This window comes from Amycolatopsis sp. NPDC051106, assembly GCF_040682775.1.
In the GTDB taxonomy this organism is placed as follows: Bacteria; Actinomycetota; Actinomycetes; order Mycobacteriales; family Pseudonocardiaceae; genus Amycolatopsis.
Genome location: NZ_JBFBBQ010000057.1, coordinates 1 through 55,910, shown reverse-complemented (window position 1 = coordinate 55,910; position 55,910 = coordinate 1). Strand labels below are relative to the sequence as shown.

The window sequence follows — 55,910 nt, the reverse complement described above, 5'->3', positions numbered from 1 at the left end:
CCGCGGCACCCAGCGGACCGGCGGTGGTGGCGCTTTCCTCCGACCACCACCAATCGCCATCGTCGGCCGAGCCGGAAAAGCTCTCGTACGTTCCGGCTCCGCCGATACCGGCGTAGGTCCCGGAGGTTTCGGTGACACCGAACTCATCGGGGCCGTCGGCGATGCCGGCGGAGGAAACCCCGGCCGTCAGCACCGAAAGCGGCACCGTCATCGCGGCGGCGACGGCCAATCGACGGAATTCAGTCATAGCTCTGGTGATCCTTTCCAAGCGGACGATGCCGAACTGGAATCGAGTCACGAGATCGACATCGAAGGCAGAATTTCTGCTCGGGGAAGAACATACCCCGGTTTCGGTACCTTTCTTGTGCCATGGCACCCATTCGGGACACCCGAACCCACGATTTCTTGGGAACTGCTAACCCGTTCGATGGCGGAGAAACGATTTCGCTTTCCGGGCCAGCGACCGGACCACGGGCCGGGTGCCCCGGTGCTTCCCCCGGCGTGGTTCCGCGGACGCACCGGCCGATGTGGACGGTCCTTCCCGCATCTCCCGCGCAGGCCGCGGTTCCGCTGCCGCGACGACGGGTTCCGGTGCCGCGGCAGCAGGTTCTGGTGCCACGGCACCGGGTTCTGCTGCCGCGGCAGCGGGTTCTGCTGCCGCGGCAGCGGGTTCTGGGACCACGGGCACGGGTTCCGTTGCCACGGACAGGGGTTCCGGTGCCGCGACAGCAGGTTGCGGTGCCGCGGCAGCCGGTTCCGGTGCAACGGCAACGGGCTTCGGTGCCGCGGCAGCCGGTTCCGGTGCAGCGGCGGCGGGTTCCGGTACAGCGGGTTCCGGTGCAGCGGCAGCATGTTTCGGTGACGCGACGGCGGGCGCCACCCGCTCGACCCGGTCCGCCGGGATCTCACCGGCGAGGGTTCCGGACGCGGCCGGATCCGGCTCCGCGGGTTTCTCCGGAACCACGCGCGGAGGCGGCGCCGGCCTCGGCGCGGCAGTCGCGAGCATCCGGGGCGTGATCGCGGGCGTCATCAGCGGCGTGTGCGCGGCGTCGGCGTTCGGAACGGCCGGCTCCCGCGCGGCGGGGTACCGGGCGAGCGGATCCCCCGCCGGCGCCCGCGTCCGCCGACCCCGGATCCGGACCAGCCCGAAAAGACCGAGCAGGCCGGCCAACCCCGCCAAACCCCACCACGCCGTCATGGCGCTCCTCGCTTCCTCGTCACCGCAGGGACTTCACCCACCGGGGATAGCCCGCCTCCGGACGGTCAACCGAAGCGCTACCCGGGTGGGTGACAGCGGCGCCCGCGAAGAACCGCAGCGCGCTCACTCCGGGACCTCCCCACCGGGCACGACGGACACTTCGCTCGTTCAGCCGAGCTGCGGGACGTCGCCGGGGAAGCTGATGGGCAGCTCGTACAGCCCCCGCGCCGTGCGGCCACCGCCGAGCCAGCCGTGGAAGAAGATGTGGCCGTCGACGACGTCCGCACCGCCCGGCGCGTCGGCCTTCCCGCCGAGCAGTTCGGTGGAAAGGAACTGGGCGTCCGCCTTGACGAAGGCGCCGTTCGCCGTCGGAGCCGAGGCGTAACTCGTGTGGTAGCCGGAACTCTGGAACGTGTCGGCGGAATAGAAGAGGAGGTAGCGCGTCGACGTCTTGACCATCGACGGCGCCTCGACGACGGCCTTCTCCGCGTTGAGGTCGGCCCGCAGCAGTTCCACGCGGGCGCCCACCGGGGTACGGCCGTCGGGACCCACCTTCTGCGACCAGATCGCCGCCGGGGCACCGGTGGGCGTGCCGTCGCTCTTGTAGAGCAGGTAACGGGTTCCGTCGGCGTCGACGAAGGCCTGCGGGTCGATGTCGCCACTGTCGCCCGGCACGCAGACGACCGGCTGCTCCCCGACCGGCGTGTACGGGCCTTCGGGTTTCGCCGCCGTGGCGGCGCCGACGCACATCTCCCCGCCTGCGGCGACCACCGCGGAGAAGTACAGCACGAACGTGCCGTCGGCCAGCCGGGTGACGTCCGGGGCCCAGAACCCGCCGTCGGGCTTGGCCCACGACGGCACGGCCGCCAGCGCGTCCCCCGTGACGCGCCACGGGCCTTCCGCCGCCGGGGCACCGGCGACCGGGATCTTCACCGATCCGGTGCTCGTGGAAAAGGCGGAGTAGCCCGTGTCCGTCTTCACGATGTCGGGGTCGGGGAAGTCCTGGTTGAGCAGCAACCGTGGCGCGCCGGCGGCCGACGCGACCGGGCAGAGCCCGAAGGCGAGCAGGACGGTGATCACCGGAACGAGCGAGAGACTCCTGGGGCTCATGCTCAATACTTCGACGCCGGCGCCGGGTTCGGCAACGCGGGCGACCCCGAGTCACCGGGAAGCATGACTTCCCCGCTCGCCGGATCGAGTGGATTTCGGTGCACCCCAACGGGTAGCCCCGCCTCATGCACACGACGAGGGGACGAGGGGCGCACCGCGCCGGCCACGCCGTCGGGGAGGCCGAGGCCGCGGCGGCCGAAGACCACGACCGCCCGCTGGGCTCGCCGGGACGGCCGCTCGACCGGCGCTCGCCGTTCTTCGTCGGGATGGCCGCCGCCGCGGGCGTGGCCGTCACGGTCGGGGTGGTCGAAGTCGTGCTGGCGGCGGCGCACCTGCTGCTTTTGATCGGCGTCGCCCTGTTCATCGCCGTGGGACTGGAACCCATCACCGGCCGGCTCGCGCGCCGGATGCCGCGGGCGCTCGCGGCGACGGTGGTCGTCACGGGCGTGCTGGCCGTCCTCGGCGGCACCGTCGCGGCGGTCGCCGTTCCCCTGGCCGACCAGGCCGGGCGGCTGACGGACCAGGCCCCGCGCTACCTCGCGCAGCTGCACGACCGCGGTACTTTCCTGGGCTCGCTCAACGACAAGCTCGACCTCGAGGCCGCGGTGCGCTCGATCGAGCTCGCCGACGTGGCCACCGGGATCGCCGGGTTGCTGGGGGACACCGTGATCGTCGTGGTGCTCACCGCGTACCTCGTGGCCGACTTCCCGCGGGTGCGCACGGCGCTGTACCGGCTGGCGCCGCGATCACGGCGGCCGCGGGTGATCCTGATCGGGGACGCCGTCTTCAAGAAGGTGGGCGCCTACTTGTTCGGCAACGTCGTGGTGTCGCTGGTCGCCGGCGTGACGTCGCTCGTCTGGTTCTGGAGCTTCGGGGTGCCCTATCCGCTGGTGCTCGCCCTGCTCGTCGCCGTGCTCGACCTGGTGCCCGTGGCGGGGTCGATCGCGGCCGGGGTGGGGAGCAGTCTCGTCGCGCTCACCGTGTCCGTGCCGGTCTGCCTGGCCACCGCCGGGTTCTTCGTCGGGTACCGGCTGCTCGAGGACTACCTGCTGCTGCCGAAGATCGTCGGCCGCGCGGTCCGGATCCCGGCGCTCGTCACCGTCGTCGCGGTGCTGGTCGGGTTCGAGCTGCTCGGGGTCGTCGGCGCGCTGGTGGCGGTCCCGGTCGCGGCGGCCGCGCTCCTCGTGGGGCGCGAGGTGGCCGTGCACCGGCTCGACAAGACGTGAAGCCGCCGCGCGGGGGGCAATCCGCGCGGCGGCCCGGACCGGAACCGGTCAGTTGTCCTGGACGGTCCCGCCGTCCTGGATGTCGCCCGCGGCGCAGTTGTACGGCGTCTCGCCTTCGGCGTCGTGCTCACCCGGCGACAGGACCGGGACACCGACCCCCTCGGCGACGTCGCGCACCGGGACCTGGACGCCCAGCACGTTGACGTTGTTGTCGCAGACACCGCCGACCACGTTGAGGTTGTGCACCGCGTCGAGGTTCTGCACGTTGCCGAGACCGACCTGGTCGTTGTGGTCGATCGGGTGTCCCGCGACGGTGAGGCTGGTCGCGGAGGCCGAGCCGCCGATGATCGCCATGCCGGCGGCAAGGGCGGTGGCGACGAAGCCGAGCTGCTTGATCACGAGAAATGACTCCTAGGAAAAGACCCCGCCGGACGTCGGCGGGGCGATCGGGTCCGGCTTCCGATCGCCGGGCCCGAAGATCTCGGTTATGGTGCGGTCACGCCGGGTGGGACCGGTGCACTCTCCAGTCGCGCGACCGGTCCCACCCGTGCCGGCGTCGCTCGGCGTCGCGACGTGCCCGGGACCCGGAACCGGAGTGTGCGGCTCGCTCCGGGTTCCGGGCACGCGGTACGACGTCGGCGCGAATCGCCGGATCCCACGCCTCGGCCGGCTTCCGCACACACAGCGGGCGGCGTCGGCGTGGAAGCTCAGTTGTCCTGGCTCGTCCCGCCGTCGACCACCGCGCCGGAAGCGCAGTTGTAGGGGGACTCGCCGCTGGCCTCGGACGCGCCCGGCGACAGGATCGGCACGCCGATGCCGTTGAGCGAGTCGCGGATCGGCACCTGCACGCCGAGGACGTTCACGTCGTTGCCGCAGATGCCCGGGGTGACGTTGACGTTGTGCAGCAGGTCGGTGTTGTTCAGGTTCAGCAGGCCGACCTGGCCGCTGTGGTCGTAGCCGCCGTGGTGGTGGTTCCAGTGGTGGCCGTCGGGGGTGTCGGCGGCGGCGACGCCACCGGCCACGAACGCGCCGGCGGCCATGGCGGCCGTGACGAAGCCGATCTTCTTCAGCATGGGTTTGACTCCTCGAATGACGGTGCTGACATGGTGACGATCGTTGACGATTGCGTCGAACAGGGCGGCAGTGAAGGTGTGTTCCGCCTCAGTGAGGAAAAAGTACTGGTGTTCCGGCGCACATTTCCACTTCGTGCCCCCATCGTGTGGGTGCCGCGACCCGCTGACCGGGCCGGGTGTGGTCCGATCGAGTTAGTCCAGTTCTCTTCGTGCCACAAGATATTGCGGAACCGCACAACAATGTGGAGCTTTGCGGCCCCAGGGAAACGCGCACGCCGAAGAGCCCTGCGCCCACCAAGACGGCGCAGGGCTGCTCCTTCTACCGGTGTTATCCGGGCCAGGCCTCGGCTTCCGCGGTGAGTGCGGTCGTGACGTCGATTTCCCCGGACCGGACGCGCCACGCCAGCGAGTCCGGCCGAGGCTCCAGGAGCCGCCAGCCGGAGACGTCTTCGTCAGCGTAGCAAGGGTTCTCGTCGTCGCCGATCCCCAGCGCGGTGAAGTACTGGCGGGCCGACCAGGTTTCCGGGACCCAGTACCGGGCCCAGCGCACGACGATCCGCGCGAGGTCGTTGCGGCGATCGGCCGGGTGGATCAGGCGATCGCCGGTCATGCAGACGAGACGTGCCGTAAATGCCGCGCCGACCGGCGCGACCTCGAGATGACGGTTCATTTCTCCCCCGGGCCCACGTCAGTGGGACACTCTTTCCATGAATGGGCGCGCAACGGCACGAAAGGGAAGAACGGCCGGGGGCGGTCGTGCACGCGCGGCATGCCCTTCCACGGCTCTTGCTTGAACCGGGGAACATCTTACAAAAGGCGCGACAGTGCCGGGAACCGGGGCCGGGAAGGAGCGGATTCGCCCGTTCCCGTGACGGCTGGTGTGAACCCCGGGGTCTTCGGGAAAACGCAGGTGGTCGACCATCCACCGCTCGAAGGAAGGACCGTTCCCGATGAACCGCACAGCACGGACACTGATCTGCGGGTGCGCCGCATCCGCCGCCATCGCCCTGGCCGGCGCGACACCCGCCGCTTCCGCTCCCGCCCCGGCACCCGTCACGATCGCGCACCAGGCGGACGACCCGGACGACGGCACGAACCGGGACACCACGCGGGACGACGACGGGGACAACGGCTTGTGGGGCCTGCTCGGGCTCATCGGCCTGCTCGGGCTCGCGGGGCTGGTCCGGCGCGGCCCGAAGACCGGGGCCATGGCGGGATACCCGGCCGCGGGCGCGGGGACGCCGCCCGCGAACGCGTACCCGCCGGCCGAGCCGCGCCGGAACCCGCCGGGCGCCTGAGCACGGCTTCCGCCGGGCGAAACGGCCAGCACGTATTCCCCACTCCTCTTCACGAAGAACGTCCCGGCGCTGTTCAGCGCCGGGACGTTCTTCTTTTGGTGCCATCCGGCGGGCGCCGTCGTGTCAGGTCCCGGCACCGAGGAGGCCATCCACCGGCGGTGAGCCGGTTTCGACCGGCGCCCAGATTAGCGTCACATTCGCCGTGCAAGAAGTGGTTTTCCGACGTAGCCTTCTTAAGAGTGGCTTTCCGGCGACAGATAAATGGGCATGGGTACCCCGTATTTTCAAGATCAAACTTCACGAACGAGTGAACTAGGCCCGGACGACGACACCCCGCCGCTGTCGCACCCCGCGTGAGAAAATCCGCCTGAATTCAGTCGAATTCCCCGTTGCACTCCCCCGAAAGAGGGTCGCGCATACACTCGGTGATCACAGCCGCGTGTCGCCGAGTTCCCGTTTCACGCGAACTCGATGTTTGTCCGGCGGCGCCGCGAGTGCCGCACACCGTCCGGATTCACCGGCGACCGGGCGGTTCCGGCGTCTACTGGCGTCATTCTCGTCAGGCGCTCACCATAATCGCGTCCGCATCGTCATTCCCGAGGAGTACGACATGAAGAAACGATTGATCCGTACGTTCGCGATGATCCTCACCGCGGCGTTCGTGAGCGTGGCCGGTTCGGGCGTCGCACTGGCCGGCGGCCCCGGCGGCAGCGGATCGTCCAGCACCACCAGCGCGGCCGCCGAGGTGCAGGCGCTGCGTGACGGACTGGCCGCCCGCGCGGATCACGGGGACGTCCCCGGCACGCAGGCCACGCTCGCCCGGCTCGACCCCCTGCTCACCGACCTGGCGCAGGGCAAGCGGTACACCATCCAGGCCGATGCCCGCGACACGGCGGCGACCGCCCGGCAGGAGAACACCGAAGCCCGGAAGGGCGTCGACGAGCTGGCCACCCGGGTCGAGGCCCGCCAAGGGCTGCCGTCGGTGACGGACCTGCTCAACGCCCTGGTCCAGCGGCTGCTGCTCAGCCTGTCCTCGCTCGTGAACGACCTCCTCGGCGGACCGCACATCATCCCCGCCGGCTGAGCCCGGCCGGGAACGGCGAAAAGGCCGGTGCGGAGACTCTCCGCACCGGCCTTTTCGCTGGGCCACGACTATTCGTAAACCACGTACGCCGGCGTCGGCGGCAAGGCCAGCACTTCGGCCGGGGTCATCAGGGCGGCGCCACGGCGGGTGTCCTCGTCGAAGAACAGCTTGAACCCGGGCCGCACGTGGCCGGGCTTGGTCGTCATGAGCGTCTTCCAGGTCGCCTTCTTCGCCGCAGCCGAGCCGATGCCGTCGACCACCTTCACCGGCGACACCCCGGTGTGCGGCAGCAGCAGGGCCTCGTCCCGCACCACCGACGACGCGACCTGGTGGTACACCATGACCTTCGCGGGCAGCCGGTGCGCCACGGCGAGGCCGGCGAGGTACCGGGCGACCTCGTCGAGCTCGGATCCGTCGGTGCGGCCGAACTTCTTGCCCGGCACCACCCCCGGTTCCACGGCCCATTCCGGGTCGAGCGCGACGCCGACGTCCGGCTCGGTCAGCCAGCGCTCGTACGCCCGCACTTCGGGGAGGAAGTCGGCGCGACCGGGCTGGATGTTCAGCAGCAGCAGGCCGTTCATCGCCCGGGCGGCGTCGAGGTAGTCCCGCACCGTCTCGTCCTCGCAGCGGCTCCGGTACATGCCGTCCGCGCCCGGCGTGCGGTGCACGGTCGTGGCGATCAGCTCGACGACCGGGGTGACCGGCCGCCCCGGCGGGAAGGTCGCGATGCGGCGTCGCAGCTCGTCGCTCGCGGCCGTGAGATCGCCGGTCATCCGGCCGAGGGCTTTCGCGCCCGGGGCGCCGCAGAACCCGACGAGCAGGCTCTTTTCCAGCGGGTTCGGCGGGGGTGGCGCCGGTGCCACGGCGACGGGGGAAGCCGTCACCGGCACCGCGAGGGCCCGCTCCCTTCGCTGGGCACCACAGGCACTTCCGGCCAGACCCGCCAGTGCGGTGGTGAGCAGGAGACGACGACTGAGATTGCGCATGCGGGACTCCTTCGGGCTGCCCTCCGCGCCGGCTGCCGAGCGCGGATCCGGGGCCAGCAAAGGGAATACCCGCGGTGATCTTTTGGCAAACCCCGGCGGCGACGATCACCGCATCGTGCCGGAGCCTGCCCCGGACCCGAGGCTCCGACCAGGGGAAACGGGGATTTTCGCGCTGTGCCAGCGGAAAGCGCCGTCACCCGACCCGGTGGGCCCGCACGCGCCGCGGCGGGCGCGGTCGCACACTTCCGGCATGCGTTCCCTTTTCCGGCTGGCGGCCGGGTGCGCCGCCGTTCTCGCCGCCTCCGCCTGCGGGACCCCACCGCCTCCGGCCGCACCGGCGGCGGCACCGCGTCCGGTACCAGCGGCGGCGCCCGCCCGCGTCACCGCCGAGACCGCGCGCGGTCTCGGCGCGGACGAGCTCGGCCGCGTGCCGGTGCTGATGTACCACCGCATCACCGACCGGCCGAAATCGGTCTACGAGCGCACCCCGGCGGACTTCACCGCGGAGCTGGAACGGCTGGCCGCCGAGAACTACGTCCCCGTCACGACCGCCGACCTGGTGGCCCGGCGGCTGGACCTGCCGGCCGGCGCGCACCCCGTGGTCCTGACCTTCGACGACGGCGACCCCAGCGTCTTCACCCTCACTCCCCAGGGGCAGCCCGCACCGGGCACCGCCGTGCGGATCCTGCTCGACGTCGCGGCCGCGCACCCCGCCTTCCGGCCCGTCGCCAGCCTGTACGTCAACGAGAGCCCGTTCGGCGGCGACGAACGCGCGTTGCGCTGGCTCGCCGAGCACCACTTCGAGATCGGGAACCACACCCGGCGGCACACGAACCTGCGCAGTGCGACCGAAAGCGCGGCGACGGCCGCGATCGTCGAAGGCGACGGCCTGATCCGGCAAGCGGTGCCCGGCTACCAGCCGGCCACCCTGGCTTTGCCGTACGGGGCACAGCCTCGCCACCGCGAGCTCGCGCTGCGGGGAGCGGGCTACTCCTACGGCGGCGTCCTGCTGGTCGGAGCGGGGCCTGCGCCTTCGCCGTGCTCGCAGGATTTCGACCCCGTGGCGATCCCGCGGATCCGGTCCCAGTCGACCGGGACGGACGCGAACTACGGTTCCACGCACTGGCTCGACGTCCTCGCGTCCCCGACGGGACGCCGGTACACGTCGGACGGCGACCCGGCGACGGTCGCCTACCCCCGGTCCGAGAGCGCCCCCGCGCCGGCTTGTGCGAGCGTGGGCCTTGCGTACTGACCAGCTCCCGGTCCGGAGCGACGGCCACCGGGCCGACTGGCTGCCGCAGCCTCGCCCCCGGCCCGTCCCGCCGCAGGCCGTCCCGCCGCAGGCTGTCCCGTCGCAGGCCGTCCGGTCGCAGATCGTCCCGGCCGAGCCCGTCGTCGCGGCCGAGCCCGTCGTCGCGGCCGAGCCCGTCGCCGCGGCCGACCCGGTCGTCGCGGATCCGCCTCGGGTCGCGTCCGCCGCGTGGTGGCAGCCGGGGCTGCTCGCGTTCGCCATCCTGCTCGCGGTGGCCATGCTGCTGATGCCGTTCGCGGTCACGCCCCGGGTGGTCGCGGGGACCCCGTTCCCGAAACAGGTCAGCCGCCCGCGCCCGGCCGTCGTCCCGGCACCGGCGGAACCCGCCGAGCTGCCCAGCGGCGTCCCGGTCACGCCGTCGGGAGCCGGCACGTGGCACGTCGTGCCCGGCGCGACCGGCACCGTCGCGGGCACCGCCGCGCGGCAGCTGACCTACACCGTGGAGGTCGAGGACGGCGTCGACGTCCCGTCGTTCGCCGCGGACGTCGACGCGATCCTCGCGGATCCGCGCGGCTGGACCGGGCTCGGCGACGTGTCGTTCCGGCGCGTCGACGGGACGGACGCCGAGCCCGACGTCCGGATCGGCCTCACCAGCCCCGGCACGAGCCGGCGCCCGGACCTCTGCGGCTTCGCCATCCCGTACGACTCCTCGTGCTACCTGCGCAAGCGGCACCGGGTCGTGGTGAACCTGGCCCGCTGGCTGCGCGGCGCCCACTCCTTCGACGGCGACCTGGCGGGCTACCACCGCTACGCGATCAACCACGAGGTGGGCCACGCCCTCGGCCACACGCACGTCGGCTGCCCCGCCCCTGGCGCGCCGGCCCCGGTGATGATGCAGCAGACGTTCGGCCTGTCCAACACGTACCTGGCGCAGCTCAACCAGTCCGACCCCGGCGCGGCCGCGCGGGTCCACCCGGACGGCGCGGTGTGCCGCCCGAATTCGTGGGTCACCCCGGCGCCGTGACGGGCCCCGCCGGATCACTCCCGGCCGGCGCGCGGCAGATCGATCTCCGCATGGCGAGTCGCGAGGGTGTGCGCCAGCTCGGCCAGCTTCACGTTGAGCTGCTGGGAAGTCCGGCGCAGGAGGTCGAACGCCTCGTCGGCCCCGATCCCCCGGCGCTGCATCAAAATGCCCTTCGCCTGCCCGATGACGTCACGGCTGTCGATCGCGCGGCGCAGGTTCTCCGCCTCCAGCTCGGCCCGCGTGCGGGCCGAGACTCCCGCCAGGGCCAGGGAAGCGTGCGTGGCCGGCAACAGCGCCGTGTCCCGCGCCCGGTCGTCGAGCACCGCCGTCCCGCGGGCGTAGATGTTCAGCGCGCCGCTTTGGTGTTCGGGCGCGGCGAAGGGGTACAGCGCGGTCGACAGGACCGCCTTGAACCCGTGTTCCGCCGCGCGCGGGCCGAAGCGCGGCCACGCCGGCTCCGCCGCGAGGTCGTCGCTGTGGACGTGGCCCGGGCCGTCCTCGCGGGACGCCTCCAGGCAAGGACCTTCCCCGGTTTCGTACTGCACCCGGTCCAGCTCGGTGGCCACGGGATCCGTCTCGACCGGGGTGAAGTACTTCCCTCGCGGGGACCGGAGGGTCACCGACACCAGGTCGGCCCCGGGCACCGTATGACGGGCGGCCCTCACGACCTGCTCGAGGACTTCGCCGACGGTGGCCGCGTCCAGCAGCCGCGCGGTCAGCTCCGCGAACTGCCCGGCGAGCGGGCCCGGCTCGCCGTCGAGCGCGGCCCGGTTCCGGTCGTCGTCCGGGTCGGTCATCGCGCCACCTCCCTCCGCCGAGCGGCTCAGCGCACCGCCGCCGGTTCGAAGGCGTAGACCGCGTAGGCCTTCCGGATCACCGGCTGCGCGACGTTGCGCACCCGCACCCCGCCCGGCGTGATCCCCTGCTCGCAGCCGAAGTGCGCGTGGCCGTGCAGGGCCAGGTCGGCGCCGACCTCGTCGATCGGCTCGCACAGCAGGTAGGACCCCAGGAAGGGGTGGATCTCCGGCGGCTCTCCGTGGAGCGTGCCGTCGACCGGCGAGTAGTGGGTCAGCGCGACGACGACATCGGTGTCCAGCTCCAGCAGCGCGTGCCGCAGCGACGCGGCCGACGCCATGGTGTGCTCGACGAAGTCCTTCATCTCCCGCTCCCCGAACCGGCTCGCGCACTTGCCCGCGAAACCACCGCCGAAGCCCTTGACCCCGGCCACGCCGAGACTCCGCCCGCCGAGGGTGAACCGCGCCGAAGTCCCTTCCAGGACCGTGATCCCGGCGTCCGTCAGCAGGCCGGCGACCCGGTCCGCGGCGTCGCTGTGGTGGTCGTGGTTGCCCAGCACCGTGACGACCGGGACGTCGAGGCCGCCGAACTCGCCGGCGACGACCGCCGCCTCTTCGGGCGTGCCGTGCCGGGTGAGGTCACCGGCCAGCAGCAGGATGTCGGCGTGCTCGCCGACGTTCTCGAGCACGGGGCGCAGCGACCCCCGCGAGTCTTCTCCGAGGTGCACGTCCCCGACCGCGGCGATCCTCATCGGCCCAGCTCCTCGGCCGCACCCGGTTCCCGCACGTCGGCCACCCGCAGGTCGTTGTGCACCAGCTCCCGGCCCACCAGCTCGCACACGACGGCGTCGACGTCGGCCTTGCGCGCCGGGCAGGTGACCTCGCCGGTGAGGTGGACGTGCTCGCCGCGCACCGTCACGTGGACGCCGAGCTCGGCGGTGCGGGGGTCTTCGGCGAGCGCCCGGGTCAGCCGGGCGATCAGGTACTGGCGGGTTTCGGTCATGATTCCCCCGATCGGGTCGATCACGGACAGCCGGGTGAGCAGCGAAAGGAACGCGGCCGCGTACGGCGAGCCGGCGGTGGTGACCGCGACCTCGGCCCAGTCGACCTGCTCCCGGAGGTCACGCGCGATCCGCAGCAGCGGACCGAAGTCGCACCGGTGCGGGTCGAGCACGAGCAGCTTGTCGACGAGCAGGTCGGTGCCGGAGACGACCGGCGCGGCGGTCGGGCCGATCCGCATCAGTGCGGCGCGGTCGAGCAGCGCGTCGGTCACCGGCCGGTGGTTGGGCCGGAAGATCAGGTCCACGAGGCGGTCACCGTCGTAGACCTTGGTGAGCCAGTCCTCCGGCGGCTCGACGGCTCGCAGGCCGGCGTCGACGAGCAGTTCGGACGCGCGCCGGGCGTCCTCGGCCTTGAGGAACAGGTCGACGTCGTGGTCCGAGGGCGGCCCGCCCCGCGCGTAGACCGCCAGGCCGCCGGCGACCGCGAACCGGATGCCGTGACCGTCGAGCGCGGTCACGACCCGGGTGAGGCTCTGGAGCAGCGCATCGGTCTCCACGGCCCACCTTCCCGTCTGTGCTCGGGCGACGGAGGGCCTCCGCCCGGAGGCCCTCCACGTCAGTTCTTCACTCCACGCCGAACGCGGGCTGTTCTCCGCCGCCCGGCGCCAGAACCAGCGTCCGGCCGTCCACGACGTCGGCCGTCGCCTGGTCGGCGAACACCCGGGCGCCGGTGTCGTCGTCCACGAAGACCGTGTCGGTGTCGGTCGGGGTCGCCGACACCGACGCCGTCACACCGGGCTGCTGCGGGGTCGCACCGGCGAGCGCGTGGATCCGCAACCCGCCTTCCGGGGCGGCGCCCGCCTGCCGGACCATCGTGACGATGGTGCCGGCCGCGTCGGGGTCCATCTTCAGCATCGTGCTCGCCTACCCGAACGAGAGCGCTTCGACGAGTTCGCCGGCCTGCGGGTTCGGCAACGCCCTCGCGACGTCGGCCTGCGCCACCACCCCGACGAGCTCGTGGCCGTCGATCACCGGCAGCCGGCGGACCTGGTGCTCGGTCATCGTCCGCAGGATCTCCTGGGCGTCGTCGTCCGCGCCGATCGTCACGGCTTCGCCCTGGGCCAGCTCGCCGACGTGCACCGCACGGGGGTCCTTGCCCTCGGCGAGCACCTTCACCACGATGTCGCGGTCGGTCAGCATGCCCTTGAGCCGGTTGTCCTCACCGCAGATCGGCAGGGCACCGACACCTTCCCTGGCCAGGATCTGCGCCGCGTCGTGCACCGTGTCGGACTCGCGGGCGCAGGTGGCACCCGACGTCATGATGTCCCGGGCGGTGGTCATGGTTCTTCTCCTTTCCGGAGGGTCTTTTCGTCCGGCTACCCGGTGCGCGCGGGCCTACACCTCCCGGCCGCGGAGGCCCTCGTTTTCACCTGGCCGCGCAGGCACTGCCCGACCAGGCGGGCACACCGACCGGCACGACATCCTGAGCATCCTCCGGAAACGGAGGTCCGATGTGGACACCCACGACGCCGGGGTGATGCGCAAGGTCGTCGACCGCGTCCTCGCCCAGCGCCGCGACGTGTGCCCGGCCCCGCGGGCGGGTAACCGCCGACGATGGAGAACCTCGACGACACCACCGTGGCCGCGCTGGACGAGTTCGTCCTGGCCCGGCTCACCGAAGACGAAAACCGCGTGCGCGAAGGAAAGCTGCCGCTGCTCGACGAAGCGGAACGGCGTGGACGGCTTCGGATCATGCGCGCCCGCGAAGGCGACGGGCTGCTGCTGGCCGCCGGACCGGTCGAAGCGATGGAGGACCGCGTGCCGGTGCCGTTCCCGGAGAAGGCGGAGTTCCTCAGGCGCGAGATCCGGGACGGGCACGACGACGCGTCGGTGCGGCTGATCGCCTCGGCCTACGAGGCCCACCCGGACTGGCACGACGAGTGGCGTGCGTAGGCCCTCTGGCGCCGCACCGGCGAACGTGCCAGGCCAGGTCGGGCAGTAGGACCTGTCCGGACGCGGCGTGAGCGGGCCGGACCCGGCGGACGCGTCCGATCGGTCACCACCTGCACGACCAGCCACCGTCACTCGGACGACGTGTCGAACCGCAGCCGGCGTGCCACGACGGCCCGGGCGACCTCGGTCACCGGGACGCGGTGGCTGAATGCGTGCGCCCGCAGCCGCAGCAGCGCGTCTTCGAGGCTCACCCGCAGCTCGGTGGCCAGCATGCCGGTGGCGACGTGGACGTCGTCGTAGAACCCGGCCGGCTCCGTTCCCGCGGCCGCCGCTCCGGCGCTGTCGACGAGCAGCGCGGTCGTGGCCAGCTCGGCCAGCACCAGCGCGTCGGCGAGTTCCGCTTCCGCGAGCTCACCGGCCCGCCGCCGGTAGAGGGCCAGCGTGCCCAGCCGGAGCGCGGCCGCCTGCAACGGAAAGGCGAAGAGCGCCGCGGCTCCGGCGGGCACCGCGCTGTCGGACAACCCCGGCCACCGGTGCCGCTGCTCCCCCAGATCACCCACCAGAACCGGGTCACCGGCTTCGAAAGCCTCGACGCCGGGCCCCTCGCCGACGGTGTACTGCAGTTCCTCGAGCCCCGCCACCCACGGGCCGCTCGCCGCGGCGAGGTCCTGCGTCCGCGGTCCCGCCCGGTGATCGCCGCACCGTCGACCCCGACCTCGGCCACCACGACGTCGCACACCACCCCGGCCCAGCCGGCCCCCTCATGCGCCCGCTCACTCACCAGCCGCGAGAGCCGCTCACGGCGCGGACCGTCCACCGCTCGCCACCTCTGCGTCCGGCGTCCACCCGGCGGAGCGTCACCTCCGCCGGGCCCCATCGTCGCGCAGGTGCCGGCGAGGTGCCGCGCTGTCGGGCAGCCGCGGACGTTTCGGGGGCGGGCGACGGGGCAACCGGGCCGGGACAACCGAGCCGAGGAGGCGAACCCGTGAAGGCAGTGGTGTGGCACGGCGTCGGGGACATCCGTGCCGAGGAAGTGCCCGACCCGAAGATCCTCGAGCCGAGTGACGCCGTCATCCGGATCACCCGCAGCGCGATCTGCGGGACGGACCTGCATCTCGTCCGCGGGACGATGCCGGGGATGGTGCCCGGGACCGTGCTCGGCCACGAGGCCGTCGGCGTCGTCGAAGAGGTCGGGCCCGCCGTGCGGGGGTTCACCCCGGGCGACCGGGTCGTCGTGTGCTCGACGATCGGCTGCGGCACCTGCTCGTACTGCCGCGCGGGCTACTACGCCCAGTGCGACACGGCCAACCCGAACGGTCCCGCCGCCGGCACCAGTTTCTTCGGCGGGCCCGAGACCACCGGCCCGGTCGACGGCCTGCAGGCCGAGTACGCGCGGATCCCCTTCGCGATGACCACGCTCGTCCGCATCCCGGACACCGTCACGGACGACCAGGCGATCCTCGTGTCGGACATCTTCCCCACGGCCTGGTTCGGCGCCCGGCTGGCCGAGGTCGGCCGGGGCGACAGCGTCCTGGTGCTCGGCGCCGGCGCCGTCGGCCAGCTGGCCATCGCGTCCGCGAAACACCAGGGCGCGGGCCGCGTCTTCGCCGTCGACGGCATCGCCTCCCGCCTCGACCTCGCCCGCGGGCAGAACGCCGAGACCGTCGACTTCAACGCCGAGGACCCGGTGGCCGTGGTCCGGGAGCTGACCGGGGGCATCGGGGTGGACCGCGTGATCGACGCCGTCGGCGTGGACGCGCAGCGCCCGGCACGCGGACCGGCGGCCGGCCAGGGCGAGGACCTCGAACCCGAGCGCGAACTCGCCGCGCCCGACGCGGCGCCGGACGGCGACCAGTGGGTACCGGGCAACGCCCCGAGCCTGGCGGCGCGCTGGGCCGTCGACGTCGTCGCGAAGGCCGGCTCGATCGGCATCATCGGGGTCTACCCACCGGGGTTCGACCGGTTCCCGCTCGGCACGGCGATGAACAAGAACCTCACGATCCACTCGGGCAACTGCAACCACCGCCGGTACGTGCCGCGGCTGCTGCAGCTCGTCGCGTCCGGCGCGGTCGACCCGACGGCCTTCATCACCCAGCACGAAGAGCCGGCGAAGGCGATCGACGCGTACCGGACGTTCGACCGGCGCGAGTCCGGCTGGCTGAAGACGGTGCTCGATGTCGCCTGACCGGAACCGCCGCGAGGACGAACCCGGGACGGCCACGCCCCCGGACCCGGAACCCGCCGCCACCCCCGACCTGGAACCCGGCGGCGGCGTCCCGCCCGGCAGCACGCCGCCGGACTCCGCGCAGACGTCGGGGTTGTCGCACCCGCAGCCGATGCCGTCGAAGGCCATGCCGGTGGCCTGGCTCGTGGTGATCGGCGTGCTGACCTTGATGGTCGCGGCGTTCGTCGTGTCGCTGGCGATCGGGTGGCTGCGGATGTGAGCCGCCCGGCCCTGCCGGACCGGGCGGTGATCGTCAGTCCGGCAGGGCCGCCAGCACCTTGTCCAGGGTGATCGGCAAGTCCCGCACCCGCACCCCCGTCGCGTGGAACACCGCGTTGGCCACCGCCGCCGCCGTGCCGACGATGCCGATCTCGCCGATCCCCTTGCTGCCCATGGGGTTCAGGTGCAGATCATGCAACGCCATGGACAACCCCATGGTCATCCCGCGCCGAGAAGCCGCGACCGCGCGGTGAGCGGATCGACGACCCGCCCCGCCACGAACATCAGTCCGGCAGGGCGGCCAGCACCTTGTCCAGGGTGATCGGCAAGACCCGCACCCGCACCCCCGTCGCGTGGAACACCGCGTTGGCCACCGCCGCCGCCGTGCCGACGATGCCGATCTCGCCGATCCCCTTGCTGCCCATGGGGTTGAGGTGCGGGTCGTGCTCGTCGAGCCAGTCCGCCCGCAGGTCGCCGACGTCCGCGTTGGCCGCGATGTGGTACTCCGCCAGGTCGTGGTTGACGACGTGCCCGAAACGCGGGTCGAGCACGCTGTTCTCGTGCAGTGCCATGGACAGGCCCATGGTCATGCCGCCGAGGAGCTGCGACCGCGCGGTGAGCGGGTTGACGATCCGCCCCGCCGCGAACGTGCCGTGCAGGCGCGGCACCCGGATCTCCCCGGTGTCGGCGTTGACGCGCACCTCGGCGAACTGCGCGCCGAAGGCGTACATCGCGTACCGCTCCTCGTCCGGGTTCTCCGGCGTGCCGGCCTCGGCTTCGGCGCCGTCTTCCGGGTCCGTGCCGTACTTGTCGCGGAACGCCCGCGCGGCCGCGACCACGGCCGAGCCCCAGGACGCCGTCCCGGTCGAGCCGCCGGCGACCGTGGCGGTGGGGTGGGCGGTGTCGCCGATCCGGGCCTCGACCCGCTCGACGGGCACCCCCAGGACGTCGGCCGCGATCTGCGGCAGCACCGTCCACGTGCCCGTGCCGATGTCGGCGGCTCCGATCTCGACGACGTACCGGCCGTCTTCGAACCGCACGACCGCCGTCGAACCCGGCGACCGCCTGGCTGGGTACACCGAAGCCGCGACACCGGTGCCGACCAGCCAATCTCCGTCGCGCCGGACGCCCGGTCGCGGATCCCGTTCCGCCCAGCCGAAGTTCTCCGCGCCGGTCCGCAGGCAGGCGACGAGGTTGCGGCTGGAAAACGGGTTCCCGGTGTCGGGGTCGCGCTCGGGTTCGTTGCGCACGCGCAGGTCGATCGGGTCGATGCCGAGGGCGACGGCGAGCTCGTCCATCGCGACTTCGGGACCGAACATGCCCGGGCACTCCCCCGGCGCCCGCATCCACGACGGCACGGGCACGTCGAGCGCGGCGAGCCGGTGCGTCGTGGCGCGGTTCGGGGCGGCGTACATCATCCGCGCGGGCAGCGCCGTCTGCTCGGCGAACTCCTTGATCCGCGACGTCTGCTCGACGACGTCCAGCCCGAGGGCCCGCAGCCGTCCGTCCCGGCCGGCGCCGAGCCGCATCCGCTGGATCGTGGGCGTCCGGTAGCCGGTCAGGCCGAACATCTGCTGCCGGGTCAGGGCGAGCCGCACCGGACGGCCCGGCACCGCACGGGCGGCCAGCGCCGCGAGGACGACGTTCGCGTGCGCGGTGCCCTTCGAGCCGAACCCGCCGCCGACGTACGGGCCGATCACGCGGACGCGGTCCTCCGGCAGGCCTAACACCTTCGCGACGGTCTGCCGCACCGGGTGCACCCCCTGCGTGGAGTCCCACAGGGTCAGCGTCCCGTTCTCCCACAGCGCCGTCGTCGTGTGCGGTTCGAGCGGGTTGTTGTGGTACATCGCCGTGGTGTAGGTCTGCTCGACCGTGACGTCGGAGCCGCGGAAGGCGGCGTCCACGTCGCCTTCCGCGGTGTCGGTGGGGAACGACGGGTTGACCTTGTCCGGCTTGTACAAGTCGTCGCGCTCGGCGGACAGCGTCAGGTCGGCGGGCTCTTCTTCGTAGTCGACCTCGACTAGCTCCGCGGCGTGCCGTGCGGTTTCGGACGTCTCCGCGACCACGAGCCCGATCACCCGGCCGCGGAACGGGATCTCGCGGTCCTGCAGCACGGCGAGTTCGGCGTCTTCGGTGTCGGCGAGCCGCTCGGCGGTGAACGGCGTCAGCACGCGCACGACGCCGTCGAGGGATTCCGCCGCGACGGTGCCGACCCGGCTGCAGCGGCCCCGCGCGATGGTGGCCTGGACGGGGTGGCAGTGCAGCGGCTCGTCGACCGGCACCTCGAAGGCGTACGGCGCCGTGCCGGTGACCTTCGCGGGTCCGTCGCGGCGGGTGTGCGACCGGCCGATCGCGGCCGGCTCCAGGGGTTCGGTCATCGGCCCGGCTCCTCGGCGGTCGGCTCGTCGGTCAGGTCACGCAGCACCGCGGCGAGCGTGCGCCGGACGAGCGGGATCTTGAAAGCGTTTCCCCCGTCGACGCCGTCGAGCGCGCGGGCGTCGGCGAGTTCCGCGTCGGCCGCCGCCCGGAACACCTCCGCGGACGGCCGCGCACCGCGCAGCACCTCTTCGGCGCGGTGGGCGCGCCACGGCTTGTGCGCGACCCCGCCCAGCGCCACCCGCACCTCGTCGACCACACCATCCACAAGAGACACTCCGGCGGCGACCGAGACGAGGGCGAAGGCGTAGGACGCGCGGTCACGCACCTTGCGGTAGCGCGAGCGGCGCGCCCAGGGCGCGGCGGGCACCGTGATCTGCGTGATCAGGTCGCCGTGGCCGAGCACGGTGTCGCGGTCCGGCCGGTCTCCCGGCAGGCGGTGCAGGTCGGCGAACGGCACGACGCGTTCTCCCTCGGGCCCGAGCACGTGCACGCCGGCGTCCAGCGCCAGCAGGGCCACCGCCATGTCCGACGGGTGGGTGGCGACGCAGTGCTCGGACGCGCCGAGGATCGCGTGGTGGCGGGTGTAGCCGCCCAGAGCCGAGCAGCCGGAGCCCGGCGACCGCTTGTTGCACGGCGTCGTGACGTCCTGGAAGTACACGCAGCGCGTGCGTTGCAACGGGTTCCCGCCCGTGGTCGCCATGTTCCGCAGCTGCGCCGACGCACCCGACAGCAGAGCCTCGGCCAGCACCGGAAACCGCGCCCGGACCCGGGAGTCGGCCGCGAGGTCGCTGTTGCGGACGCCCGCGCCGATCGCCAGCCCGCCGTCGTGGTCGCGGATCTCCGCGGAGGTGAGCGTCTTGACGTCGACGAGCCGGTCCGGCGCCGCGACGCCCAGCTTGAGGTGGTCGACCAGGTTGGTCCCGCCGGCCAGGTACACCGCGGCGGGATCGGCCGCGACGGCCCGGACCGCGTCGGCCGCGGTCTCCGGCCGGTCGAGGGTGAAGGGCTTCACCGCGCCTCTCCCGCCTGCCGGATCGCGGCGACGATGCCGACGTAGGCTCCGCAGCGGCAGAGGTTGCCGCTCATCCGTTCGGCGATCTCCTCGTCGGTCCACTGTGGAGTGTCCGAGACGGACGCGGTGACGTGGCTGGGTGCCCCGGCGTCGAACTCGGCCAGCAGGCCGGCCGCGGAGCAGATCTGGCCGGGGGTGCAGTAGCCGCACTGGAAGCCGTCGTGCTCCAGGAACGCCTGCTGCAGCGGGTGCAAGTGGTCACCGTCGGCGAGCCCGGCCGCGGTGGTGACTTCGGCGCCGTCGCAGGTCAGGGCCAGCACCAGGCAGGCGAGCACGCGGCGGCCGTCGAGCAGGACCGTGCAGGCGCCGCACTGGCCGTGGTCGCAGCCCTTCTTCGGGCTGGTCACGCCGAGCTGTTCCCGCAGCAGGTCGAGCAGGGTGCGCCGCGGATCGACGGCCGGCCGGTACGCCGTGCCGTCGACCCGCAGCTCGATCGTGCGGGAACCGCCCGCGGTCTCGGTGGTCGCCATGGCCGCTCCTCGTCCGGGAGCACCCCGGTTACCCGGCGACCCCGGCGGAAAACACGCCGCACGCCGCTGGGTCCGGCCGGGCGGGCGACCCGCCGAGATCCGTCCCCGCGCGGCAGGATCGAGCTCGGCCAGTGGGCCGCAGCTCAGGACGAAAGTCAGGGGGAGCCTGCAGGTCGTACGCACGAAAAGCACGGGGTGCTCGACCACCGCGACTTCGCCGCTCCTCGTCCGGGAGCACCCCGGTTACCCGGCGGAAAACACCGTCCAGCTCGAGGGGACCGCGCGCTCCGGCGAACTGACGGCTCAGGAGGAAAAGTCCGGGGGCGCCTGCAGGTCGTGCGCACGGAACAGCACCGCGTGCTCGACCCCCATGGCTTCTCCGCTCATCGCGGCGAACCGCGGGATGAAGTCCGCAGGCGCGGGGTGGTCCGGCAGCGCGGCCAGGTACGCGGCGTGCGCCTCGAGGGAGGCGACGCCGCGGCGCAGCGGCTCGCCCGTGACCTCGACGCCGTGCGTCGCGCCGGAGCCGGCCAGTCCCGGGATGATGAACCAGCGCGCGGAATGCGGTTCGAGGTGCTCGTCGTCGACCTGCTCCGGGAAGACCCAGCGGTTGCCCGCGTCGCGGACCGCGTCGAGGGTCGCGAGCCCGGCCGCCCGGTGGTCGGCCTGGTCGAAGCCGTAGGGCGTCTCGATGTCGTACGCGGTGCCGAGGACGACGTCGGGCTTGAACCGGCGGATCTCCCGGCAGATGTCCCGGCGCAGGTCGAGGCCGTAGGCGAGGACGCCGTCGGGGTGTTCGAGGACGGTCAGGTGCTCGACGCCGACGGCGGCGCAGGCGGCCCGCTGCTCGGCGACGCGCAGGCGCGCCGTCTCCTCGGGCCGGTTCGGCATGCCGGCCTCGCCGCGGGTCAGCAGGAGGTACCCGACCTCGATGCCGCGCGCGGTCCAGCGGGCGACGGCCGCGGACGGGCCGTACTCCATGTCGTCGGGGTGCGCGACGACGCAGAGCACCCGCTGGAAGGACTCGTCGGGAAGGGCAGGCAACGTCATGCCGGCCATCCTCCACGGCCGGACGCCGCCGTGCCGCTCAACCGGGGTTCTTGCGGTGGTTGGCGTTGAAGCGGGCTTTCTTCTGGCGGTTGCCGCACGTGTTCATGTCGCACCACTTGCGGGTGCGGCTTTGGCTGGTGTCGAAGAAGGCGGCCCGGCAGGTCGGTGAGGCGCACAAGGCCAGTTTCCCGTCTCGTTCGCCCGCGATGATGCTGATCGCGTCGGCGGCGATCACGCCGAGGGCGTCCTCCACGGGGGAAGCCGAGCCGAGCTGCCACCGCCGCTCGCCCTCGGGCGTCAGGACGGCCGCGGCCCCACCCCGGGCGCTGCGGGCGTTGATGACCCGGACAGCGGACGCGGGGAGAGCCTCCTGGCTCGCGGCCGCCGTCGCGGCGGCGTGGATCGATTCCCGCAGTTCCCGGGCGAGGTCGAGCTGGGCGGGGGTGCAGGCGTCCACGGCGAGGCCGTACACCGCCAGCCAGTCGGCCAGCCGGCCCGGCGTGGGAATGCGTTCCACCGCGTCGCCGTGACGCTCCGACAAAGTCCCCGTGAAGCTGGTCGCCAGCACGGTACCGAGGCGGAATTCGGGGAACTCGACACGCATGGAACCACCTTAGCAGGTTGCTTCCCGTCCGGAAGAAATGTTAGAACCGTCTAAGCCGGTTCTCGGCTCCGCGACAACCGAGGAGGTCCCATGCCCCGTCCGACCAGCGAAGTGCAGGCATTCGAAGCCCACGCGGCCGACGCCGACCTCGACGACCTGCGCGCGCGGCTGGCCGCGGCACGGCTGCCGGAGGCCGAGACGGTCGATCGCGCGGCGTCCGGCCGCCGCCGATGGGGACAGGGCGTTCCGCTCGCCGACCTCGCCGAGCTCGTGCACTACTGGCGAACGGGGTACGACTGGCGGTCGTTCGAAGAGCGTCTCGACCGGATCGGCCAGTTCCGCACGGCCATCGACGGTCTGGGCATCCACTTCCTGCACCGCCGATCCGCGCGCGCGGACGCCACGCCGCTGCTCCTGACCCACGGCTGGCCGGGCAGCATCGCCGAGTTCGTCGACGTGGTGGACGAGCTGGCGGATCCGGAGGACGCGGACACACCGGCGTTCCACGTGGTGGTTCCCTCGCTGCCCGGCTTCGGCTACAGCGACAAGCCGGCGACCACCGGGTGGGGAACCGAAAAGATCGCGGCCGCGTGGGTGGACCTGATGGGAAGGCTCGGTTACCGCGAGTTCGCCGCCCACGGCGGCGACTGGGGAGGCAACATCACGACGGTCCTCGGCGGCCGGTTCCCGGCGCACGTCCTCGGCATCCACACGACGTTCGCGGCGGGACCGCCCGGGCTGACGACGGACGGGCTGACCGCGGCCGAGCGCCGGTGGGCCGAGGAAACCCGCGATTTCTGGCACCACCGCGCGGCGTACGCGAAGCAGCAGGCGACCCGGCCGCAGACCATCGGGTACTCGCTCGTCGACTCGCCGACCGGGCTGCTCGCCTGGATCCTGGACAAGTTCGCCGAGTGGTCCGACACCGAAGACAGCCCGTTCGAGACGATTTCCCGCGACCGCGTCCTCGACGACGTCACCCTGTATTGGCTGACGCGAACCGGCGCGTCGGCGGCCCGCATCTACTACGAGAGCCACAATTCGCTCGATCCGGGACTCCGGGTCGACGTCCCGGCCGCGATCACCATGTACCCCCGCGACATCGAGAAGTGCCCACTCCCCTGGGCGCGGGAACAGTATCGGCGGATCGTCCGCTGGAATTCGCCCGAAGCCGGCGGGCATTTCCCGTCGCTGGAGGTTCCCGGGTACTTCATCCGGGATCTGCGAGAGGGCCTCGCGGCCGTGCTGGCCGCCCACCGGTTGACCGCGGCCGATCTCGGCCGCGGCGGTCTTCAGCGGTCCTTCGGCGCCCGCCGGCGGGACCACTCACCGGCATCGGTCGTGTAGCGCACGAGCAACCGCGCGAACTGCGCACGGTCCTCCGGCGCCCAGCCGGCCGTGATGTCTTCGAACGCGGCGCGCTGCTCGGCGGCGAACCGGGTCCGCTCGGCCTCGCCGCGATCGGTCAGCTCCAGCACCGTCCGGCGGCCGTCCGCCTGGGACGCCGCCCGCCGCAGCAGGCCGTCGGCGATGCAGGCCGCGACCGTCCGGCTGGCCACCGGCTGCGCGACGCCCATCTCGGCGGCGAGCCCGCCGACGGTCATTTCACCCGGGGCGTCGGCGACCACGTTCAGCACCAGGTTGCGGGACAGGTCGCGGCCCGTGGCCGGGGCGCGCCGGCGCAGCCGGGACAGCGCCGGCCCGATCTGGTCCAGCAGAAGGTCGTCACCGCTCACCTGGTGGATCGTAGTACCCGGCGCATTTGCATACCAGCGTTAATATGCATAGCATTAGGTATGTAACTACTAGTGAGAGTGAGGCCGCCATGGCCACCACCGCCATCACCGGCGCCCGGGTGTTCGACGGGGAGAAGCCGCTGGGAGTGCGGACCGTCGTCGTCGACGGCCGCACGATCCGCCAGGTCGGCGGCGAAGTGCCCGCCGGCGCCGAGGTCGTCGACGGCCGGGGCGCGACCCTGCTGCCCGGGCTGATCGACGCGCACGTCCACTCCGGTCCCGGCACGCTGGCGCTGGCCCTGCGGTTCGGCGTCACCACCGAACTGGAAATGCAGGGCATGAACACCCGCGAGAACCGGGCGCACATCACCGAGGACGACACGGTCGCCGACGTCCGGTCCTCCGGCTTCGCCATCACGCCGCCCGGCGGTCACCCCAGCGAGCTCATGCCGGAAGGGTTCCGGCCGGCCGGCGACCTGCCGCCGGTGATGCCGCTGATGCCGTTCTCCACCACGCCGGACCAAGCCGCCGCGTACGTCCCGCAGCTCCTGGCCCGCGGCTCGGACTACATCAAGTTCATGGTCGACGACGGCAGCGTCGAGGGGCACCCCGGGCTGCCGATGCTCGACCAGGCGACGCTGAACGCGGGGGTCGCCGAGGCCAAGAAGTACGGCGCCCTCACGGTCGCGCACGCCCTGACCCTCGACGCCACCCGGATGGCCGTCGAGGCCGGCGTCGACGGCCTCGTCCACGTGTTCATGGACCGCCCGCACACCGAGGAGATCATCGATCTGATCGCCGAGGCGGGGACGTTCGTCGTGCCGTGCGTCTGCCTCGACGCGTCGATGACGGGCATCACCGGCAGCGCCCTCGCCGACGACCCCCGCGTCGCCCGCCGCCTCGACGCCGGCTGGGAAGAAACCCTGCGCTCCAGCTACAACCGGTACCCGCAGGGCAAGCTCGAAGACGTCCTGGAGACCGTCCGCGCGCTGGCCGCTGCGGGCGTGGACGTGCTGGCGGGCACCGACGCCTCCATGGCGGAGACCTTCTTCGGCGGCTTGGCGCACGGCGCCAGCCTCCACCAGGAGCTGCAGTACCTGGTCGCGGCCGGCCTGACGCCCGCGCAGGCGCTGCGCGCCGCGACGGCGACCACGGCCCGCCGCTTCGGCCTCGGCGACCGGGGCCGCATCGCCGAGGGACTCCGCGCCGACCTCCTGCTCGTCGACGGCGACCCGACCGCGAACATCGGCGCCACCCTCGACACCCGCGCGGTCTGGCGGCGAGGCGCCCGGCTCGAGGAATCGTGATGCGGGCTCCTATGCCGGTTTCGCGCGGCGCTTGAACCGGCTCAGGGCCGCGTCCACGGCCAGGAACACCGGCAGGCTCGCGCCGAGCACCGGCAGGCGCCACGCCAGCAGCGCGACGCCGAGCAGGACGGCGATCAGCGGCCGGCCCGCCAGCTGCCGCCACACCGGCCGCGGCAACGACGTCCACCGTCCCCGGTACGGGTTGTGGATCCACCACATGCGGTACCCGAGCGCGAGCAGGACGAGCGTCGCCACCGCCAGCGCCGCGAGGACGAGCTGGTTCGCGAGCCCGAAGAGCGTGCCGGTGTGGAACTCGGTGCCCAGCGTGCTGAGCTTGGCGACGAGCGAGTAGTCGTCCCAGCCGATCCGTTCGGTCACCGCTGCCGTGTACGGATCGATCGCGACGGCACCCTGGTGGATCGGCAGCCCCTCCGCGATTTCCGTGACGGTGAACGGCGTCCCCGGCACCGACGGCGGGGTCACGGCCAGCTCGCCGCTCAGCCCCGCGGCCTCCGCGGCCGCCACCGCGCGGTCGACGCCGATCGGCCGTGCGCCGGGCGGAACCGGCACCGGGGCCGCGGCGAGCACCGGGGCCCGCAGGTGGAGCGGGTCGGCCGTCCGGTCCGCGCGGCCACCGGCGAACTGGCTCATGGCGAGCCCGGTGACGCAGACGAGCAGCAGGCCCGCGGTGAGCCACAGACCGGCGGAGCCGTGCACGGCACGCAGGCGCGTCCACCCGGTCTTGTCCCCGGTGGACGGCAGGAGCACCTCGCGCAGGCGGCGTTTGCGGCGGGTGCGGGCGAGCCACAGCACCAGTCCGCCGGCGACGATGAGGGGCACCCAGCTCGCGGCGAGTTCGGCGTAGAGCCGGCCCGGCGTGCCCAGCTGCAGGTTGCCGTGCAGCTGGCGCAACCACGTGTTGGCGGGCAGCCGGTTCTCGGCCGTGGCCAGCTCGCCGTTGATCAACGCGGTGTACGGGTCGACGAACACTGTGCGGTCCGGGGTGCCGGCCGGGCCGGGGACCGCCAGCACCACGCGGGTGGTGCGGTCGGCGGCGGGCGGCGTCAGTACGGACTTCAGCGTCGCCTCCGGGTGCGCGGTGAGAGCCGCCCGGACCTGGTCGGCGAGCGGGCGCCGCACGTCGCCGACCTGGCTCACGTGCAGGTCGGTCCGGTAAAGGCTGTCGTGGATCTGGGGGCTGAACACGTAGACGAGCCCGGTCAGGCACAGCACCGCGAGGAAGGGCGCGACCACGATGCCGGCCAGGAAGTGCAGCCGCCGGGAAACGAGCTGCAAGACGGTGCCCAGCCGCGGCGAGGGCGACGGCCGGCGAGCACGGTGCGCGGGAACGGTTGGCGTGGCGGACAAGGCGCCTCCTGGGCGGCTGGAAACAACGCTCATCGCACATCGATGGGCTGCTTGACCGTGTGCGTGCTCCCGTCCCCGGCCCGCAAGGTCAACGCGAGCTCCCACCGGCCGGGCTCGGGCACGGTCGCCTGCCCCGTCCAGTAGCCGGATCCGGCGCGGTTCACGGGCAACGGCGTCGTCCGGTCCCCGCGGACGAGCGCGGCGGTCACCGTGGTGTGCTCCCGGTGCGCACCGAGCACCGACACGCGCGCGTCGAGCCGATCCGCGACGGGGATGAGGACCAGGTCCACCGAGCCCTGCCCGTCCGGCTGGCCGGTGTCATAGGCAAGTCGCGTCGGTGCGACCTGCTGCCGGATCGCCGCGGGCACTTCGCCGGGCGCTCCCACAGCGTGCGCGGTCCCGGCGGGATCGAGCGCGAGCAGCGCCGCGGTGGCGACGACGAGCACCGAGACCAGCCCGGCGGCACCCGCGATTCGCCGGCTGAACCGGCGCCGCCGCGCGACCGGGCCGCCCACGCGACGCGCACTGAGCCAAGCGAAACCGCCGAGCACCACCGCCAGCGCGAGCGCTCCGGCCGGGACCCAGCCGAAGTCGTGCCCGGACCAGAGCTGAGCGGTACCGGCCACGGCGAGCAATCCGGCGCACGCCAGCAGCGGCCGGACGAACCGGGACACCGTGTCCCGGACCGCGGGGAGCCGGAAGATCAGCAGGCCACCGGCCGGCAGGGCGAGCGCGGTGAGGAGTGCGACGTCCACGGCGAGCGCGAGAGGTGACGGCGTGCCCGGTGGCCGTGGATCGGCGAAGGTCCACGTGGCGAGCACGGCCGTCGCGCAGCCCAGCACTCCGGCACCGCGCAGCCGGCGCTCACCGGCGGTGGCCGCGGGCGGGCTCTTCATCAGCAGCGCGAGACCGAGCGTGGCGGGGACGAGCACAGCCAGGCGGGCCAGCAGCGCACCGCCCGCGTCGGATTCGAAGGCGGCCGTCAGCAGCCGCGGGTCGAACGCGTCGCGCAGCGGCACCCACGCGGCGTACGGCCCGAACGACGCCAGCGCGCCGAGCGTGCCCGCGACCAGCACCCACCACGTGGTCTTGACCAGCCGGCGGGTGGCCCGGGTCCGCGCGGCGACCGGCCCGATCGCCGCGACGAAGAACGCCACGCCCGCGAGCACGACCATGGCCGCGACCGCCACCGCCCGCGTCGTCAGGTACACCGCCGCGACCACCGGGTCGCGCGCCGTCTCGATCTCGGGCACGCCGTCGGGCCGGATGGGGTACGAGACGTCGAAGGTGAAGGAGCCGCTGACGGGCTGCAGCCGGCTCGACGGCAGCGTCCACGCCACCGCGTAGGTACCTTCATGGCGCTCCGCGGGCATCGGCACGGAGATCGTGTCCGCCCGGCCGCCCGGGTGGACCGGCCGCTCGAAGACGACCTGGCTGCCGTCGGGGTCGAGGACGCGCACGGTGGCCAGGGCGGCGGGCACCGGGCGGTCGAAGGTCAGCACGACGGCGTCGGGCGACTTCACCACTTCGGTGCTGCCCGGCGAAGTCGTCACCAGTACCGGGTCCCCGGTCGCCGCCGGTGTCGTGGCGAGCACGGTGCCCCAGCACGCGGCGACCAGGACCAGGAGCGCGACGAGCCGCCCGGCCGCGCGGGGCGGGGGTACGGTCGCCGCGCGGGGACGCTCCAGCACCTTCGTCATCCGGCACCCACCTGGGTCTCCTCCGCGCGTTCGGCTTCGGGCTCACCGGCGGCCGTGCGGACCTTGCGGCGATGCGCCCGGAACCCGGCCACCGCGATCACGACGAAGGCGAGTCCCACCGCCGCCCACAACACAGCGAACGGAGGCCCGCCGACCACGCTCGCCTCGGGTGCCGCCTGGTCCGCCGGAGCCGCCACACCGGCACCCTGAACCGGTTGCGCCGCGGCGGATCCGGGCACGGGAGCCGGTCCGGACCCGAACGTGATCGCCGGAGCGGGCGAGGTCGTTTCGTTCCAGTGCGCGACCGCGCCGTTGGCGAAGGTCTGCGTCGCCTGGAACGCCAGCCGCCCGTCGGCGGGCAGGGGGCCCATGGTGACGAGGAACTGCTCGAACTGCTTCGGCGCGACCGCGCCGCCCTCGAACACGAGGGATCCGGCGACCTCGCCGATCACCTTGCCCCCGGCCCGCAGCGGCGGGTTCAGCGGCCGCGGCCGGACGGTCGCGGTCCAGCCCGGCGCCGGAGCGACCTCGACGTACGCGACCGGAGGGTTCTGCGGGAAGACCAGTTCGAGCCGGGTCGACTTCGTGTCGGCCCGCTCGTTGGCCAGCCGGAAGGCGAAGGTCTGCGTGCCACCGCCGTCGGCGCGATCGGGCACGATGGACACTTGGGCCGCCGCGGGCGCGGACAGCGCCAGCATGCCGAGCACGGCCGTGAGCAACGCGGACAGGGTGCGGAACAAGGCTTTTCGGCCGTGCGACATGGGATCTCCTGAACGCCGTGGCCCGGGGCCGGGAGTCGGCCCGGCCCCGGACCACGGCAATCGTGCGGGTCAGCAGGTGGACTTGCCGATGGGGTCGAGCTGCCGGCAGGTCAGCTGCGACCGCCAGCTCCCCTGGTTCTGCTGGGCCCATCCGTTGTAGACCAGCGGAACCGCCAGCACGCCCTGGCCGCCGTAACCGGCCTTGCCGGCGATCGAACCGTCCATCTTGGTCGCCGCGGTCGGGTCCAGCGTCAGCTGGCCCGCCACCTTGGCGTCGTCGATGGCGCCGTCACCGTTCGGGTCGACGTCGATGATCTGCATGACGTTGGAGAACTTGTTCGAGACGTAGGCGTAGTAGCCCCCGCCCTTCTTGGCCCCGAAGTTGATGCCGTGGCACCCCGCCGTGCACGGCAGGTCCTTGACGATCTTGTCGGTCCTCGGGTCGATGACGGTGACCGTCTGGGACAGCACGTTCGCCGCGAGCATCGCCTTGCCGTCCGGGCTGACCGGCAGCTGGATCGTCAGGCCGCCGAACGGCGCACCGCTCTTCGGGCCGTCCTGCGGGCTGTAGTTCGCCCACAGGTCGATCGTCTTGCTGTGCACCTTCTGCCCGTTGTCCACGCAGGCGGCCTGCGCGAGCGAAACGCACGTGATCGATTCGCCGAGGAAGTCCGCCGTGTAGAACTTCGAGGAGTCCGGGGTCATGCTCGAGGCGATCGGGAACTGGCCCGTCTTCTCGGTCCGGACGGTGCCGGTCGGCATGTCGATGACCGACGCGTTGTTGGTCAGCACGTTCGGGGTGACGACGGTCTTGCCGTCCGCGCTCGTCCAGTGCGCGTGCGGGTGCCGGACCTCGCCGGTCGGGCTGACCGTGATCTTCCGGAGCACGCTCGTGCCGCCCGGTGCCAGCTCGACGACCTCGTTGCCGGCGTTGATGCCGATGACGAGCTTGTCGCTGCCCGGCTCGGTCATCACGTGCGCCGGGTTCTGCCCGACCTGGGTCTGCCGGACGAACTCGCCCGTCTCCCGGTCGAAGACGTCGACCTTGTTGGAGAACCACTCCGTTTGGTAGAGGTACTTGTAGTCCTTGTCGGTCCACATGTTGTGCGGGTTGTTCATGTTGATCGACGGAGCGCCGATCTTGCGGTCGACCGTCCAGTTGGTCACGTTGACCTTGGTGGCCGAACCGACCGCCTTCTTGCCCGCCCACTCCTCGACCTCGGTGTCGATCCACACTTCGCCGACACCCGGCGTCGCCGGCAGCTGATTGCCCTGCGACAGGGTCTTCGGGTACGAGAACTTCTTGTCGAAGTAGGCGTCCAGGTTCGGGATCAGCACCGGGTTGCCCGCGGCGTCGTACTGCAGGATCGGCACCGGCGGCTGGATCGCGTCGAACTTGTTCTCCGAGTCCGGCTTGAACTGCTGCCAGTTGTTCGGGTTGGTGATGTTGAAGAACGTGTTCACCAGCCGGTTGACGATGTCGGAGTTGGTCGGCACGACCAGGTTGCGCGAGTTCACCATCGACGCCTTGCCGAAGTCGAGGCCGATGGTGAGCGGGTCGTCGACGACCACCGCGCCCAGCATGTACGGCGTCACCATGTCGGTGAACGCGTACAGGCCGGGCTCGGTGAGCTGGATCGACCGCTGGCCGAAGAACGCGCCGCCGGGCATGTCGTACGGGAAGCCCTCCGCGCCTTCGGGTGCGATCAGGCCCATCGGGTCACGGGCACCGGTCGACTCCTTGGGGTCGACCACGAAGTTCACCGTCACGGGCGGGCCCTTGACGGCGAACTGGGCGAGGTCGTTGAGCGCGCCCTGCAGGTCCAGGCCGATCGGCAGTGAGCTCAGGTTGAGTGGCTGGTCGGCCCGCATCGTGGTCAGCTGCTGGGAGAACTGCCCGAGCAGGTTCTCGGCCTTGAGGGCCGCGGGCGCGGCCTGCCGGTTGGTGGTCCCGATCGACTTGACCGCCGAGAGGGTGCTGTCGAGGTTCAGCGCCTTCCCCAGCTCGCCACCGAGCGAACCGAGCAGCGGGACCTGGCCGAGGAGGTTCTGCGCCAGGTTGCCGACCGCGCCGGTGAGGTCGGAGTTCAGGAGGCCGGCCAGCTCTCCCCCGGTGGTGAGGCCGCCCAGCGTGCCGAGGCGGGGCATCTCCGCCACGGCCAGCGACTGGTCACCGAACAGGTTCAGCCCGGAGTCGAACCACTTGCCGTTGTCGTCCTTCATGTGGAACGTGATCGGCACGGGGCCGACCCCGATGGGCTGTTGTGCCGACGCCGGAACCGCGGCCACCGCGGAGGCGCCGAGGGTGACGACGGCGAGGGTGACCACCGCCTTCGCGCGCCGACGCCTCGTGCGGGCTCCTGGCGGAGCTTCTGGGGACATGGGCTTCCTTTCTGGATCTGCTCGGCCCGGCGGGAAACGGGCCGCCCGAACGGAAGAAAGTGAATCACGAACCACGCGGGACAATCCGATTTTTCCTGTTAACGGGAAGTGAAATAGTCCGGCTCGGAAAAGGCTTCTCGCAGTGAAGAATTGGGCGAATAAAATACTGCATGGAGTTTGTCTTGAATACTTCCCGAAAATGGCTGGGGGTCAGCCGAGGAGGCTCAGAACGGTACAGAGCAACGGTCCCAGCAACCCGCTCGAATCGCAGTCCGGCGCGGGCTGCGGCGGGGCGGGTTCGGTCGGCGGAGGTTCAGGCGGCGCCGAAGGGGATTCCGGCGGCGACGGAGTGGACGTCACCGAAGGGGGCAGCGGCGACGTTTCCCCTGGCAGGGAGGGAGGCTCCACCGTCGGGGCAGGGTAATCGGGCGAGGTCGTGACCACGGGAGCGCGGTCGGCGACCGGCTGGGCGGGGAGGGTGGGGTCCGGCCCGGAAACCGCCGGGACCGACGTCGGAGGCGGTGTCACGGGAGGCGGGACGGGTGGTGTGACCGGTGACGGAGACGGGGACGCCGGGCGCGGGGCCGCGGCCTGGGCCGGCCGCGGCGGGCTTTCGCCGAGGTCGCCGGCTACCGTCCACAAGGCCCAGCCACAGGACGCGGCGGCCAGCAGCGTGGCCGCCCAGGTACCGAGTTTCTTCGTCGTCGCGGGCATTCAGAGGTCCAGTTCCAGTTTCCGGCCGCGGCAGCGCGACACGCAGATCATCATCGTCTCGTTCGCCGCCCGCTCCTCGCCGGTGAGCAAGGAGTCGCGGTGGTCGGGAATTCCGCCGAGCACCGGCGTCTCGCACGTGCCGCAGGTGCCTTCGCGACAGGACGACAGCACCGGGACGCCGGCGTCTTCGGCCACCTCGAGGATCGACCGGTCGGCGGGTACCGTCAGCGTCAGCCCGGACCGGGCGAGCTCGACGTCGAACCCGGTCGCGGCGACCGTGTTCTCCTTGGCGGCGAACCGTTCCAGGTGCAGATCGAGGCCCGGCAAGCCGGCGCAGACCTCCTCGGCGAGGGCCAGGAGCGGCTCGGGCCCGCAGCAGTAGACGGCCGTCCCGGGGGCCGCGGCAGCCAGGATCCCCCGCACGTCGGGCAGTCCCGCTTCGTCCTGCGGCCGCAGGACCACCCGGTCACCGTAGCGCTGCCCCAGTTCCGCGGCGAACGCCATCGACGAGCGCGACCGCCCGCCGTAGAGCAGTCGCCACTCGGCGCCGCTCGCGTCGGCCGCCGCCGTCATCGGGACGATCGGGGTGATGCCGATCCCGCCCGCGAGGAACAGGTACCGCTCGGCGCGCACGAACGGGAAGTTGTTGCGCGGCGCCCGGATCCGGACCCGGTCACCCGCGACCAACGCGTCGTGCACGAACGCGGACCCGCCGCGCCCGTCGCGCTCGCGCCGCACGGCGACCTCCAGCACGGAGCGGTCACCGGGGTCGCCGCAGAGGGAGTACTGACGGACGATGCCGGGCCGGAGCAGCAGATCCACGTGCGCACCCGGCGCCCACGACGGCAGCCGGCCGCCCGCGAGGTCGCGGAACACCAGCCGGACGACGCCGTCGGCGATCGTCTCCTTGTGCGCCAGCAGCACTTCGAGGTCGAGGTCGGCCGAAGGAAGGGTGTTGACGGTCATGGCTCTCCCACTTGTCCGCGTCGGTTCGGAAACAAGTCAAACCACCGCCGGAAACGGCGGCGTGGCTGGGAAATGAATTCCGTGTATCACCGTTTTCACGGGACACGGCGAGGAGCGGTGAGCTTTTCCGTGCCCACCCGGATCGCGAACTGTGGTCAAATACTACCCATTCTTGACGTCATCGCAAGTACGCGCGGTTTCGTTTCGGAAATGGTCAGTCGAGCGCGAAGCGGACCGACACCCGGCCGGGACCCGGTGCCGGCCAGTCGCGCAGGATCCCGTCGTGCTCGACGGGCCAGTCGCAGACGACGACGTCGAGGCCCCGGCCGGACCGCTCCGCCAGCCGGGCCAGGAACTCGTTCGCCTGCCGCGAGTCGAAGGCCCCTCGCCGCGCTTGGAAGTACAGCATTCCGCGGTGGGACAGGGCGAGCAGGAGGTTGACGTCGCCGAAGTGGTCGCGAAACCCGGTCAGCAGGTTCTGCCGGCCCGCCACCGGGCCACGTCGCGGATCGACCGGCGTGCGCGGACGCGTCCACGCCAGCCGGAGGGTCTCGGCGTTCGCGAGCCGTTCGCCGCCGGGACGCGGTTCCCTCGGACGGTCCGAAATCGTCCGGCGCCGCCGCATCTCCAGCAGCCGGCGCTCCTCGACCAGTCCCCACCGGTCCAGGTACTGGGAGACCGTCGGCGAACTGATCAGGACGCCGAACTCCCGGCGGACCACCTCGGCGATCGCCTGCCGGGTCCACAGCCGCTGCGCCAGCCCGATCCGGTCGGGCGGACCGTCGACGATCGTCCGCACGACCCACGCCTGCTGCTCGGGCGACAGCGCGAACTGCTCACCGGGCCGCCGCCCCCGGCGCCGCGGCCGGAACGCTTCGGTGCCCTCCCGCCGGTAGGCCGCGACCCAGGCGCCGACGGTCTTGCGGGAGACCCCGAACATCCGGGCGACCTCCGCCCGCGTCACGCCCGCTTCGACGGCCGCGACCGCTCGACGCCGGAGCACCTCGAGAGCGTCGGCGGGGAGGCTGCGCGCGTCACGGCCGGTCACGTTCAAGTCCCGGATGGTCGCAGTTGTGCCGTTCGTGGGAAAGATCCTTTCGTAAACGGGCTGTCACCGCTCGTCCCTCCTGCGAAGCAGCCCGTAACCCGGAGGTAACGGAGCAGTCCGCGGCCGAAGCGGGTCAGCGAGGGGCGCGCAAGACCCAGCGGCGCACCAGCTGGGCGCTCACCGCCGCCAGGACGAGGATCGCCGCCAGGACCGGCCACGACAGGTCGTCACGCCGTTGCTCGGGCAGCGCTTCCGCCGACCCGAGCGACCGCCGGGCCTCGACGACGACCGGCGCTTCGCTGCCCGGCTGCGGGACGCCACCCCCGGCCGCACCCGGGAAACCGGCGCCCGGCAGCTGTCCCGGGATCGGGGTGCCGAACACCGCGCCGCCGCCCGCCACCGGACCGGGTACGGCCGCGACCGTCCACTGCCGCCCCGCCACCGGCGTGCCGCTGCCCGCCGGAGCGCCGGGTCCGGCGGGCGGTCCCGTGGGCGTCTCCGGTGCGGTGCTCTCGGGGGCACCCGGAGCCTGTCCACGCACCAGAATGCCGCAGAGCGAAGCAAGCGAGGTGCGCACGGGGGTCACCAAAGGCGTGAGAACCGGTGACAGCACGGGGAGCTCGCCGAGGCGGGCGAGCACCGCGTCCGCGATCCGGCCACCCGGTATTTCCGCCTGGCCCGCGGGGACGGCACCCACCGGGATCGGCGGAGTGGTCGCCCAGACCGCCCGGAACGCCCCCGTCAGCACCCCCAGCGGATCCAGGCCGGAAAGGGCGCTCGTCACGGGTTCGCTCACCGACGCGGGGGCGAGCGACACCGGCTGCCCCGGCACGCCGGTGACCGTCGACGAGCACCCCGGCGCCGTCACCGGGGCCTCCGCCGCGAACGCGGGTGTCCCGGCCAGCAGAACGAGAGAGAGCGTGCCGACGGTGAGCAGAATCCTGGTTCGCACTTGCCGCCTCCTCGGGAACCGGACTCTTGGCCCGGTCTCAGGTATTCACGGTCCGGATGTGCCAGGCTGGAAACACCGGCGACGGCATCGTGACAGGTTTACCGGTTCTTTGACCAGCACGGCGGAAACCGGGCACAACGCTTCATTGCGCCCATGTTGCCATTACCGTGCACCGAGCGCTGACCAGCACAGATGCCGCCGCCGGTGAAATCGCGACGGAAATGGGCGACCGGTGGCCGAGGGCAAATACCGGACAGGTCCGCCGAGTCCGGACCGAGGTCGTGAACACGATCACCCGAGTGCGTTGTAACCATTCAAGAGTCGTCCTGGGACTTCAATCCGGCGAGATCACCGGTCGCGATCCGGAAGACCGGAAAACTGTTAACGCCCGGGTAACGCCCCGGCACGCACGAAAAAGACCTGCCGATCCGGATTTTCGGATCGGCAGGCCTTTCGCGCCGGCTTCAGGCCGGCAACACGGCGTCCTGTTCCGCTGCCCACGAGCCGCCGGGCCGAGCCCGGTCGTGCGTGACCAGCCGGACGTCCCGGGCGAACTGCATCCGCAACCGGCTCCGGAACTCGGCGGTCCCGGCGAACGGCTGCGCCCCGACGAGGAAGAACAGCATGCCGCGGCCGTTCACCGCGACCAGCGCGTGCAGCGCACCGGTTCCCGTGGGCGAACGCGGACGGGTCCACGTCACCAGCAGCGTTCCCGGCGGACCGCCCCGCGGCCGGGCGGACCCGTCGAGCAGCTCCCACCGGAGCAGGTACTTGTCGATCGTCGTCCCCGCCAGCACGACCCCGAACTCGCGGGCGATCAGCTCGGCGACCGCTTTGCGCGTCCACAACAGCCAAGGCAGCCCGGCGACGTCCGGCGGTCCGGCCGCCAGGGTGTCGACCACCCGGCCCTGCTGGACCGGGGACAACGCCAGCCGCTCACCCGGGCGGCGGCCGCGCGGCCGGGGACGCAGCGTCGGCTCACCCCCGGACCGGTAGGCCCGCACCCAGGTGCCGACCGCCTTCCTGGACACCCCGAACATGCTCGCGACCCGCGTCTGCGAGGCGCCCGACTCCACCGCGGCCACGGCCTTCCGCCGCAGCTGTTCCAGGGCGTCCGGGGGCAGACTGCGGGCACCGCCGGAACCGTGCTGAACCTCCACCATTGCCATCCCCATCCGGTTCGGTCGGGCTCACAGCTGGACGTCTTCCCGTTCGGGCGTCTCGGCGGCGGTCCCGGGGTGGCTGCCTCGGGGTCGCCTGCGGAGCCACGCCACCCCCACGGCCACGAGGGCGACCCCGAGCGCGGCACCGCCCAGCGCGCGGGCGAGACCGTCCACATCGGACTCCTCGGTCGTGACCACGGGTGCCACGGTGACGACCGGCGCGGGGTGCTCCGGCTCGGGCTCCCCCGGCCGCGCCGGGTCGGCCCAGCGGACGACCTGTCCGTCCGAATAGGTCTGCAGCGCCTGGAACGTGAGCGTGCCCCCGGCGGGCAGTTCCCCGATCCGCACGGGGAACTCCTGGAAGGTGCCGGCCGCAACGGTGCCGCCCTCCCACACGATCGACGTCACCGGCTTCCCCGCCATCCCGTCGCCGCCGGCCGCCATCTGCTCGTGCACGTCGACGTGCCAGCCCGGCAGGTTCCCGGGAGTGGCCGAGCTGATGACCGGCTGGGTCGGGAACAGCACTTCCAGCCGCACCGTCGTCGCGTCGTCACGCTCGTTGGGCACCCGGAAGGAAATCGTGGCCGGCTCCCCGGCGGCGACGGTGTCCGGCGTGGCCGACACGTGGGCGGCCGCGACCGGCGGGCAGGCCAGGGTCACGACGACCCCAGCGAGAGCGGCCAGGGCGAGGCGCGGTGCCCGGAACGGCTTTCGCCCTCCGACGCGCGGGGAAGGTGCGGTCATGTTCGTCCCTCCTGGAATTCCACCGGTGCGACCGGACCATTCCGGGTACGGCCGGATGGCGGAATGGCGATCGTGGTCCGGCCAATGGTGCGGGAGCGCGTGACGGATGGATCACGCTGCCGTTGACAGCCCATTACCGGAAGTTCCCCACGCGCGAAGCCGCCGGGTGATCTTCGCGGCGTCACACGCGCGGGCCACCCGCTGCGGCCAAAGGTGTCCCATCGCCGGCCCGCCCTGGCGGCTGTTTTCCTCCGGACCGGGCTTACCGGCGTCGCCATCACTCGAAAGAGTGAGTCACGTATTTGCCCCGCGCTGGTTGCCTTGACTTGACTCGCTTCGGGGGCTCACGCGTCCCGACGCGGCGTCGCCGGCCGGCTCGTTCCGAGGTCCAGGCGATGTTTCCGGCAGATGACCGGTCCGGCGAGCGGCTGCCCGGAAATCACAGGGCGCGATAGAACCGCAAGTGTGCTTCGGCCGCCGCGGTCCAGGTGTAGCGGCGGGCCAGCGTCCGGCCCGGGAGCGGGTCGGTGCCTGCCATCGCCGCGCGCAGTTCCCGCGCGAACCCGGCCGGGCCGGCCGCGAACCGGGCCACCCCGCCGAAGACCTCGCGCAGCACCGGGAGGTCGCGGGTCACCACCGGCACTCCGGCGGCGAGAGCCTCCATCGCGGCCAGCCCGAAGCCCTCCTTCGTGGACGGGAAGGCGAACACCGCGGCGGACGCCACCAGCGACGGCAGCTCGTCGTGCGCGACCGGGCCCAGCACCTCCGGCTCGACCCCCAGCTCGGCGGCCCGCTTCTCCCAGCGCGTCCGGTAGTCGCGGTAGTCGAAGAGCGTCTCGCCGCCGGCGATCAGCAGGCGGACGTCCGGCTCCGCCAGCCGCGCGTACGCCTCGAGCAGGTCCAGTGACCCCTTGCGCGGCTCGATCCCGCCCACCGCCAGCACGTACCGCCCCCGCGAGGTGTCCCGCCGGGCGGAAGCGAAGCGGTCGTAGTCGACGCCGTTGGGGATGACGGCCGCCTCGATGTCCCAGCCGGCGCGGACCTCCGCCGCGACCGAAGCCGACACGCAGACGTGCGCGTACGGCCGGACGATCGCGCGTTCGTGGCAAGCCGCCAGCTCAGGTGTGGTGAAGGTGTCGAGGTGGTGGATCGTGCGCACACAGCGGTCGGCGGCGTTGGCGCTGATGCAGTCCTGCGCGTGCACGACGTCGTATTCGTCCGGGGTGAAGGCCGCGCGCAGCACGGCGATCGAGCGCAGGATCCGTTCGCCGACGCTCTCGCCGGGAACGTCCGGGAACGGCACGATCGACAATCTCACGCCGGCGTCCACCGGTCGGAAGAAGCCCGAGTCGCCGCCGCGGCCGAGCGTCCAGACCGTGACGTCCTCGCCGAGCGCCGCGAGGGCCTCGGCCAGCGCGAGCGTGTGCACGACCCCGCCGCGAGGCTTGGTCGAGTAGCTCAGCAGGGCGATCCGCATCAAGCCTCCCGGTACACCGACGGTTTCCGTTCCCCCAGGTGGTGCAGCACGCGGCGGGCGTTGGCGAGTTCCTGCTCGACGTCCAGCTCGGCGACCGCGATGCCGGCCTTGGACCACGTCCGGGCCAGGATCTCGCCACCCGGGCCGACGACCTTGGCCTGGCCGAGGAACCGCATCCCGCCCATCGCGCCGGTCTGGTTGGACGAGACGAGCACGACCTGGTTCTCCGCCGCCCGCGCCTGGTCGTAGAGGTCGAACAGCCGCGACTGCCGGTCCTGCGCCATCCGTGGTGCGCGGTTGGTGATGCTGGTCGGCCACGCGCTCAGGCAGGCGACGATGTCCGCGCCGTCGACCGCCAGCGAACGAGCCGACTCGGGGAACGTCTTGTCGTAGTCGATCAGCATGCCGAGGCGCCCCACCGGCGTGTCGAACGCCGTGAACTCGTCCCCCGGCTCGTAGGCGATGCGCTCCCCCGGCGGCTGGTGGACCTTGCGGTGCCGGCCGAGCACGCCGTCACCGGTGACGCACACCGCGGAGTTGTAGCGACGCGGTCCGTCGGCCTCGCAGTAGCCCACGCAGACGACCATCTCCGCGGCCAGGGACCGGATGGTCTTCAGCTCGGCGCAGTCGGGGTCGAGGGCCGGCGGGAGCGCCTCCGGGTCCGGATGGCGCAGGTCGGCGAGGTACCCGCCGAGGGCCGCGTCCGGCAGCACCAGCAGCGCGGCGCCGGCCGAGCGAGCGTGGTCGATCAGCGTCGCGATGCGCTGCAGGTCGAAGTCGAGGTCGCGGCCGAAGTGCGCGGCGACGGCGGCGAGCCGGATCTGCCCCATTCACGGGACACTAACGGGGTAGGCGTCGGGCCGTCTGTCCGCCAGGTGCCCCATGGACCGGCGAGCCGTGGCCAGCGCGGCCTGGACGTCGATTTCGGCGATCGCCATGCCTTCGGCGACGCCGGTGTCGGCGACGATCTCGCCGCCCGGGTCGACGATCTTCGCGCCCGCGACGAACCGGAGGTCGCCGAAGGTGCCGGACTGGTTGGCCGAGAGCCAGACGATCTGGTTCTCCAGCGCGCGAGCCCGGTCGAAGAGGTCGAACCGGCGTTTCCAGCGGTCCTGCGCGAGGTCCGGGGCCGCGTTGGTCCGGCTGCCGGGCCAGGCGCTCATGCAGACGACGACCTCGGCGCCGTCCAGTGCCAGGGCCCGCGCCGACTCGGGAAAAGCCTTGTCGTAGCAGATCATCATGCCCAGGCGCCCGACCGGCGTGTCGAAGGCGGCGAACCCGCGGCCGGCGCCGTAGCTGGCGTTTTCGGCCAGCGGCTGGTGGACCTTGCGGTGGTTGCCGAGGACACCGTCACCGTGGACGCAGACCGCGGAGTTGTAGCGGCGCCCGCCGGCGATCTCGCAGTACCCCGCCGTGACGACGAGGTCTCCGGCCAGCGCGGCCAGCCGCTTCACCTCCGGGCCGTCAAGGGCCAGCGCGGGTGGGCCCTCGGCGCCGCCGTCGAGGTTGGCGAGGTAGCCGCCGAGGCAGGCCTCCGGCAGCGCCAGCAACCGGACGCCCTCGGCCTTCGCCTCGCCGATCAGCTTCTCGATGCGGGCGAAGTCGCCTTCGAGGTCGCGGTCGAACGGCGCGGCGACCGCCGCCATCCTGAGCGTCGTCATGAGTTCCCCAATCCGGTGACGCCGCCGTCGATGGCGGGCGTCGATTCGCCGTCGGGCCAGCGCAGCGTGACGCCGGTGCCCGCGACCAGCTCGCCGCATTCCTCGGTGACCGCCGGTCCCGCGGGCGCAGGCGTGCCGGCGGTGAGCATCGCGAAGCCGGGGAAGCAGGTCAGCCAGTCCCCGGTGGACGCTCCACGCGGCCGCGGCACTTTGCCGACGTCCAGCACCGCACCGCAGCCGGACGCCTCGGCAAGCATGCCGAGCGTGCCCGCGATCCCGGCCATCGAGACGTCCTTCGCCGCGCTCGGCCGCGCCTTCGCGACCGAGCCGAGCAGTTCCCGCAGCTCGGGCGTGCGGCGGACGCTCGTCGAGTCCCATTGGCGGCCGGTGTAGCCCGGCCGCCAGCCGCCGCCGAGGTCGGCGGTGAGCCAGACGCGTTCGCCGGGCTTGCCGCCACCACCGGGCACCGGGTCGGTGGTGCGCCCCAGAGCCGTGACCGACAGCGATGCCGGAACGCCGAACTGGGTGTGGCCGCCCAGCACCGGGACGCCGTACGCCTGGCTCGCCTTCCGCAGTCCACTGAGGACACGGGCGGCGAAGGACGCGTCACGCGCACCCAGCGCGTCGAGCAGTCCGGTGGGGGTGGCGCCCATTGCGGCCAGGTCGTTGAGGTTGACCAGGACCGAGCACCAGCCCGCCCACTCCGGGTCGCGCTCGACCATCGACGGGACGATCGCGTCGCAGGCCGCGACGACGTCGGTGCCGGGCAGCGGGACGCCGTCGTCGCCGAGGAAGCCCGGGACCCCGGTCAGCCCGCGCAGCAGCGGGCCGAGCGCGGCCTTGGTCGAGCGGGTCAGCGCGGCGATCCGGCCGATCGGCCACCGCATCAGCACGTGGTCGTGGCCGGCGACGGTCACCGGCCGCACCCGCTGCCAGCCGAGCCGGGTGAACAGCCGCTCGGTGCGGGTCTGCACGGTCGCCTCGAACCGCAGCGCCCCCTCGGCCTCGGCCCGCGCGCACGCCGCCCGGACCAGGGCCGAGCCGATCCCGGGTGGTGATCCGGGCGCGACGACCAGCCGGCCGCCCCGCCACCAGCCGAGGTCGGGACCGTCGTCCGCCGGACCGAGCCGGACGCCGCCGAGCACTTCGCCCGCCGCGTCCCGGGCCACCAGGACCAGGGTGCGGGGGTCGGTGTCGTGGTCGTCGAGATCGGTGCCGGTGAACAACTCCTGCCGCGCGACGAAGGCTTCGTGCCGCAAGGCGTGGTAGGCCGTCAGTCCACTGTGGCCGGCTTCACCGATGGTGAACGTCGGACGCGCCGCGACACTGCGGACGTCGCCCAGCAACGCGAGGATGTCGTGGTCCACGTCAGCCCCCCGCCGCGCTGAGCAGGCCGCAGGCGCCACACGCGGCACAGCCCGCGCCCTGGTCGGCGCCGGTCATCCCGGCCGCCCGCAGCAGCGCGGCGATCCGGCCGGTGACGTCGGCGACCAACGCGGGCGAAGGCGCTTTCGCACCGTCTCGCCGGGCCAGCGTGCCCACCATCGGCCGCATCGGCACGGCGAACGGGTAGACGCCCATGTCGATCAGCCTTCCCGCGCCTTCGACCAGCGAATCCGAGTCCTCCCCGAGCCCGATCAGCAGGTACGTCGAGACGCGGTTGCGGCCGAAGACGCGGACCGCCTCCGCCCACGCTGCCTCGTACTCCGCCATCGGCACGGTCGACTTGCCCGGCATCCAGCGCCGCCGGATGTCGTCGTCCAGGGATTCGACGTGGATGCCGATCGACGTCGCCCCGGCGTCCCGCAGGTCCTGGAGGACGCCGAGGTCGCCCGGCGGCTCGATCTGCACCTGGATCGGCAGCCCCGGCACGGCGTCGAGCACCGCGCGGACGCAGCGCACGAGGTGCCGGGCGCCGCGGTCGGGCCCGGACGTGGTGCCGGTCGTCATCACCATCTGCCGGACGCCGTCGAGCCGAACGGCCGCCTCGGCGACCTCCGCGAGCTGCTGCGGGGTCTTCGCGGCCACTGTGGACCCCGCCCGCAGCGACTCCTCGATGGTGCAGAACCGGCACCGTTGGTCCTCTGTGTACCGAATGCACGTCTGCACGACGGTCGTCGCGAGGACGTCCTTGCCGTGCAGCAGCGCGATCTTCCGGTACGGCACTCCGTCCGATGTGGACAGGTCGTAGAACCGCGGCCGGCCGACCGGGGTCACGCTGAGGCCCAGGTCTACGGTCTCGCGGAAGATCCGGCCGTCGCGGACCACGTACGGACTCGAGGGGTTCAGCGGCAGCGTGGCGTTGGCACCGTCGACCACCAGGTGGCCGTCGTCGCTCGGCCCGGCGCCTTTGCTGCGCTGTACGGGTGCGTCCATTCGCACCCCGCGGACGGCGATGTCGGCGCGGGTGTCCAGGTCTTCTTCGATGCCAACGCGCACGGACCGCTCCCTAGAACATGTAGGTGGAGTTGATGATCGCGCCCTTGCGCGCGTAGTGGATCAGCGCGTCCTGCACATCGAGGGGGTGCGTCGGGATGACGCCCTCGATGAGATCCTCTTCACGCGCACCGTGCAGCGACAGGCCGAAGCGGCAGCAGTACGCCTTGCCGCCTTCGCTGATGAACGTCTTGAGCTGGTCGTTGATGTTCAGCTCGCCCGGGAACGCGGCGTTGCCGGTGGTCGGGAAGCCGCGGGTGGCCAGGCAGTTCAGCGAACCCGGGCCGTAGAAGTAGATCGCGGCTTCGAAGCCCTTCCGCAGGGCGCGGGTCGCCTGCAGGATCGCGACGAAGCTCACCGACGACTCGTGCGCGATGCCGTGCACGAGCGTGAAGTAGCTCTGGCCGGGTTCGGCCTGGTAGTCCGGGAAGACCTTGGTCCCGCCGTACAGGCTGGAGCCCTGCGGCAGCGACGGGTGCGGGATCTCGTCGAGGCTGGTCTTCTCGGTCTCGGTCAGCTCTGCCATCGGTCTATTTCCCTTTCTTCGGTCCGTACAGCACGTCGAACGTGCCGCGGAAAACCAGGTCGACGAGCTCGCCGTCGCCGGCCGCGGCGGCCAGCTTGGCGAGTTCGCCCTCGTGATCGCCCCACGGCTCGTCGGAGGCGAACAGCACGCGGTCGTGGCCGAGGCCCCGGCGCGAGATCTCCTCGACGAGCCAGCGGGGCGTGAAACCGATCGCCCAGGACAGGTCCGTGTAAACCTGCTTCCCGGCGGCGATCCAGTCGAAGAACCGGCCGCCGACGAGCTTGATGTGCCCGCTCATGCCGCCGCCGAAGTGGACGAGGTGCAGCTTGACGTCCCCGGCGTAGGCGTCGACGAGCTTGCCGACCTCGTCGATGTCCGACGCCGCGCCCGGGGACGTGTGGACGTGCACGACGAGGTCGTGGTCCCTGGCCGTGGCGAAGATCTTGTCGAGCTGCGGCTTGCACGTGGGGTCGGAGGCCTTGCCGCCGAGCAGGAAGCTGAGCTTGAGCGCGCGCACGCCTGGTTCGCCGGCCAGCTTCAGGGCTTCGTCGGTCCGGTCGGCGTCCTCGGCTCGCGGCGACACCCACAGCGCGGCACTGATCCGGTCGTCCTTGCCCGCCGCCTCGACGCAGAGTTCGTTGAAGGAGAACGCGATCGCCGGATCGGGCACGCCGTAGTTCGGGATCACCAGAGCGCGTTCGGTACCCTCGCGATCCAAATCGGACAGCAGCTCCCCGATCGTCGCGCGGCTGCCGATCGCGGGCGCCACCGGCGGGCCGCCGTAGAACGGGAACGCCGGGAGCACGCCCAGGTGCCGGTGGGCGTCGTTCGTCCACCGCATCAGGCCACCGTCCGCGGAGCGACCCAGTCGTCGTCGGCCGGGTAGGTGCTCGCGGGCGTCCCGGAGAGCCACCGGACGTCACCGCCGCGCCCGGCGTCGGTGATCCGCCGGGCCAGGTACTCCGCGTCCGCGGCCACGCCACAGAACCGTCCCGAGCCCCAGGTGTGCTGCCAGGGCAGGCCGAGGAAGTACAGGCCGGGGCAGGTGGTGACGCCGCGGTGGTGCGTCGGGTAGCCCTTGCCGTCGAAGACCGGGACGTCGATCCAGCGGTGGTCGCGGCCGAAGCCGGTGCTCCAGACGACCGCGGAAAGCGCTTCCGCATCGAGGTCTCTCGGGCCGTCTTCCGGTACCCAGACCGGCTTGTAACGGTCTTCTCGTGGCGCCGCTACGCCGCGTTTCGCGATGTAGGTGTCGATGGAATCCTTGATGCCTTCGGAGACGGCGTCCGCCGCGTCGAGGTTGCGGCGCAGGTCGTCCGCGAACGCCAATTGTCCACTTTGGACACTTTTCAGCCGGCCGTAGAGCTGCATGCCCTCCGCGGCGAAGGCACGCAGGTCGATGTCGTGGCCGCCGTCGCGGCCGGTGACGTAGTGGTTGGCCCGGAATCGCACCGCGTCCGCGTCGGCGAACTCGTCGATTCCCCGGTCGTAGTACCCCATTTCGTCGAGCCACGCGACGACGTCCCGGCCGCGGTACCGCCGGGCCACGCGCGGCGCCGACCCGACGGCGAGGTGCACGCGGCGTCCGGCCAGGTGGAGGTCCTCGGCGATCTGGCAGCCGGACTGCCCGGTGCCGACGACCAGCACCTCTCCCGGCGGCAGCTGGTCCGGGTTGCGGTAGTCGGCGGAATGCAGCTGGACGACGTGCTCCGGCAGCCGCTCGGCCAACCGCGGCTTCAGCGGCACCTGGTAGGGGCCGGTGGCCAGCACGACGTGGTCGGCGGTCAGCTCGCCGGCCGACGTCGTGAGCCGGAAGCCGCCGCCGGGCAGCTGCCGCAGCCGCTTCGCCTCGACGCTCTCGCACAGCGGGACGTCGAACGCTTTCACGTACGACTCGAGGTAGGCGACGATCTCGTCCCGGACCATGAAGCCGTCCGGATCGTCGCCCGCGTAGGGGAAACCGGGGAGGCGGCATTGCCAGTTCGGCGTGACCAGGCAGAAACTGTCCCAGCGGCGGGTCCGCCATTCGTGCCCCGCGCGCTCGCGTTCGAGCACGAGGTGCCCGACTCCGGCGGAGGTCAGGCAGTGGGACATCGACAGTCCCGCCTGGCCGCCGCCGACCACGATCACCGGCCGGTGCAGGCCGTCGAGCTCGAAGTTCATGCCGATCAGTGCACCGGCGAGCCATTTCCGGACGGTTTCATCCGGAACATCGGCGTGTTACCAGACCGCCTCGGAGTAACGCTTCGCCCGGCGTCCGCTTAACACCGTTGCGGCGCCAGGGAATGCGTTCGGTGGTCGCGACCGCGCCGCCGCAGCGGGCGAGGTGGTCGGCGACAAGTCGACAAGCAGAGGGAACCGGAAGCGCTCCACGGGCGGGACCGGTGATCAGCTCCGGGTAAGCGAGCCCGTATCTCGGCGATCTCCGCGTCGCCGTCCGTCACGCTCGGCCCGTGGCCCGTGGCCCGTGGCCCGTGGCCGGTGGCTGAACGGGCGGCGGCCGCAATTGGGGGTGTGGCCGCCGCCCGTCCGGAAGCGGCGATCCCGGAATGGGGGTGGTGGGATCGCCGCCGGTCTGTGGTGGGACGGCTCAGCGGGTGGGCCGCCCCGTCGGATGGGTCGCCGGCGGGCCTGTCGGGCGCGTATCCGGCGGCCCGGCCGGGTGCGAATCCGGCGGCCCGGCCGGGTGGTCCTTGCCGTTGTCCGGACGGCCCGCCGAGGGAGGCGCCGCGGGCGAGCCGGTCGCGTGGGGCGGCGGCGAGGCTTCGACCAGGCTCTCGCAGTAGCCGTCGACCTTGGACTTGTCCCCGGCGGCCGTGACGAGCGCGGTGAACGCGGGGCTCTCCAGCGCCTTGCCGTGCTCGGCCTTGTCGCCGGCACGGTAGGCGTGGCACAGGCCCACCAGCGAAGGCGAAGGCGCCGGCGGGTGAGCAGGCCCGCTCTCGTCGCGCGTCCACGTCGTCGCCGGCGTGGCCGGCGGCACGGCGGCCGAGGGCGCGGGGCGGGACGTGGAGGGGGCCGGCGCGGAGCCGCCGGCCGGGAGCGGCAGCGCTCCGGTGACGGCGGCCGTCGCGACCCCGCCGAGGACGAACACCGCCCCCACGGCGGCCGCGACCTTCGCCGTGAGCAGCTTCGCCCACCTGCTCTTGATCATCGAGGGGCTCCGGGGTCGACGGGCGTGGGCGTGCCGGGCCGCCTCGCGGAACGCCGTCACGGCCGCTCGTTCCCCGCCGAGCTCGCCGTCGCGCGGTGGGGCGGCCGCGGCGGCGAGCAAGCCGGTCAACGCGTCCGGGGCGTCGACCCGCGCACCTCGGAGCACCTGCTCCGCGGTGTGCCGATCGATCCGGCGCCCTTGCTGCTTGCCCATCACACCCTCTTCAGCGCCGAGCGGCTCGAAAGTGTCACACCTGCCCGCCGAGGCGGTCGGCGAGCGTGCGAAGTCCCCGGTAGGCGGCGGTGCGCACGGCGCCCGGGCGCTTCCCGAGCACGGCCGCGGCGGCCTTGGCGTCCAGGCCGACGACGGCCCGCAGCACCACCGCCTCGGCCTGGTCACGCGGCAGGGTCGCGATCAGCGCCAGCGCCGCGTCGGTCGCCTCCGCTTCGATCGCCGCGCCGGCGGTGTCGTCGGGCGCGGGCCGGTCCGGAAACCACTCGGCCGGCGCGTCGGCGACGGGGCGGCGGCGCTGGTGCCGCAGGTGGTCCAGCGCCCGGTGCCGTCCGATCGTCGCGGTCCAGGCGCGGAACCCGTCGAGATCGCCCCGGAACGACGCCAGGTCCCGGGTGATGTGCAGCCACGCCTCCGACGCGACGTCTTCGGCGTCCTGCCCGACCAGGATCCGCAGGTACCGGCACAAGCCGGGATGTACCGCCCGGTACAGCGCGCGGAAAGCTTCCTCGTCGCCCCGCTGCGCTCTGCCGAGCACGGCCGCCGGATCACCGTCCACCAGCGGCTGCCCACCACGACAAGGGACCGACTCCACTACCACGCGCATCCTTTGCGGTCAGCCCCACCGCGTTCTCGGCGCCATCATGGTGCATCGCCCCGGTTCGCGAAAGCCCGGGCCCGCCCGGTGTGACGCACGCCGGATCAGTCCTGCAGGTCCTCCGCCGTGAACGACCGGCGTCCGGTCAGCCGGGCCAGGTGCCCTTCGAGCGTTTTGAGCTGGTCGTCTCCGATGCGGGCCGCCCAGCGGCTGCGCACGTCGTCGAACAGGGCACCGCCGACGGTCATCAGCTCGTGGCCGCGCGGGGTGACCCGCAAGCGCTTGCGGCGCGCGTCGCTCGGGTCGGGCTCGCGGTCGACGTAGCCGAACCCCTCCAGCACGGCGATGGTCTGCGCGGCGGCCTGCTTGGTGACCGAGAGCCGGCGACCGAGCTCGGAGGCGGTGTCCGCACCCGCGTCCACGGCCCGCAACGCGAACTCGTGCACCGGGCGGACACCGTCGTGGCCGCGCTTCGCGAGCTCCACGTTGACCTCGTCGACCATCGAGTGGAACCCGCCGAGCAGCAGGAGCGCGAGCTCGGCGCCGCTGGACTGCGCCATGCGGCCGATCATACGACGACCCCCGGTATAGACAAGTCACTTGTCCATCCTCTAGGGTTCGACAAGTTACTTGTCTATCCAGCCGGAGGCTTTCGTGCACCAGCTCGCCGCCACCATCCCCGCCGTCGACCACCACCGCGTCAGCGTCAACGGCACCGAACTGCACTACGTGGCCGCCGGCACCGCCGGATCGCCCGTGCTGCTGGTGCACGGCTTCCCGGAGACCTGGTGGGTCTTCCAGCAGCTGATCCCCCTGCTGAGCGAGCACCACCGGGTGTTCGCCGTCGACCTGCGCGGATTCGGCGACTCCGCCGTCGCCGGCCCGGACCACGACAGCGCGACCGCGGCGAACGACCTGGCCGACCTGATCGCCGCCCTGGACGTCGGCCCCGTCCACCTCACCGGCCAGGACATCAGCGGCCCCACGACGTTCCGCGTCGCCGCGACCCACCCGGAACTCGTCCGCAGCTACGCCGGGATCGAGACCGCGCTCCCCGGATTCGGTGCCGAGGCGCTCGCCGACGTCACCCACGGCGGCGCCTGGCACATCGGCGTCCTCGCCGCCCCCGGCATCCCGGAAATGCTCCTCGCCGGACGCGAGCGCGCGTTCATCGCCGACTACGCGATCCCGTCCCTCGCCGCGAGCCCCGGCGCGTTCACCGGCACCGACATCGACGAGCTCGTCCGCTCCTACAGCCGGCCCGGCGCGTTCGCCGGCGCCGCCGGGCTGTACCGGTCCCTGCTCTCGGACGGCGACGAACTCCGCCGGCTCGCGGCCGGGAAGCTCGCCATGCCCGTCCTCGCGGTGGCAAGCTTCTCCGACCTGACGCCCACGACGTTGCGCCAGGTCGCCACCGACGTGACCACGGTGCGCCTCGATGAGATCGGCCACTACGTGGCGATGGAAGCCCCCGACCGGCTCGCCGCGGCTCTTCACTCCTTCTACGCGGACATCGACGGCAACTGACGCGTTCTTCTCTCGCCGAACCGCCGCCCTCCTAAGCGGCCGGCCCGGTCCACTGCTGGTTCGCCCCGCCGTTGCAGGTCCACACGATCACGGCGGTCCCGTTGGCGGTCGCCGCGCCGGTGACGTCCAGGCACAGGCCCGACTGGCCGTTCGTGATCGTGCCGTTCGCGTTCGACGTCCACTTCTGGCCGTTGCCGCCGGTGCAGTTCGCGATCACCGCCGCGGTGCCGGCGGCCGTCCCGCCGCTCGCGGTGTCCAGGCACCGCTGCGAGCCGCCGGAGTAGACGGTCAGCGCTCCGGCGCTCGTGCGGGTCCACTGCTGGTTCGTGCCGCCGTGGCAGTCCCAGATCGCCAGCGCGGTGCCGGCGGTGGTCGACGAGCTGGGCACGTCCAGGCACCGGTTCGCGGCCACCGCGCGCACCGCGCCGTTGCCGCCGCCTCCGCCGCCGTTGTTGAGCACGTCGAGCACGGCGGTGTAGGCCTGCTTCTTGCCGTAGTTGCCGTCGAACAGCAGCGGCGTGTCACCCGAACGCCACGAGTACTTGTCCGTGACGCCCCAGACCGTGATGCCGGTGCAGCGGGAGACCGCCATGCACGCCTGCGTCACCTGCCGGTACACGTTCGCCTGACCGGAACCCGAGCCGCCGACGTCCAGTTCGGTGATCTGCACGTCGACACCGAGGTCGGCGAAGCGCTGCAGGTTCGCCTGGTAGCTGCCGAGGTTCGAGGTCGACCCGAGGTGGCTCTGGAAGCCCACGCAGTCGATCGGCACACCGCGGCTCTTGAAGTCGCGGACCATGTTGTAGATCCCGGTGCTCTTCGCGTTGACGCCGTCGGTGTTGTAGTCGTTGTAGCAGAGCTTCGCGTTCGGGTCGGCCGTGCGGGCGGCGCGGAACGCTTCCTCGATGTAGCCGTCCCCGAGCTTCTGCTGGAACACCGACTGCCGGCGGCTGCCGTTCTCCTCGAACGCCTCGTTGACGACGTCCCACGCGTAGAGCTGCCCTTTCCAGTGACCGGCCACCTGGCTGATGTGGTTCTGCATCGCCGACCGGAGGTTGTTCGCGTCCAGCCCGCTCACCCAGCCGGCGAGCTGCCCGTGCCACACCAGCGTGTGCCCGCGGATCTTCATCCCCTTGCTTCGGGCCTGGCTGACGATCTGCTCCGCGGGGCCGAAGTTGAACTGGTTGCGGTTCGGCTCGACCGTGGCCCACTTCATCTCGTTTTCCGGGGTGACGCCGTTGTACTCCGACGTCCACGTGTTCACGTAGGCCGACTCCCCGAGGTGGCTCGTGGAGATGGCGGCGCCGAGGTACCGGCCGCTCTGCGCCGCCGCGGCCCCCAGCGTGCTCGCCGCCGCGGCGGTGCCGGGAAGCAGCACCAGGGCGCTCGCCGCGAGGCCCGCGGCCGCCGTGGCGGCCAGCGTGGTCCGCCACCGGGATGGGCTGATGGTCATCACAACCTCGTTCCGTCGTCGAAAGGGGTCATCGCCGGGGCTAGCTCCGTGTCCACTTCTGGGCACCGCCGCCCGTGCAGGCCTGCAGGGTCACCGGCGTGCTGTTGCCGGTGCCGCCACCGTTCGGGCCGACGCACAGTCCTGATTGGACACCCGTGATCGTCCCGTCGGCATTGGCGTTCCACTGCTGGTTGGTGCCGTTCGTGCAGTCCCAGATGATCACCCGGGTGCCGGCCGCGGTGCTCGCGCCCTCGGCGTCGAGGCACTTGGCGCCGTACACCTGGAGCTGCTTGCCGGAGGTGAGCGTCCACTGCTGGTTCCCGCCGCCGTTGCAGTCCCACAACGTCACCTGGGTGCCGTTGGTCTGCGACGCGCTCGGGACGTCGAGGCACCGGCTCGAAGCGGTGTTGCGCAGCACCGACGTCGATCCGCCGCCCGAACCGGTCACGGCGAGGTTGTCGAACTGGGCGGTTTCCCCCGTGCCCGTGCCGATCCCGGCCTGGCCGGCCGGGAAGGTGCTGTCGGTGACCGTGCCGAGCACCGTGCCGTCGACGGAAGCGGTGATGGTGCTGCCGGAGAAGCCCAAGGACAGCTTGTGCCAGCTGTTCGTGCCGAGCGCGGTCGTCGTGCCGCTGCGCAGCGTGGTGACCTGCTGGCTGGTGTTGTTGCGCCGGATCGACCAGGCGCCGGTGTCGCTGACGCGCAGGTAGTAGGCGTTCACCGCACCCTGGTTGCCCGTGTCCTGCGAGCCGACCCGGCCGAGCAGCTCGACGTACCCGGCCTTCTCCAGCAGCACGTCCGCGTTGACCGTGTAGTTGCTCCAGGCCACGTTGCCCAGCAGCGCGTAGGGATCGACGAACTTCTTCCAAGGGATCGTCTTCTGCGGCGCAGCCTGGCGCACGCAGGTGCCCGCGCGGCCGGCGCCGCAGGCCGACGTCTCGAACGCGCCCTCCATGTCCATCAGGTACTTGGCTTCCTTGCCCTTCGCGTACCCGTCGAAGTCGTCGCTGTAGGGCAGGTTCAGCGAACCCTGTGACGGGCTGGTCGCGGTGCCCTTGCCCTGCCCGGTGGTCGTCGTGATCGTGTACAGGTAGCCGGGCTGGGCGGTCAGCGTGAACGCTCCGCCGGACGGCGTGATGTCGGTGGTGTGCACGAAGTGGTCCGCGGCGTTGTTCGAGTTCAGGTTGGTCGCCCACACGTGCACCTGGCCGATGGACAGCCCGCCGGTGACGTTCAGGTTCAGCGTCTGCGCCGAAGTGGCGTCCATGGTTTCGATGATCGTGCTGTAGTCGTTGGTGCTCGGGGACTTCAGCGAGACGTAGCTGCCGTTGGCGCGGTTCCCGCCGAGGTAGCCGCTCGAGGCGTCGAGGTACTTCCAGCCGGGCGCGGTGAACTGCGTGGTGTGCGCCAGCGCCCAGGCGTCCTTGCCGACCGAGTAGTACCCCGACCACGGCTGGTTGGCCAGGATCAGCCCCACCGTCGGCCACGGGATGTTGGGCGTCGTCGCGGCGATGAGGTCCCAGTTGAGGTACGCGGTCATCTTGCCGTCGAGGTAGACGCGGTTGATGCCGCGGGCCAGCGGCTTGGCGCCGTCGTTGTAGTCCTGGGAGCCGTTCTCGCTCGACCACAGCGTCTTGCCGGTGTTGGTGACGCTGGCCGGGACGCTGCAGGACGTCTGCGCGCTGAGGTAGCCGCACGTGTAGTGGGCGCTGAGCACGTCGGTGGCGTTGCGGTAGGCCGTGTTCGTCGAGACGGCGCTCGCGGGTCCCCAGTCCCCCGGCCACGAGTCACCGGAGATGACCTTGACGGCGCTGTACCCGTTGGCGTTGAGCGCGTTGCGGAGGGTGACGGTCCAGTCGGCGCTCCACTGCTTCTCGTTCTGGACGCTCGTGAGGTAGTCGATCGTCAGCCCGTGCTGCTTGGCGCACCCGAGCCACGAGAGGTAGTAATCGGTGAGGTCGTTGGAGAAGAAGGTGCCGTTGCCGATCCAGCCCGGCGCGCCCCAGGGCAGGCCCACGAGCTTGATGCCGGGGTTGCGTGCCTTGGCCTGCTCCATGATCCACCACTCGTACCCGCGGTTGCAGTCGAGGTCGCCGCGGAAGTGCGCGTGGCTGGGCTCCGCCCCGCTGGTGGAGTTGGTGTCCCCGCCCATCTCCACCTTGAGGATCTGCAGCGCGGCGCCGTACCCCGGCTTGAAGAGGTAGTCGAGGATCTGGCCGCGCTGGGGCTCGGGGTAGTCGATCAGCAGGCGGCTGTTGCCACCCCCGCCGCTGACCGCGCCGACGCCGTCGAACGTGCGGCCGGCCGAACCGCCGTTGATCGTGATCGAGGTGGCGGCCTCGGCCGGCGCGGCGCCCGCCACCACTGTCCCGGCCAGGACGACGACCGCGACCATCGAGGCTCGCACCCTCCGGAACAGGGTTGGCAGCATGGCAGTTCTCGCTTCCGACGAAGGGTTCGGGCGGTCGGCTTCGGAGCGCGTTAGCGTTAACACTGTTTAGGCTCACGCAAAGGCGAGGGTCAACCCCGGCGGCGAAACCAATCGGGACACACGGCGAAACCCCAGCGTGGGCCGTACGGGCCAGGTGAAACTTTCAGGCGGCACGGCGAATGCTTGTGAGCGTGAACATCGCCGTGCCACACTGCTCTTCGCCTGGCTCTGGAGCGCGAGCAACGGTGACCACAACCCAAGGAGCACCCGTGAAAGTCGCGTCCTCCCCTTCGGCGCTCTTCAAGCCCCGGCGCGGACTCACCCTGATCGCCGGGCTGCTGTGCCTGCTGGGGCTCTTCCCCGCGGTGGCGCGGGCGGACAACCCGATCATCCAGACCATCTACACCGCCGACCCGGCACCGCTGGTGTACAACGGCCGCGTCTACCTCTACACCGGCCACGACGAAGACGCCTCGACGTACTTCACCATGAAGGAATGGCGGGTGTGGTCGTCGGCGGACATGGTCAACTGGACCGACCACGGCTCCCCGTTGAACCTGGCCAGCTTCACCTGGGCGAGTTCCAACGCCTGGGCGGGACAGACCGTCTACCGCAACGGCAAGTTCTACTGGTACGTCCCCATGACGGTCCGGGCGACCGGCGCGATGGCCATCGGCGTGGCCGTGGCGGACAGCCCCACCGGGCCGTTCCGCGACGCGCTCGGGCACCCGCTCGTCGGCAACGGCGAGATCGACCCGACGGTGTTCGTCGACGACGACGGGCAGGCGTACCTGTACTGGGGCAACCCGCACCTGTGGTACGTCAAGCTCAACGCCGACATGATCTCCTACTCGAGCGGACCGACGCAGATCCCGCTCACCACCGCCGGGTTCGGCACGCGCACCGGCGACGCGAACCGGCCGACCCTGTTCGAGGAAGGACCGTGGGTCTACAAGCGCAACGGCTTGTACTACAACGTCTTCGCGGCGAAGTGCTGCTCGGAGTTCATCGGCTACTCGACCGCTCCCGGCCCGACCGGGCCGTGGACCTACCGCGGGACGGTCATGCCCACCCAGGGCAGCAGCTTCACCAACCACCCGGGTGTCATCGACTTCAACGGGAACTCCTACTTCTTCTACCACGATGGCGCTTTGCCGGGCGGCGGTGGCTACACGCGCTCGGTCGCCGTGGAGAAGTTCTCCTACAACGCCGACGGCAGCATCCCGACGCTCACCATGAGCACCACGGGCGCCCCGCAGGTCGGCACGCTGAACCCGTACACGCGGCAGGAAGCGGAGACGATCGCCTGGGAGTCCGGCGTCGAGACCGAGGCGTCCACCGAGAGCGGGATGAACGTCGGCTACCTCGAAAACGGTGACTGGATCAAGGTCAAGGGGGCCGCCTTCGGCGCCGGTGCCCGGTCTTTCACCGCGCGAGTGGCCTCCGCGGCCGCCGGCGGCCGGATCGAGCTCCGGCTGGACAGCACCGGCGGCACGCTGGTGGGAACCTGCACCGTGCCGGGGACGGGCGGCTGGCAGGCGTGGACGAGCGTGTCCTGCCCGGTGACCGGGGCGACCGGGACGCACGACCTGTACCTCCGGTTCACCGGGGGCAGCGGCTACCTGTTCAACGTCAACTGGTGGCAGTTCACCTCCTGACGGCACGACCACGGCGGCCGGCCCGGGTGAACGAGCGCTTCGGCACCGGCCGGCCGCCACTCCGCTCGAACTCCCGGAAAGGGGCGACGATGCCCGTTCGACCACGTCACCGCATCCTGCACCTGCTCACCGCCGCGGCCACCGCGCTGGCCGTGGCCACCGTGACCCCGGCGGCACCGGCCGCTGTGGCCGCGCCCGGCAGTCCCGCGCTCACCCCGCCGCTGGGCTGGAACAGCTGGAACAGCTTCGGCTGCGGCGTCACCGAGACCGCGATCCGCCAGGCGGCCGACGCGATGGTCTCGTCCGGGATGAAGGACGCGGGCTACCAGTACATCGTCGTCGACGACTGCTGGTTCGACCCGCAACGCGACTCCTCGGGTGCCCTGCGCGCCAGCTCGTCGAAGTTCCCGAGCGGGATGAAGGCGCTGGGCGACTACATCCACGGCCGCGGCCTGAAGTTCGGCATCTACCAGGTGCCGACCGACCGCACCTGCGCCCAGCGCACCGGCACCTACCCCGGGTCCACCGGCAGCGCGGGGCACGAGGTCCAGGACGCGAACACCTTCGCGTCGTGGGGCGTGGACTACCTCAAGTACGACTGGTGCTCCCCCGCCGGCACGCGCGACGAGCAGGTCGCCCGGTTCACGATCATGCGCGACGCGGTGCGCGCCACCGGACGGCCGATCGTCTACAGCATCAACCCCAACAGCTACCACGCCATCACCGGGGACAAGTACGACTGGGGCCAGGTCGCGGACCTCTGGCGCACCACCGAAGACCTGCTGGACATCTGGCAGAACGGCAACACCAACAGCTACCCGATGGGGGTCGGCAACGTCCTCGACGTCACCGCCCCGCTGGCCGCGCAGGCCGGCCCGGGCCACTGGAACGACCCGGACATGCTCGTGGTCGGCCGGCCCGGGCTGTCGCTGACCGAGTCGCGCGCCCACTTCGCGTTGTGGGCGCTGATGGCCGCGCCGCTGATGGCGGGCAACGACATCCGCACGATGTCGGCCGACATCAGCGCGGTGCTGCGGAACCCGCGCCTGCTGGCGATCGACCAGGACCGCCTCGGCGCGGGCGGCCGCCGGGTGCGTGACGACGGCAACGTCGAGGTCTTCGCCAAGCCCCTCGCGGACGGGTCGGTCGCGGTCGGGCTGCTCAACCGCGGGAGTGCGACGACCACGGTGAGCACGACCGCGGCGCAGATCGGGCTTTCCGGCACGTCGTTCACCCTGACCGACGTGTGGACCGGCGCGACTTCGACGACCGGCGGCGCGATCTCCGCGAGCGTGCCGGCGCACGGTGCCGCGGCGTACCGCGTCTCCGGCGGCGCCCCGCTCGCTGCGACGACCTCACGGCTGCGCGGCGCGGGTTCGGGGCGCTGCCTCGACGTCGACAACGCTTCGACGGCGGCCGGGGCGGGCACGCTGATCTGGGACTGCCAGACGGCGGCGAACCAGCTGTGGACGACGTGGGAGACCGGCGAGGTCCGCGTGTTCGGCGACAAGTGCCTCGACGCCGACCACCAGGGCACCACGAACGGCACGCGGGTGATCAGCTGGCCGTGCAGCGGGCAGGCCAACCAGAAGTGGACGTTCGGTGCGGACGGGTCGGTGCGGAACGTCCAATCCGGACTTTGCCTGGACGCGGAGGGGGCGGGTGCGGCCAACGGGACCCACGCAATCCTGTGGAGCTGCAACGGACAAGCGAACCAGCGGTGGGCGCGCGCCTGAGCCCACTCGCCGCCCCACGCTGGGGTGCTTTCCATGCAGTGAATGACTCATTCCTGGCGTCCGGCGCCATGGGCTTGACCCGGTTTGGCGGACACCTCTGATCAGGGGCGGGAGCTCCTGGAAGGGATGTCCCTCATCATGGATCCCATGGCGAAGAAGAAGCC

General features: G+C 72.0%; 53 protein-coding genes and 2 pseudogenes (1 of these 55 running past the window's edge). 14 read left to right on the top strand and 41 right to left on the bottom strand.

The genetic code is table 11. The features are described from left to right. Positions 1 to 247, bottom strand: the start of a protein-coding gene (locus AB0M83_RS33195; RefSeq protein WP_364523023.1) for a hypothetical protein. It extends 527 nt beyond the left edge of the window; the window shows 247 of its 774 coding nt (coding positions 1-247); its start codon is at positions 245 to 247; its stop codon lies beyond the left edge, outside the window. Positions 248 to 1,366: 1,119 nt separating this feature from the next. Beyond that, positions 1,367 to 2,308, bottom strand: coding sequence for a glycoside hydrolase family 43 protein (locus AB0M83_RS33190; protein WP_364523021.1), 942 nt, complete (start codon positions 2,306 to 2,308; stop codon positions 1,367 to 1,369). Between the two features lie 125 nt (positions 2,309 to 2,433). On the opposite strand from AB0M83_RS33190, the gene AB0M83_RS33185 reads away from it, so the two are divergent. Beyond that, on the top strand, positions 2,434 to 3,534 hold the full coding sequence (locus tag AB0M83_RS33185) for an AI-2E family transporter (RefSeq protein ID WP_364523019.1): 1,101 nt from the start codon (positions 2,434 to 2,436) through the stop codon (positions 3,532 to 3,534). 48 nt (positions 3,535 to 3,582) lie between these two features. On the opposite strand, the gene AB0M83_RS33180 is transcribed toward AB0M83_RS33185, so the two are convergent. The 3 genes from AB0M83_RS33180 to AB0M83_RS33170 form a co-directional block, all read right to left on the bottom strand. Then, positions 3,583 to 3,933, bottom strand: a complete 351-nt coding sequence (locus AB0M83_RS33180) for a hypothetical protein (RefSeq protein ID WP_364523017.1) — start codon at positions 3,931 to 3,933, stop codon at positions 3,583 to 3,585. A gap of 308 nt (positions 3,934 to 4,241) precedes the next feature. Next, a complete protein-coding gene (locus AB0M83_RS33175; protein ID WP_364523015.1) occupies positions 4,242 to 4,607 on the bottom strand; it encodes a hypothetical protein in 366 nt (121 codons plus the stop codon). A gap of 328 nt (positions 4,608 to 4,935) precedes the next feature. Further along, positions 4,936 to 5,277, bottom strand: a complete 342-nt coding sequence (locus AB0M83_RS33170; protein ID WP_364523013.1) for a hypothetical protein — start codon at positions 5,275 to 5,277, stop codon at positions 4,936 to 4,938. A gap of 280 nt (positions 5,278 to 5,557) precedes the next feature. On the opposite strand from AB0M83_RS33170, the gene AB0M83_RS33165 reads away from it, so the two are divergent. Together AB0M83_RS33165 and AB0M83_RS33160 are read left to right on the top strand one after the other, a co-directional pair. After that, positions 5,558 to 5,905 (top strand): WGxxGxxG family protein, encoded by a 348-nt coding sequence (locus AB0M83_RS33165; protein ID WP_364523011.1) that lies wholly within the window; start codon positions 5,558 to 5,560, stop codon positions 5,903 to 5,905. 610 nt (positions 5,906 to 6,515) lie between these two features. Beyond that, positions 6,516 to 6,989 (top strand): hypothetical protein, encoded by a 474-nt coding sequence (locus AB0M83_RS33160; protein WP_364523009.1) that lies wholly within the window; start codon positions 6,516 to 6,518, stop codon positions 6,987 to 6,989. A gap of 68 nt (positions 6,990 to 7,057) precedes the next feature. Here the strand turns inward: AB0M83_RS33160 and AB0M83_RS33155 are convergent, their stop codons facing one another. Beyond that, on the bottom strand, positions 7,058 to 7,975 hold the full coding sequence (locus AB0M83_RS33155; protein ID WP_364523007.1) for a hypothetical protein: 918 nt from the start codon (positions 7,973 to 7,975) through the stop codon (positions 7,058 to 7,060). Positions 7,976 to 8,225: 250 nt separating this feature from the next. On the opposite strand from AB0M83_RS33155, the gene AB0M83_RS33150 reads away from it, so the two are divergent. Continuing rightward, positions 8,226 to 9,227: a polysaccharide deacetylase family protein gene (locus AB0M83_RS33150; protein WP_364523005.1), complete on the top strand. Its 1,002-nt coding sequence runs from the start codon at positions 8,226 to 8,228 to the stop codon at positions 9,225 to 9,227. Next, positions 9,217 to 10,251 (top strand): DUF3152 domain-containing protein, encoded by a 1,035-nt coding sequence (locus tag AB0M83_RS33145; RefSeq protein WP_364523003.1) that lies wholly within the window; start codon positions 9,217 to 9,219, stop codon positions 10,249 to 10,251. The genes AB0M83_RS33150 and AB0M83_RS33145 overlap by 11 nt, the downstream gene beginning before the upstream one ends. 14 nt (positions 10,252 to 10,265) lie before the next feature. Here the strand turns inward: AB0M83_RS33145 and AB0M83_RS33140 are convergent, their stop codons facing one another. The 5 genes from AB0M83_RS33140 to AB0M83_RS33120 all read right to left on the bottom strand — a co-directional run bounded on the left by AB0M83_RS33140 (position 10,266) and on the right by AB0M83_RS33120 (position 13,387). Further along, on the bottom strand, positions 10,266 to 11,048 hold the full coding sequence (locus AB0M83_RS33140) for a GAF and ANTAR domain-containing protein (protein WP_364523001.1): 783 nt from the start codon (positions 11,046 to 11,048) through the stop codon (positions 10,266 to 10,268). 26 nt (positions 11,049 to 11,074) lie between these two features. Further along, positions 11,075 to 11,797: a metallophosphoesterase gene (locus AB0M83_RS33135; RefSeq protein WP_364522999.1), complete on the bottom strand. Its 723-nt coding sequence runs from the start codon at positions 11,795 to 11,797 to the stop codon at positions 11,075 to 11,077. Continuing rightward, positions 11,794 to 12,603 (bottom strand): hypothetical protein, encoded by an 810-nt coding sequence (locus AB0M83_RS33130; protein WP_364522997.1) that lies wholly within the window; start codon positions 12,601 to 12,603, stop codon positions 11,794 to 11,796. The genes AB0M83_RS33135 and AB0M83_RS33130 overlap by 4 nt, the downstream gene beginning before the upstream one ends. Before the next feature lie 67 nt (positions 12,604 to 12,670). Next, complete coding sequence (locus AB0M83_RS33125; protein WP_364522995.1) at positions 12,671 to 12,961, bottom strand: hypothetical protein; 291 nt, start codon at positions 12,959 to 12,961, stop codon at positions 12,671 to 12,673. 9 nt (positions 12,962 to 12,970) lie between these two features. After that, positions 12,971 to 13,387: a CBS domain-containing protein gene (locus AB0M83_RS33120; RefSeq protein ID WP_364522993.1), complete on the bottom strand. Its 417-nt coding sequence runs from the start codon at positions 13,385 to 13,387 to the stop codon at positions 12,971 to 12,973. Here AB0M83_RS33120 and AB0M83_RS33115 point away from each other — a divergent pair. Both AB0M83_RS33115 and AB0M83_RS33110 read left to right on the top strand, forming a co-directional pair. Continuing rightward, a pseudogene (locus AB0M83_RS33115) lies at positions 13,365 to 13,613 on the top strand (DUF3140 domain-containing protein); the annotation flags it as partial. The gene AB0M83_RS33120 and the pseudogene AB0M83_RS33115 overlap by 23 nt on opposite strands. Before the next feature lie 47 nt (positions 13,614 to 13,660). Then, entirely contained in the window at positions 13,661 to 13,999 is a 339-nt protein-coding gene (locus AB0M83_RS33110; protein WP_364522991.1) for a hypothetical protein, read from the top strand. A 128-nt stretch (positions 14,000 to 14,127) separates the two neighbouring features. On the opposite strand, the gene AB0M83_RS33105 is transcribed toward AB0M83_RS33110, so the two are convergent. After that, positions 14,128 to 14,640 carry a GAF and ANTAR domain-containing protein gene (locus AB0M83_RS33105; protein WP_364522989.1) on the bottom strand — a complete coding sequence of 171 codons (513 nt, stop codon included), beginning with the start codon at positions 14,638 to 14,640 and terminating at the stop codon, positions 14,128 to 14,130. A 344-nt stretch (positions 14,641 to 14,984) separates the two neighbouring features. On the opposite strand from AB0M83_RS33105, the gene AB0M83_RS33100 reads away from it, so the two are divergent. Then, complete coding sequence (locus AB0M83_RS33100) at positions 14,985 to 16,184, top strand: zinc-dependent alcohol dehydrogenase (protein ID WP_364522987.1); 1,200 nt, start codon at positions 14,985 to 14,987, stop codon at positions 16,182 to 16,184. Then, positions 16,174 to 16,443, top strand: coding sequence for a DUF6480 family protein (locus AB0M83_RS33095; protein WP_364522985.1), 270 nt, complete (start codon positions 16,174 to 16,176; stop codon positions 16,441 to 16,443). The genes AB0M83_RS33100 and AB0M83_RS33095 overlap by 11 nt, the downstream gene beginning before the upstream one ends. 33 nt (positions 16,444 to 16,476) lie before the next feature. Here the strand turns inward: AB0M83_RS33095 and AB0M83_RS33090 are convergent. From AB0M83_RS33090 to AB0M83_RS33065, 6 genes and pseudogenes are all read right to left on the bottom strand, one after another. Beyond that, positions 16,477 to 16,733, bottom strand: a pseudogene (locus tag AB0M83_RS33090) (xanthine dehydrogenase family protein molybdopterin-binding subunit); the annotation flags it as partial. Beyond that, positions 16,727 to 18,820 (bottom strand): xanthine dehydrogenase family protein molybdopterin-binding subunit, encoded by a 2,094-nt coding sequence (locus tag AB0M83_RS33085; RefSeq protein WP_364522983.1) that lies wholly within the window; start codon positions 18,818 to 18,820, stop codon positions 16,727 to 16,729. The pseudogene AB0M83_RS33090 and the gene AB0M83_RS33085, both read right to left, overlap by 7 nt. Then, on the bottom strand, positions 18,817 to 19,833 hold the full coding sequence (locus tag AB0M83_RS33080) for a xanthine dehydrogenase family protein subunit M (RefSeq protein WP_364522981.1): 1,017 nt from the start codon (positions 19,831 to 19,833) through the stop codon (positions 18,817 to 18,819). Before AB0M83_RS33080 ends, AB0M83_RS33085 begins: the two co-directional genes overlap by 4 nt. Continuing rightward, complete coding sequence (locus tag AB0M83_RS33075; RefSeq protein ID WP_364522979.1) at positions 19,830 to 20,363, bottom strand: 2Fe-2S iron-sulfur cluster-binding protein; 534 nt, start codon at positions 20,361 to 20,363, stop codon at positions 19,830 to 19,832. Before AB0M83_RS33075 ends, AB0M83_RS33080 begins: the two co-directional genes overlap by 4 nt. A gap of 303 nt (positions 20,364 to 20,666) precedes the next feature. Then, the gene (locus AB0M83_RS33070) at positions 20,667 to 21,422 is read right to left on the bottom strand and encodes a PIG-L deacetylase family protein (RefSeq protein WP_364522977.1); all 756 of its coding nucleotides are present in this window, start codon (positions 21,420 to 21,422) and stop codon (positions 20,667 to 20,669) included. Between the two features lie 28 nt (positions 21,423 to 21,450). Then, positions 21,451 to 22,017, bottom strand: a complete 567-nt coding sequence (locus AB0M83_RS33065) for a CGNR zinc finger domain-containing protein (protein WP_364522975.1) — start codon at positions 22,015 to 22,017, stop codon at positions 21,451 to 21,453. 90 nt (positions 22,018 to 22,107) lie between these two features. Between AB0M83_RS33065 and AB0M83_RS33060 the strand changes: the two genes are divergently transcribed. Continuing rightward, complete coding sequence (locus AB0M83_RS33060; RefSeq protein WP_364522973.1) at positions 22,108 to 23,364, top strand: epoxide hydrolase family protein; 1,257 nt, start codon at positions 22,108 to 22,110, stop codon at positions 23,362 to 23,364. On the opposite strand, the gene AB0M83_RS33055 is transcribed toward AB0M83_RS33060, so the two are convergent. After that, a complete protein-coding gene (locus AB0M83_RS33055; protein ID WP_364522971.1) occupies positions 23,310 to 23,753 on the bottom strand; it encodes a MarR family winged helix-turn-helix transcriptional regulator in 444 nt (147 codons plus the stop codon). The two genes, AB0M83_RS33060 and AB0M83_RS33055, sit on opposite strands and share 55 nt — an antisense overlap. Before the next feature lie 89 nt (positions 23,754 to 23,842). On the opposite strand from AB0M83_RS33055, the gene AB0M83_RS33050 reads away from it, so the two are divergent. After that, the gene (locus AB0M83_RS33050) at positions 23,843 to 25,060 is read left to right on the top strand and encodes an amidohydrolase family protein (protein WP_364522969.1); all 1,218 of its coding nucleotides are present in this window, start codon (positions 23,843 to 23,845) and stop codon (positions 25,058 to 25,060) included. Between the two features lie 9 nt (positions 25,061 to 25,069). Here the strand turns inward: AB0M83_RS33050 and AB0M83_RS33045 are convergent, their stop codons facing one another. The 20 genes from AB0M83_RS33045 to AB0M83_RS32950 all read right to left on the bottom strand — a co-directional run bounded on the left by AB0M83_RS33045 (position 25,070) and on the right by AB0M83_RS32950 (position 47,501). Continuing rightward, the gene (locus tag AB0M83_RS33045; protein WP_364522967.1) at positions 25,070 to 26,428 is read right to left on the bottom strand and encodes a PepSY domain-containing protein; all 1,359 of its coding nucleotides are present in this window, start codon (positions 26,426 to 26,428) and stop codon (positions 25,070 to 25,072) included. A 29-nt stretch (positions 26,429 to 26,457) separates the two neighbouring features. Beyond that, a complete protein-coding gene (locus tag AB0M83_RS33040; protein ID WP_364522965.1) occupies positions 26,458 to 28,128 on the bottom strand; it encodes a copper resistance CopC family protein in 1,671 nt (556 codons plus the stop codon). Continuing rightward, entirely contained in the window at positions 28,125 to 28,889 is a 765-nt protein-coding gene (locus AB0M83_RS33035) for a DUF1775 domain-containing protein (protein ID WP_364522963.1), read from the bottom strand. The genes AB0M83_RS33040 and AB0M83_RS33035 overlap by 4 nt, the downstream gene beginning before the upstream one ends. 69 nt (positions 28,890 to 28,958) lie before the next feature. After that, entirely contained in the window at positions 28,959 to 31,271 is a 2,313-nt protein-coding gene (locus AB0M83_RS33030; RefSeq protein WP_364522961.1) for a copper oxidase, read from the bottom strand. 714 nt (positions 31,272 to 31,985) lie between these two features. Further along, on the bottom strand, positions 31,986 to 32,951 hold the full coding sequence (locus AB0M83_RS33025; RefSeq protein WP_364522959.1) for a PDR/VanB family oxidoreductase: 966 nt from the start codon (positions 32,949 to 32,951) through the stop codon (positions 31,986 to 31,988). Positions 32,952 to 33,165: 214 nt separating this feature from the next. Continuing rightward, complete coding sequence (locus AB0M83_RS33020; RefSeq protein WP_364523025.1) at positions 33,166 to 33,999, bottom strand: helix-turn-helix domain-containing protein; 834 nt, start codon at positions 33,997 to 33,999, stop codon at positions 33,166 to 33,168. A gap of 133 nt (positions 34,000 to 34,132) precedes the next feature. After that, positions 34,133 to 34,951, bottom strand: coding sequence for a hypothetical protein (locus AB0M83_RS33015; protein ID WP_364522957.1), 819 nt, complete (start codon positions 34,949 to 34,951; stop codon positions 34,133 to 34,135). 464 nt (positions 34,952 to 35,415) lie between these two features. Further along, on the bottom strand, positions 35,416 to 36,114 hold the full coding sequence (locus AB0M83_RS33010; RefSeq protein ID WP_364522955.1) for a helix-turn-helix domain-containing protein: 699 nt from the start codon (positions 36,112 to 36,114) through the stop codon (positions 35,416 to 35,418). Positions 36,115 to 36,141: 27 nt separating this feature from the next. Beyond that, positions 36,142 to 36,858, bottom strand: a complete 717-nt coding sequence (locus tag AB0M83_RS33005) for a YcnI family protein (RefSeq protein WP_364522953.1) — start codon at positions 36,856 to 36,858, stop codon at positions 36,142 to 36,144. A 439-nt stretch (positions 36,859 to 37,297) separates the two neighbouring features. Next, positions 37,298 to 38,335 (bottom strand): MSMEG_0565 family glycosyltransferase, encoded by a 1,038-nt coding sequence (locus AB0M83_RS33000; protein ID WP_364522951.1) that lies wholly within the window; start codon positions 38,333 to 38,335, stop codon positions 37,298 to 37,300. Then, entirely contained in the window at positions 38,335 to 39,165 is an 831-nt protein-coding gene (locus AB0M83_RS32995) for a carbon-nitrogen hydrolase family protein (protein ID WP_364522949.1), read from the bottom strand. The genes AB0M83_RS33000 and AB0M83_RS32995 overlap by 1 nt, the downstream gene beginning before the upstream one ends. Next, positions 39,166 to 39,996, bottom strand: coding sequence for a carbon-nitrogen hydrolase family protein (locus AB0M83_RS32990; RefSeq protein ID WP_364522947.1), 831 nt, complete (start codon positions 39,994 to 39,996; stop codon positions 39,166 to 39,168). After that, positions 39,993 to 41,363, bottom strand: a complete 1,371-nt coding sequence (locus tag AB0M83_RS32985; protein WP_364522945.1) for an MSMEG_0567/sll0787 family protein — start codon at positions 41,361 to 41,363, stop codon at positions 39,993 to 39,995. The genes AB0M83_RS32990 and AB0M83_RS32985 overlap by 4 nt, the downstream gene beginning before the upstream one ends. Before the next feature lies 1 nt (position 41,364). Then, positions 41,365 to 42,435: an MSMEG_0568 family radical SAM protein gene (locus AB0M83_RS32980; protein WP_364522943.1), complete on the bottom strand. Its 1,071-nt coding sequence runs from the start codon at positions 42,433 to 42,435 to the stop codon at positions 41,365 to 41,367. Between the two features lie 10 nt (positions 42,436 to 42,445). Next, positions 42,446 to 42,958: an MSMEG_0572/Sll0783 family nitrogen starvation response protein gene (locus AB0M83_RS32975; protein ID WP_086864132.1), complete on the bottom strand. Its 513-nt coding sequence runs from the start codon at positions 42,956 to 42,958 to the stop codon at positions 42,446 to 42,448. Positions 42,959 to 42,962: 4 nt separating this feature from the next. After that, positions 42,963 to 43,799 (bottom strand): amidohydrolase family protein, encoded by an 837-nt coding sequence (locus tag AB0M83_RS32970; RefSeq protein WP_364522940.1) that lies wholly within the window; start codon positions 43,797 to 43,799, stop codon positions 42,963 to 42,965. After that, positions 43,799 to 45,121: an MSMEG_0569 family flavin-dependent oxidoreductase gene (locus AB0M83_RS32965; protein WP_364522938.1), complete on the bottom strand. Its 1,323-nt coding sequence runs from the start codon at positions 45,119 to 45,121 to the stop codon at positions 43,799 to 43,801. The genes AB0M83_RS32970 and AB0M83_RS32965 overlap by 1 nt, the downstream gene beginning before the upstream one ends. A gap of 427 nt (positions 45,122 to 45,548) precedes the next feature. Next, positions 45,549 to 46,325 carry a hypothetical protein gene (locus AB0M83_RS32960; protein ID WP_364522936.1) on the bottom strand — a complete coding sequence of 259 codons (777 nt, stop codon included), beginning with the start codon at positions 46,323 to 46,325 and terminating at the stop codon, positions 45,549 to 45,551. A gap of 34 nt (positions 46,326 to 46,359) precedes the next feature. Further along, complete coding sequence (locus tag AB0M83_RS32955; protein ID WP_364522934.1) at positions 46,360 to 46,902, bottom strand: RNA polymerase sigma factor; 543 nt, start codon at positions 46,900 to 46,902, stop codon at positions 46,360 to 46,362. Between the two features lie 143 nt (positions 46,903 to 47,045). Further along, positions 47,046 to 47,501, bottom strand: a complete 456-nt coding sequence (locus AB0M83_RS32950; RefSeq protein ID WP_364522932.1) for a MarR family transcriptional regulator — start codon at positions 47,499 to 47,501, stop codon at positions 47,046 to 47,048. A gap of 94 nt (positions 47,502 to 47,595) precedes the next feature. On the opposite strand from AB0M83_RS32950, the gene AB0M83_RS32945 reads away from it, so the two are divergent. Beyond that, positions 47,596 to 48,468, top strand: coding sequence for an alpha/beta hydrolase (locus AB0M83_RS32945; RefSeq protein ID WP_364522930.1), 873 nt, complete (start codon positions 47,596 to 47,598; stop codon positions 48,466 to 48,468). 31 nt (positions 48,469 to 48,499) lie between these two features. On the opposite strand, the gene AB0M83_RS32940 is transcribed toward AB0M83_RS32945, so the two are convergent. Next, the gene (locus tag AB0M83_RS32940; protein ID WP_364522928.1) at positions 48,500 to 49,921 is read right to left on the bottom strand and encodes an endo-1,4-beta-xylanase; all 1,422 of its coding nucleotides are present in this window, start codon (positions 49,919 to 49,921) and stop codon (positions 48,500 to 48,502) included. Between the two features lie 40 nt (positions 49,922 to 49,961). After that, entirely contained in the window at positions 49,962 to 52,352 is a 2,391-nt protein-coding gene (locus AB0M83_RS32935; RefSeq protein WP_364522926.1) for a ricin-type beta-trefoil lectin domain protein, read from the bottom strand. 269 nt (positions 52,353 to 52,621) lie between these two features. Between AB0M83_RS32935 and AB0M83_RS32930 the strand changes: the two genes are divergently transcribed. Both AB0M83_RS32930 and AB0M83_RS32925 read left to right on the top strand, forming a co-directional pair. Beyond that, positions 52,622 to 54,010 carry a glycoside hydrolase family 43 protein gene (locus tag AB0M83_RS32930; RefSeq protein ID WP_364522924.1) on the top strand — a complete coding sequence of 463 codons (1,389 nt, stop codon included), beginning with the start codon at positions 52,622 to 52,624 and terminating at the stop codon, positions 54,008 to 54,010. Between the two features lie 89 nt (positions 54,011 to 54,099). After that, positions 54,100 to 55,746, top strand: a complete 1,647-nt coding sequence (locus tag AB0M83_RS32925) for a lectin (protein WP_364522922.1) — start codon at positions 54,100 to 54,102, stop codon at positions 55,744 to 55,746. Positions 55,747 to 55,910 lie beyond the last annotated feature (164 nt).

Excerpts from the sequence above, each read along its gene's own strand:
- AB0M83_RS33125 (WP_364522995.1), bottom strand. The coding sequence starts at position 12,961 with ATGCTGAAGATGGACCCCGACGCGGCCGGCACCATCGTCACGATGGTC.
- AB0M83_RS33050 (WP_364522969.1), top strand. The coding sequence starts at position 23,843 with ATGGCCACCACCGCCATCACCGGCGCCCGGGTGTTCGACGGGGAGAAG.
- AB0M83_RS33155 (WP_364523007.1), bottom strand. The coding sequence starts at position 7,975 with ATGCGCAATCTCAGTCGTCGTCTCCTGCTCACCACCGCACTGGCGGGT.
- AB0M83_RS33030 (WP_364522961.1), bottom strand. The coding sequence starts at position 31,271 with ATGTCCCCAGAAGCTCCGCCAGGAGCCCGCACGAGGCGTCGGCGCGCG.
- AB0M83_RS32970 (WP_364522940.1), bottom strand. The coding sequence starts at position 43,799 with ATGCGGTGGACGAACGACGCCCACCGGCACCTGGGCGTGCTCCCGGCG.
- AB0M83_RS33065 (WP_364522975.1), bottom strand. The coding sequence starts at position 22,017 with ATGCGTGTCGAGTTCCCCGAATTCCGCCTCGGTACCGTGCTGGCGACC.
- AB0M83_RS33000 (WP_364522951.1), bottom strand. The coding sequence starts at position 38,335 with ATGCGGATCGCCCTGCTGAGCTACTCGACCAAGCCTCGCGGCGGGGTC.
- AB0M83_RS33170 (WP_364523013.1), bottom strand. The coding sequence starts at position 5,277 with ATGAACCGTCATCTCGAGGTCGCGCCGGTCGGCGCGGCATTTACGGCA.
- AB0M83_RS32960 (WP_364522936.1), bottom strand. The coding sequence starts at position 46,325 with ATGGGCAAGCAGCAAGGGCGCCGGATCGATCGGCACACCGCGGAGCAG.
- AB0M83_RS33175 (WP_364523015.1), bottom strand. The coding sequence starts at position 4,607 with ATGCTGAAGAAGATCGGCTTCGTCACGGCCGCCATGGCCGCCGGCGCG.
- AB0M83_RS33040 (WP_364522965.1), bottom strand. The coding sequence starts at position 28,128 with ATGACGAAGGTGCTGGAGCGTCCCCGCGCGGCGACCGTACCCCCGCCC.
- AB0M83_RS33120 (WP_364522993.1), bottom strand. The coding sequence starts at position 13,387 with ATGACCACCGCCCGGGACATCATGACGTCGGGTGCCACCTGCGCCCGC.
- AB0M83_RS33140 (WP_364523001.1), bottom strand. The coding sequence starts at position 11,048 with ATGACCGACCCGGACGACGACCGGAACCGGGCCGCGCTCGACGGCGAG.
- AB0M83_RS33110 (WP_364522991.1), top strand. The coding sequence starts at position 13,661 with ATGGAGAACCTCGACGACACCACCGTGGCCGCGCTGGACGAGTTCGTC.
- AB0M83_RS33010 (WP_364522955.1), bottom strand. The coding sequence starts at position 36,114 with ATGGTGGAGGTTCAGCACGGTTCCGGCGGTGCCCGCAGTCTGCCCCCG.
- AB0M83_RS32995 (WP_364522949.1), bottom strand. The coding sequence starts at position 39,165 with ATGGGGCAGATCCGGCTCGCCGCCGTCGCCGCGCACTTCGGCCGCGAC.
- AB0M83_RS33085 (WP_364522983.1), bottom strand. The coding sequence starts at position 18,820 with ATGACCGAACCCCTGGAGCCGGCCGCGATCGGCCGGTCGCACACCCGC.
- AB0M83_RS32950 (WP_364522932.1), bottom strand. The coding sequence starts at position 47,501 with ATGGCGCAGTCCAGCGGCGCCGAGCTCGCGCTCCTGCTGCTCGGCGGG.
- AB0M83_RS32990 (WP_364522947.1), bottom strand. The coding sequence starts at position 39,996 with ATGACGACGCTCAGGATGGCGGCGGTCGCCGCGCCGTTCGACCGCGAC.
- AB0M83_RS33135 (WP_364522999.1), bottom strand. The coding sequence starts at position 11,797 with ATGAGGATCGCCGCGGTCGGGGACGTGCACCTCGGAGAAGACTCGCGG.
- AB0M83_RS33095 (WP_364522985.1), top strand. The coding sequence starts at position 16,174 with ATGTCGCCTGACCGGAACCGCCGCGAGGACGAACCCGGGACGGCCACG.
- AB0M83_RS33185 (WP_364523019.1), top strand. The coding sequence starts at position 2,434 with ATGCACACGACGAGGGGACGAGGGGCGCACCGCGCCGGCCACGCCGTC.
- AB0M83_RS33005 (WP_364522953.1), bottom strand. The coding sequence starts at position 36,858 with ATGACCGCACCTTCCCCGCGCGTCGGAGGGCGAAAGCCGTTCCGGGCA.
- AB0M83_RS32965 (WP_364522938.1), bottom strand. The coding sequence starts at position 45,121 with ATGAACTTCGAGCTCGACGGCCTGCACCGGCCGGTGATCGTGGTCGGC.
- AB0M83_RS33160 (WP_364523009.1), top strand. The coding sequence starts at position 6,516 with ATGAAGAAACGATTGATCCGTACGTTCGCGATGATCCTCACCGCGGCG.
- AB0M83_RS32940 (WP_364522928.1), bottom strand. The coding sequence starts at position 49,921 with ATGACCATCAGCCCATCCCGGTGGCGGACCACGCTGGCCGCCACGGCG.
- AB0M83_RS33035 (WP_364522963.1), bottom strand. The coding sequence starts at position 28,889 with ATGTCGCACGGCCGAAAAGCCTTGTTCCGCACCCTGTCCGCGTTGCTC.
- AB0M83_RS32975 (WP_086864132.1), bottom strand. The coding sequence starts at position 42,958 with ATGGCAGAGCTGACCGAGACCGAGAAGACCAGCCTCGACGAGATCCCG.
- AB0M83_RS33165 (WP_364523011.1), top strand. The coding sequence starts at position 5,558 with ATGAACCGCACAGCACGGACACTGATCTGCGGGTGCGCCGCATCCGCC.
- AB0M83_RS33190 (WP_364523021.1), bottom strand. The coding sequence starts at position 2,308 with ATGAGCCCCAGGAGTCTCTCGCTCGTTCCGGTGATCACCGTCCTGCTC.
- AB0M83_RS33060 (WP_364522973.1), top strand. The coding sequence starts at position 22,108 with ATGCCCCGTCCGACCAGCGAAGTGCAGGCATTCGAAGCCCACGCGGCC.
- AB0M83_RS33070 (WP_364522977.1), bottom strand. The coding sequence starts at position 21,422 with ATGGCCGGCATGACGTTGCCTGCCCTTCCCGACGAGTCCTTCCAGCGG.
- AB0M83_RS33075 (WP_364522979.1), bottom strand. The coding sequence starts at position 20,363 with ATGGCGACCACCGAGACCGCGGGCGGTTCCCGCACGATCGAGCTGCGG.
- AB0M83_RS33025 (WP_364522959.1), bottom strand. The coding sequence starts at position 32,951 with ATGACCGTCAACACCCTTCCTTCGGCCGACCTCGACCTCGAAGTGCTG.
- AB0M83_RS32925 (WP_364522922.1), top strand. The coding sequence starts at position 54,100 with ATGCCCGTTCGACCACGTCACCGCATCCTGCACCTGCTCACCGCCGCG.
- AB0M83_RS32935 (WP_364522926.1), bottom strand. The coding sequence starts at position 52,352 with ATGCTGCCAACCCTGTTCCGGAGGGTGCGAGCCTCGATGGTCGCGGTC.
- AB0M83_RS33150 (WP_364523005.1), top strand. The coding sequence starts at position 8,226 with ATGCGTTCCCTTTTCCGGCTGGCGGCCGGGTGCGCCGCCGTTCTCGCC.